Raw genomic sequence first — 56,114 nt, 5'->3', positions numbered from 1 at the left:
GGGCGCCGCGGCTCACAGGGAACGACCTATTTGTCGTTTGCTAATTGCTTTTAAGTCTTTTTGGCGGGCTGGGGAGCGCCGGCTATTGCGCTGATCCACTCACGCGCAATGCCTTCACCACCAGTGAAAAAGCGGGTGAAGGCTGGCGCCTGCTGGGATAGTAGAGGTGGTAGCCGGAAAACTTCGGGCACCAGTCCTGCAGCACGCGCACCAGCCGCCCGGCTTCGATGTGTGCCATCAGTTCATCTTCCGGCAGCAAGGCGATGCCCAACCCTGCCAGTGCCGCGTCGGCTTGCGGCAGTGTCGTGTTGAAGATCAGCGGGCCATCCACACGGACATTGACCTGCCGGCCACGGCGTTCAAAGTCCCAGACATACAAGCCGCCGGAAGTCGGCATTCGTTGGTTGATGCATTGGTGCGCGGTGAGGTCGTGTGGCGTTTTGGGATTGGGGTGTGCCGCAAAATAGCCGGGCGAAGCTGCGACCGCCATGCGCAGCGGCGGGCCGATGGGAACGGCAATCATGTCTTTGTCGATGGTGTTTCCGAGGCGTACACCGGCATCGAAACGGTCGGCCACGATGTCCCGAAACCCATAGTTCACGTCGAACTCCAGCTTGATGTCCGGGTAGTCGCGGAGCAGCGGTGCGAGCCTGGGCAGCAGGGTGCTTTGCAGAACATGGTCGCCGCAGGTGATGCGCACCGTGCCTGCGGGCTTGTCGCGCAGATCGGTCAATGCGTCTAGTTCCGCCTCAATCTCGTCGAAGCGATGGCCGATGGCTTTCATCAGCCGCTCGCCAGCCGAGGTCGGCGCAACGCTGCGCGTGGTGCGTGTGAGCAGCCGGATCTTCAAGCCTTCTTCCAGCCCGCTGATGGCCTGGCTCAGCGCGGAGGGCGTTACGCCCAGCGTACCGGCGGCGCGGGTGAAGCTGCCTTGTCGCGCCACGGTGACGAAGGCCAGAAGGTCGTTGAGATTGCGTCGCGGCATTTTTTTGCTCCCTGTGCAGTTTTCGATTGGTTTGAAATACTAACAAATCCATTAAGCATTTGTTACCTAGTCAATATGAAGGCTGATCGCCAAACTACACAGCATCAACTTCAATCAAAGGAACATGGCTATGAAAACAAATTTCGAAAACGCAAGTTTCCCCCTGGACGAACTGCCCTGCGACGCATCCGGTCGCCGTGAATTTTTGAAAATGGCGGGGACAGGCATGGCCGCGGCCGGCATGCTCTCGGCCGTTGGCGGCGGCGCCTTTGCTGCCGACGCGCAAACCAACCCAGGCAGGCCCGCCGGCGCCGATAATTTTTACCGAAGCGACAAGGTGACCATGCAGCCGGTGACCTTCAAGAACCAGTACCAGATGACCGTCGCGGGGAATCTTTTCATTCCCCGGACGCTTGACCGGAAAAAGCGCAACCCGGCACTCGTTGTCGGCCACCCCATGGGCGCGGTGAAGGAGCAAAGCGCGAACCTGTATGCCACCAAGATGGCGGAGCAGGGCTTTGTGGCCATGTCCCTGGATCTCGCTTTCTGGGGCGGCAGCGACGGCCGGCCTCGCAATGCTGTTGCGCCGGACCTTTACGCCGAGAACTTCAGCGCGGCGGTGGATTACCTCGGCAGCCAGGCCTTCGTGGACCGGCAGCGGATCGGTGCCATCGGCATTTGCGGCAGCGGCAGCTTTGTCATCAGCGCGGCGAAGATCGACCCGCGGATGAAAGCCATCGCCACGGTGAGCATGTATGACATGGGCGCGGCCAATCGCGACGCGCTCAATCATTCGCAGACGCTGGAGCAGCGCAAGCAGATCATTGCAGCGGCAGCCGAACAGCGCCAGGCGGAATTCAACGGCGCCGCAATCCAGTACACCGGCGGCACTGTCCATCAGCTGATGGCGGACACGCACCCCATCCAGCGCGAGTTTTACGACTTCTACCGCACGCCCCGGGGCGAATACACGCCAAAGGGCGGATCGCCGAGAACCACCACTCACCCGACCCTGAGCAGCAACGTCAAGTTCATGAACTTTTATCCCTTCAATGACATCGAGACGATCTCTCCTCGCCCCATGTTGTTCATCACCGGCGACCAGGCGCACTCGAAAGAGTTCAGCGAAGATGCCTACAAGCGGGCCGCTGAACCGAAGGAGCTGTTTATCGTTCCGGGTGCCGGCCATGTGGACCTGTATGACCGCGTGACGCTGATTCCGTGGGACAAGCTGACGGCCTTTTTTGGCAAGCATCTCGCTCAGGCGGGCGCCTGATGCACAAGCGGCGGTTTTGCGCCTTGCTGGTTCTTCCACTGCTTTGTGCGAGTACCCTGGCGGCTGCGGGCGGTGATACCCGGGCAGCCTCCCAGCCACAATCCGACCCGGCACCGCGCAGAAAGGCCTCCGTTATGAAAATCCGGATGAGCGTGGATGGCATCGTCATTGCGACGGCAACGCTCGAGAACCACGACAGCGCCCGGCAATTTGCGGCGCTGCTTCCGCTAAGCCTCGTTTTGAAAGACTACGCGGCCACGGAGAAAGTCGCCGACTTGCCAGCTGCGCTGCCAACAAAAGGCGCGACCGCGGGATACAAGCCTTCCACCGGCGACATCGCTTATTACGCACCGTGGGGCAATCTCGCGATCTATTACAAGGACTTCGATTTTTCAGACGGCCTTGTCCGCCTCGGGCGGCTTGATTCAGGGCTGGACGTCCTGCGGCGCCCCGGTCCTTTAGCGGTGAGGGTCGAGCTGGCTGCTCCATGAGCCTGCCTCAGCGGTTTCGCCGGGCAGCAAGCAATGCTGCCGGTGAAACAAAAAAGCCCGCGATTGCGGGCTTTTTCCTGGGCGGCTGCGCTTGGCTTCGCGCGCCGGGTCAGGCAGCCAGGGCGGCCTTTTCCTGGTTGGCGGCGGGCGCTTGCGTGTGCGTCACGATTTCAATCTGCGCGGCGGCCAAAGCCGCGGCCTTGGCGGCTTCGCCCATGGCCAGGCCTTCGGCGCGCACAAAACGCACATCGGTGATGCCGAAGAAACCGAACACCACTTTCAGGTAGCTCTCCTGGTGTTCCAGGGCCGTCATGGCTTCGCTGGTCGAATACACGCCGCCACGGGCCGAGGCCACGATCACGGTCTTGCCGCCGGCCAGGCCGACCGGGCCTTTTTCGGTGTACTTGAAGGTACGGCCGACTTGGGCAACGCGGTCAATCCAGGCCTTGAGTTGGCTGGGAATGGCGAAGTTGTACAGCGGGGCGCCCACCACGATCACGTCGGCTGCCAGGAATTGCGTCACCAGCGCTTCGGACACGGCGTTTTCGCGCTTCTGCGCATCGCTCAGCTCGGAGCCGGCGGGCATGCGGAAGCCCAGCGATTCGGCCGAGAGGTGGGATGGCGTGTCGGCGGCCAGATCCAGGTAGCTGACTTCGGTGCCGGGGTGGCCAGCGCGCCAGGAGGCCACGATCTGGGCGGTGAGCTGGCGGGAAACCGAGTTGCCGCCCAGGATGCTGGAGTCGATGTGAAGAAGCTTGGTCATGATGGGATTCCTTGATGAAAGAGTTGTTGAGGTTGTTGAATCAGGTTTTCAGGCCGTATTCACCTTGAATCGCAGCCATGGATAGATTGTGCGGATGAGTCGATTGATTGATAAGTCGGTAAAATTGCGATAGATCGTCCTGTTATTGGGACAATCAATTGAAAACGAGGGCCAAATCCGGTCGCGATGAAAGGACGGTTTCTGATGCAAGACCTCAATGACATGCTGTATTTCGCCGAGGTGGTGGAGCGGGGCGGTTTTGCCGCGGCCGGGCGCGCGCTGGGCTTGCCCAAGTCACGCTTGTCGCGCCGCGTGGCGGAACTGGAGTCCAGGCTGGGCGTGCGGCTTTTGCAGCGCACCACGCGCAAGCTCTCGCTGACGGAGGTTGGTGAAATCTATTTGCGCCACTGCGGCGCCATGCGCGACGAGGCCCTGGCGGCTTCCGAAGCCGTGGCGCAAATGCAGGTCGAGCCGCGCGGCACCCTGCGCATCACCTGCCCGGTGACGCTGGCGCAGGGCTCGGTGGGCTACCTGGTGCCGCGCTATATGGAGATGTTCCCCCAGGTGCGCATAGACATGCGCGTGACCAACCGCGTGATCGACCTGGTGGAGGAGGGCATAGACATCGCGCTGCGCGTGCGCCCCACGCTGGAAGACAGCGGCAGCCTGGTGATCAAGAACCTGGGCTCCAGCGGCGGCCAGCTGCTGGCCAGCCCGGCCCTGTTGCAGCGCCAGGGCCGGCCCGAAAAGCCCGAGGACCTGCTCAAGCTGGACACCATCGCCATGTCCTGGGCCGACGGGCGCTCGTCCTGGCGGCTGATTGGGCCTGGCGGCAAGGAGTTCGTGCTGCAGCACCAGCCGCGCTATGTCGCCGACGACCTGCAGACCTTGAAGCTCGCCGCACTGGCCGGCACCGGCATGACTTTTTTACCCGACTCCATGAGTGTGGCCGAGCGCCAGGCCCAGTTGCTGGTGCCGGTGCTGCCGGGTTGGGCGCTGCCCGCCGGTGTGGCGCATGCCGTGTTCACCTCCCGGCGTGGGCAGGTGCCGGCGGTGAGGAGTTTTCTGGATTTCCTTGGGGAGAGGATGAGGGGGGATGGGTTGGTTTGAGGTTTTGGCCGGGTCTTGCTTCGGCCTCGCGCGCTGTCCCTCTCTTACCTCTGTTTCTTCTTCTACCTCTTCTAAGGGTAGCTGGCCGGGGGTTGCCCGGCGGCAACTCACTTTTCTTTTGCTTCGCCAAAAGAAAAGTAAGCAAAAGAAAAGGCGACCCTGGTTCCTGCGTCCCCTGCGCTTCGCTCCGGGGCAACCTGCGGTGCTCGGTCCAGACGGGGTCAAAAACAACTCGCTTCGCTCAGACACGTTTTTGCCCTTATCCGTCTGGACCTGCGCTCCTCGGCGCATACACAAGGGGCCCGACTACCAACAGCCAACAGCCGAAGACAGAATCCCGAATACCTGAAACCACAAGGACACGCCATGGCGTGTCCTTGTTTGTATTTGTCTTCTTTGTCTTCTGTCTCCGTTCCCGATTGCCCCGTCCTGGCTGGGCCGAGGAGCGCAGAGACAAGCGGATCAGGGCAAAAACGTGTCTGAGCGTAGCGWGTTGTTTTTGACCCCGCTTGGCTCGAGCACCGCAGGTTGCCCGAAGCGAAGCGTAGGGACCCAGACTGCGGGTCGCCTTTCTTTTGGGTACTTTTCTTTGGCGAAGCAAAGAAAAGTGCCTCGCCCGCCGGGGCGAGACCCGGCCAGCCGCCTCAGCAAGAAGCCAGCTGTTAAAACAATCAAACAACAAACCTTATGCGGAAATCCAGATAAATTAAGAGCAATATATTCTTTTGCGTTTTAACGCTTGCTCCCCACAATGCTTTGATCAAGCAACTCAAGGAGCAACCATGGCCACTCTCAGACTCGGCGACACCGCCCCCGACTTCACGCAAGACTCCACCGCGGGCAAGATTTCCTTTCATGAATGGGCCGGTGATTCCTGGGTGGTGCTGTTCTCGCACCCCGCCGACTTCACGCCCGTCTGCACCACCGAACTCGGCAAGACTGCCGCGCTGAGCGGTGAATTCGCCAAGCGCAACGTCAAACCCATTGCCATCAGCGTGGATCCGCTGGAGTCCCATGGCAAGTGGGTCAACGACATCAACGAGACGCAGAACACCACGGTGAACTTCCCCATCCTGGCTGATGCCGACCGCAAGGTGGCCAACCTGTACGACATGATCCACCCGAACGCCCTGAGCACCGGCCCCACGGCGACGGTGCGCAGTGTGTTCATCATTGACCCGAAGAAGGCGATACGCACCACCTTCACCTATCCCGCCAGCACGGGCCGCAACTTCGACGAAATCCTGCGCGTCATCGACTCGCTGCAGCTGACCGACGGCTACAAAGTGGCCACGCCGGTGAATTGGAAGGACGGCGACGACGTGATCATCGTGCCCAGCCTGCAGGACCCGGCCGAGATTGCCCAGCGTTTCCCCAAGGGTTTCAAGGCCATCAAGCCTTACCTGCGCGTCACGCCGCAGCCGAACAAGTAAGCAGACGGGTTCACGCAGCGTGCGTTTCATCATCGTTCCCGGCTGGCGCGACTCCGGTCCCGGCCACTGGCAAAGCCTGTGGGCCGAGCGCCTGGGCAATGCGGTGCGCGTGCGCCAGGACGACTGGATCACGCCATCGCGCAAGGCCTGGGTCGCGTCGCTGGCCAACACCATCCTGCTGCAGGACGAGCCGGTGGTGGTCGTTGCGCACAGCCTGGGTTGCATTGCGACGGCGCATTTGCCGCCTGAGGCGGCCGAGCGCATACAGGGTGCCTTGCTGGTCGCGCCTGCCGATCCGGAGCGCCGCGCGGTGCTGAGCGATTTCGCGCCTGTGCCCCACCAGAAGCTGCCTTACCGCAGCGTGCTGGTGGCCAGCAGCAACGACCCTTTCTGCCCCGTGCGCCTGGCGGGCGCCTATGCCCGCGCCTGGGGCAGCGAGTTTGTGCGCATGCAGGATGCCGGCCACATCAACATTGAATCGGGCCACGGCGAATGGCCGTTGGGCATCGCGCTGCTGCAATCGCTGGCGGGGGATGCGTCCCTCACGGCCAGCCGCCTTGATTTTTCCTCTTCGCAGACTTCTTCCTCTTCTTCTTTCGGTTCCCTGGAAACGGCATGACTTTCTCGCAACTCAAAATCGCTCTTGCTACCCTGGCTTTGGCAACGAGCGGTATCACTTCGGCACAGGCGCAAACCCTGCTCAACGGCTCTTATGACGTGGCGCGCGAGTTCTACAAAGACTACAACGCGGCCTTTATCGCCCACTACAAAAAGACCACCGGCAAGGACGTGAAGGTGGACCAGTCGCATGCGGGCTCCAGCGCCGTCGCGCGTTCGGTGGCGGACGGCCTGGACGCCGACGTGGTCACCATGAACACCTCGACCGATGTGGAGTTTTTGGCCAACGCCGGCGTGGTCGCCAAGGACKGGGCGAAGAAATTTCCGGACAACGCATCGCCCACCACCTCGACCATGCTGTTCCTGGTGCGCAACGGCAACCCCAAGGGCATCAAGGACTGGGACGACCTCATCAAGCCCGGCATCCAGGTCGTGGTGGTGAACCCCAAGACCGGCGGCAACGGCCGCTACGCCTACCTCGCGGCCTGGGGTTATGCCAAGAAGAAGGGCGCGAGCGACGCGCAGGCCGCCGAGTTCGTCGGCAAGCTCTACAAAAACGTGCCGGTGCTGGGCAAGGGCGGGCGCGATGCGACCACCGTCTTCCTGCAGCGCAATATCGGCGACGTGTTGATCACCTTCGAGTCCGAAGTGCTGTCGGTGAACCGGGAGTTCGGTGAAGGCAAGGTGGACGCGGTTTACCCGTCCATCAGCATCCTGGCGGAAAACCCGGTGGCGGTGGTGGAGCGCACCGTCGCCAAGAAGGGCACGGCGGACCTGGCCAAGGCCTACCTCAATTACCTCTATTCGGAAGAAGGCCAGGAGATCGCCGCGCGCCATGCGCTGCGTCCGCGCTCGCAGGCCGTGCTCAGGAAATACGCGAGCACCTTCAAGCCGCTGCAGCTGTTCACGGTGCAGGACGTCTTCGGCAGCCTCGGTGAAGCGCAAAAAGTGCACTTCAACGACGGCGGGCAGTTCGACAAGCTCTATACCGTTAAATAAGCCAAGCCATGACTGCCTTGTCTTCTGTGGCGCCGCCTTCCGCGGTGGCGCCGGGAACCCCTGCGGGTAGCAAAAGAGCCGCCAGGCGCGTGCTGCCCGGCTTTCGGCTGACGCTGGGTTACACGGTCCTGTATCTCAGCCTGATCGTGCTGATCCCGATCTCGGCGCTGTTCTTCAAGACCTTCACGATGAGCTGGGAGCAGTTCGTCACCGCGGTGACCTCGCCGCGCGTGCTGGCTTCCTACCGGCTGACCTTCGGTGCCTCGCTGATCGCCGCGCTGGTGAACCTGGTCTTTGGCCTGCTGCTGGCCTGGGTGCTGGTTCGCTACAAGTTCGCGGGCAAAAAAATTGTCGATGCGCTGGTCGACTTGCCTTTCGCGCTGCCCACGGCCGTGGCCGGTATTTCGCTGACGGCCTTGCTGGCCGGCAACGGCTGGATAGGCCAGTACCTGGAGCCCATGGGTATCAAGCTGGCCTTCACGCCGGCCGGCGTGGTGATCGCGCTGATCTTTATCGGCCTGCCGTTTGTGGTGCGCACGGTGCAGCCCGTGCTGGAAGACGCCGAGAAAGAGCTTGAAGAAGCCGCAACCTCGCTGGGCGCCACGCGCCTGCAAATCTTCACCAAAGTGATATTGCCGCACATCACGCCGGCCTTGCTGACCGGCTTTGCCATGGCCTTCGCGCGGGCGATCGGCGAATACGGCTCGGTCATCTTTATCGCCGGCAACATGCCCATGATTTCCGAGATCACGCCGCTCATCATCATCGGCAAGCTCGAGCAGTACGACTATGCCGGCGCCACCGCCGTGGCCGTGGTGATGCTGCTGGTGTCCTTTGTGCTGCTGCTGGTGATCAACGGCCTGCAGGCCTGGCAGCGCCGTAACGCAGGGGCCCCCGCATGAGCGCCGTGTCGTCCCCCATCAACCGCCGCGTCAGCGCCGGCACCACCGAGGCGCCCTGGGTCCGCTACACACTGACCACCGTGGCGCTGCTGTTTGTGCTGCTGTTCCTGGTGCTGCCGCTGGCGGCCGTGTTCACCGAGGCTTTGCGCAAGGGCTTTGGCGCTTACCTGGCCGCGCTGCGCGAGCCCGATGCCTGGTCGGCCATCCAGCTGACCTTGATCGCCGCCGTGATTGCCGTGCCGCTGAACCTGGTGTTCGGCGTGGCCGCCGCCTGGGCGATTGCCAAGTACGAGTTCCGCGGCAAGTCGGTGCTGACGACGCTGGTGGACCTGCCGTTTTCGGTGTCGCCCGTGGTGGCCGGCCTGATTTATGTGCTGATCTTCGGCGCCCAGGGCTGGTTTGGGCCCTGGCTGCTGGCACATGACATCAAGATCATTTTTGCCGTGCCCGGCATTGTGCTGGCGACCGTGTTCGTGACCTTTCCTTTCATCGCGCGCGAGCTGATCCCGCTGATGCAGGCGCAAGGCAATGACGAGGAGCAGGCCGCCATCGTGCTGGGTGCGACCGGCTGGCAAACCTTCTGGCATGTCACCTTGCCCAATATCAAATGGGGCCTGATCTACGGTGTCATCTTGTGCAATGCGCGGGCCATGGGCGAGTTCGGCGCGGTGTCGGTGGTATCCGGCCACATCCGCGGGCAGACCAACACGCTGCCGCTGCACGTCGAAATCCTCTACAACGAATACCAGTCGGTGGCCGCCTTCGCCGTGGCGTCGCTGCTGGCCATCCTGGCGCTGGTCACGCTGGCCATCAAGTCGGTGGCCGAATGGCGCCACGAAGCCGACATGAAAGCCGCGGCGGACTTGCCGCCCGAGCGCCCCGTTTTATCCCCTCTCCCTCAGGGAGAGGGCTAGGGTGAGGGCGGCTCCCGATTTGCAGCCGCCGGCCCTCACCCTAACCCTCTCCCAGGGGGAGAGGGAAGAAGAAAAATGCCCAACCTGCTCTTCGCTGTGGGGAGGGAGAAAGAGAGAAAGATATGAGCATGGAAATTCGCAACGTCAGCAAACAGTTTGGCGACTTCCAGGCACTCGGCGACGTGAGCCTGGACATTGAATCGGGCGAGCTGGTCGCTTTGCTGGGCCCCTCGGGCTGCGGCAAGACCACCTTGCTGCGCATCATCGCCGGCCTGGAAACCGCCGACCGCGGCAGCATTCTTTTTAGCGGCGAAGACACGACTGACGTGCATGTGCGCGAGCGCCAGGTCGGTTTTGTGTTCCAGCACTATGCGCTGTTCCGCCACATGACGGTGTTCGAGAACGTGGCCTTCGGCCTGCGCGTCAAGCCGCGCGGCGTGAGGCCCAGCGAGGCGCAGATCAAGGAAAAAGTGCATTCGCTGCTGAACCTCGTGCAGCTCGACTGGCTGGCCGACCGCTTTCCCTCGCAGCTGTCGGGCGGGCAGCGCCAGCGCATCGCTCTGGCGCGCGCGCTGGCGGTGGAGCCCAAGGTGCTGCTGCTCGACGAGCCCTTCGGCGCGCTCGATGCCAAGGTGCGCAAGGAGCTGCGCCGCTGGCTGCGCCGCCTGCACGACGACCTGCACGTGACCAGTATTTTTGTGACGCACGACCAGGAAGAGGCGCTGGAAGTGGCCGACCGCGTGGTACTGATGAACCAGGGCAAGATCGAGCAGATCGGCTCGCCGCAGCAGGTCTGGGATCACCCGGCCAGCCCCTTCGTCTACGGTTTCCTCGGCGACGTCAACCTGTTCCATGGCCGTGCCCATGAAGGCGAAGTTCAGCTCGAAGGTCTGCGCCTCAATTCACCGGAGCATGCCGGCGCGCAGGACGCCAAGGCCTTTGCCTATGTGCGCCCGCACGACCTGGACGTGCAGCGCTACGCACCCGGCGCCGAGGGCATCGTCGCCCACCTGGAGCGCGCCATCGTCATCGGCCCCATCGCGCGGCTGGAACTGATTCCCGCCGAAGGCTACGAGCAAAAAGGCAATGTCCCGGGCGACGCCATCATCGAAGCCCAGATGCCCTCGCAGCAATTTGCCGACATGGGCTTGCGCGAAGGCGACATGCTGGTGGTCACGCCGCGCAAGGCGAGGGTGTTTGTGGAGGGCTAGTTGCGGGTGCGTGCAGGCAGCTGCTTATGCAGGTCGAATCCTGTCCGGCTTCAACCAATATGCTGCTGCAAACCTTCGACCAATGCGTCGAAGGTGACACGGCAACGCGGGCTGTGGCGCAGGTCTTCGTGCATGGTCAGCCAGGTTTCGAGCTTGAAGGACAACTCGCCAGGCAGCACCCGCACCAGGGCGGGGTCACGCGCCGCCAGCGCTGACTGGCACACGCCAATGCCGGCGCCGGCACGTATCAATGCCAGTTGCGCGAGGTCGCTGTCGGTGCGCGTGGCAAATGCCGCCCGCTTCCATGCGGGCAAGGCTTTGCGCGCCGAACGCAGAAAGGGTGTCTCCTCGTCAAACCCGATCAGCGCATGCTGCGCCAGGTCCGCTGACGACTGTGGTGTGCCACGCGCGTCCAGGTAATCGCGGCGCGCATAGAGACCCAGTTCCACTTCGCCCACGCGGYGAGCGATCAGCAGGTCCTGCTTGGGCTGTGTCATGCGCACGGCAATGTCGGCTTCGCGTTGCAGCAGGTCCTGCACGCGGTTGGTCAGCACCAGTTCGATGGTCAGACCCGGGTGCTCGCGCTGCAGTTTTGCGACGATGGGCGGCAGCACTTCGACACCGATGACTTCGCTCACCGTGACCCGCACCGTGCCGCGCACACCGTCGCCCTGGCTTTCGGCGGCGCGGCGTAAGGCGGCTGCGGCACTGGCCATTTCTTCGGCGAAGGGCTGCAGTTCCAGCGCGGCTTCGGTGGGCGAAAAACCGGTTTGTGAGCGCGTGAACAGCGCCAGGCCGAGCGATTTTTCGAGCGAGGCGACATGGCGTCCGACGGTAGGCTGCGCCACCCCCAAAGACCGTGCTGCGCCTGAGAGCGAACCCTCGTGCAGCACCCCCAAAAATGAGCGGTAAAGCTCCCAGCCGGCATCTTCTTCCATACAAAAATGTATAGCCGTTACCCTGTCTTAGTCAATTCCATTTTGACCCTTCGGGGCCCAGACTTTACCCATAGCAACTTTTTTGGGGAATTGACATGAGCAGCAAACAAGACCGATCAAGCACAGCACTTGTGCTGGGCGCAACCGGTGGCATCGGCGGTGAAGTCGCCCGGCAACTGCAGGCGGCAGGCTGGCAGGTTCGCGCGCTCAGCCGCGGCGAGCCGCCGACGGGCGAGCAAGGTGGCGGCATCACCTGGCTGCGTGGCGATGCGATGAATCCCGGTGATGTCATGGCTGCGGCACAAGGCTGCGGCGTCATCGTGCACGCCGTCAATCCGCCCGGCTATCGTCGCTGGGGCGAGCTGGTGCTGCCCATGCTGGATAACACGATCGCCGCCGCCCGGGCGCAGGGCGCAACCATCGTGCTGCCCGGCACTGTTTACAACTACGGGCCGGACGCATTTCCCAGCCTCCGGGAGGATTCACCGCAACACCCGCAAACGGCCAAAGGTGCGATTCGTGTGCAGCTTGAGCAGCGCCTCAAGGACGCGACCCGCGACAGTGGCCGGAACGGCTGCCGGGTGATCATCGTGCGCGCGGGCGATTTTTTTGGGCCGAGGGCCGGCAACAGCTGGTTCTCGCAAGGCCTGGTCCAGCCGGGCGCTCCGGTGCGCAGCGTGAAGCTGCCTGGCAAGCCCGGCGTCGGCCACCAATGGGCCTATTTGCCGGATGTTGCGCGTTCCATGGTCGCCTTGCTGGCGCGGCGTGAGGTTCTGCCTGCATTCGCAACCTTCCATATGGACGGCCAGTGGGACGCCGACGGCCGCCAGTTGGCTGAAGCGATCTGCCGTGTCGTCGCACGGCGCGGCGGCCCTCGGCCGTCCATCAAATCCTTCCCCTGGTGGGCGGTGACGCTGGCCGCGCCCTTTGTCGAGACCCTTCGCGAGCTGCGCCGGATGCGCTACCTCTGGAACACGCCGGTACGCATGGACAACACCGCCCTGGTGGCGGCACTCGGTGCGGAGCCGCACACGCCGCTGGACATTGCTATCGAGGAAACGCTGCAAGGGCTGGGTTGCCTTGGCGCGCAGGGCGGGGATTTCAACCACGGTGCTGTCCGCCGCCATGGCTGATGCAAGTCAAGCTGCGGCTACCGGCTCGTGCCAAACCTCAGTGCCGACCTGGCCCGCGCCCGTTCAGCTTCGACCTCGCGGTTGCGCGGCTCGGCGTTGGTTACCAATGTGCGGATGAGAACCCGCGCAGAGGCCGCAACCTCTTCCACCGCGCGATCAAACGCGGCTTCATTGGCCTTGGACGGCACATTGAAGCCGCTGAGCTTTCTCACAAACTGCAGCGAGGCGTCACGGATTTCCAGCTCGGTGGCCGGCGGCTCGAAATTGAACAAGGTCTTGATGTTGCGGCACATGCCGGCTCCTTGAGGCGAAGGCTTCGCGTTGAAATCCCAGGCTCTGGCTTAACCGGCAGGCTTGATCACCACCGACTCGGCCGAAGCCGTAAAAGGCCCATGGTAAACCGCCTCGATGTTGTTGCCATCCGGGTCCAGCACGAATGCGCCGTAGTAGCCCGGGTGGTATTTGCGCTCGCCCGGCGCGCCGTTGTCGGTGCCGCCCGCAGCGAGGGCCGCTTCGTAAAACGCTTTGACGGCGGCCTGGTCCTTGGCCTGAAACGCCAGGTGCACATGCGAGGTCGGGCCGTCGGCCTGGTCTATCCAAAGTTCGTCGGCCGAGAAATGGGTATCGGCTTCCTGAATGGCGCCGCCTTTGCCCAGTGACTGCAGCACGGCGCGGTAAAAGCGCTTGCTGGCTGCCAGGTCATGGGCGCGCAGGTGGATGTGGTCGACGAGGCGGCCGCGGTGGAATTCCATGGTTCTATCCTTCCTGGTTTTTGCTGGTTTTCAACGTATCACGCCGGGCATCAGGGCCTCGGCGATTGCGATATGGTTGCCGTCGGGGTCAGTGATCATCACGGTGCGGACCTTGTCGCTGGAGGTTTTCTGGCTGGTGTCTATGCCCAGCTTTTGCAGGTGTTCGATTTCGGGTTCGAGGTCGTTGACGGCCAGGGTCAGCGAGCCTTCGCCGGCGCGCTCGGGCAGTTCATAGACCTGCAAGCCGCCGCCGCGCTGGAACTGCCATTCGCCGACCTCGGGCATGGGACGGCTGGCTTTGGCGTCCAACAATTTTTCGTACCAGGGCAGGGCGGTAGCCAGGTCGCGTACGGCGACACTGGCGAGGGCGTTTTTCACCATCATGGGAGTCTCCAGAAGTGGTTTGAATCCTGAAAATCTACGCCCGCTGCGGCGTCCCGGCTGTAGGACAAATTCCGGCCTGCGCGCTTGAAAGGCGGCGCAAAATCTGCCCCCTATGGTTTGCTGGCGGGAACTAATCCCGGCCCGGACGCCCGAACCCCTGGACCATTCATAATCCACCCAGAAAAAAGAGGGACCCTGATGTTTTTGACGTATTTCGATGCCATGCCGCGCCGCGTGCTGGTGCTGGTTGCCGCGGCCTGCGTGGCCATGCTGGCCTTCGGCCTTTACCTGCAGCATGTCGTGGGCCTGGAGCCGTGCCCCATGTGTATCGTGCAGCGTTATGCGCTGGTGCTGGTGGCGGTGGTGGCAGGTGTCACGGCCATTGCCAAAAGCAGAGGCGTCTTGATGGCCGGCTCGGGCCTGATGGTGCTGCTGGCCGGTTTCGGCGCCTTTGTCGCGGCGCGCCAGAGCTTCTTGCAGTGGTACCCGCCTGAGATCGCCTCTTGCGGCCGCGATTTTTACGGAATGATCGAAACCTTCCCCCTCAAGCGCGCGATTCCCATGATCTTCAAGGGCAGCGGTGACTGCACCAAGATCGACTGGACCTTTCTGGGCGGCTCGATCGCCAACTGGTCGTTTGTCTGCTTTGTGGTGATTGCGCTGGTGGGCTTGCTGCTGGTAGCCCGGCTGGCGCGTAAACCTTAAGTCCCGACACACATCCGGCACTGAGTGGGCTGGCTTGCGCGCCCACATGAGATCTGCTGACGGGCTCAGATTTTCAACTGCAAAAAATCGAGTGATTCATATTGCGTGAATCCCGCATCAAAGGACACCATGCGACAGCCGGCCGCCACCGCAAAGCTGGCCAGCCAGGCATCAGTCCAGTCGCGGGTGCGAAATCCGGGGCGTGTGGTGTAGCGGTGCATTTGCGCTTCGGCCGTTGCGGGCTCTGGCAGAAACACTGCACGTCCACCGCTTAGATGTGCCTCATAGATGGCCCATGCTTCTTCGGGCGTGTGAACTGCGGCGCCCATCACGGCGGGTTGGGTTACCAGGCGCAGGAAACCCTGCATGCTGGAGCGGCAGAACGCTAGCGGTGAGGATGCGCCGGCCCAGTAATTTTTGGCGGCTTCGTGGTGCGTATGCCCAGGGTGCGCCAGCGCCAGCCAGACGTTCACGTCCAGCAGATCGGGTGCGGTCATCGGATGAATCCGATACGCCGTAGTTTCTCGATGTCTTCTTGCAGCGCTTGATCTTCAAGCTGCTCGTTGCTTTGGGCTGGAGTTGACGTCGCGACTTCGCCCTGTGACGGTTGAAGCCGCCTCAAAACCGGCAAGGTGGGCGCCGCTTGCTGCGCAAGATCTGGGATGGCAGGCATGCGCATAGCCCGCTGAATCAATTCATTCAACAGAGATTTCAGGCTTTGGCCATTCTGCGCTGCTCGAGTTTTAAGTTCCCGCAGCAAAGAATCAGGTAAATCAAGCGTCGTTCGCATCATAGCATTTTAGCATCAATGTGTTTTTTGAGTATTTTGGGGTTGAGCAAGAAGGCAATATACTGTATTTAAATACAGCATCTAGCTTAGTCACTCAGGCTTGAGCCCTCATCATGCTTTCTCCAACCCCTGCAGCCCGCGCCTTGCCGGACTTYGCCAACGCCCATGTATGGCGCGCCGGCGAACTCGGCGGCGCGAGCGTGCAAACCGTTGCCACGGGCTATGCGGCGCTTGACGGCGTGCTGCCCGGCGGAGGCTGGCCGCGGGGGGCCTTGATCGAGTTGCTGCAGCCGCAGGCCGGGGTGCATGAATGGGGCCTGGTGGCGCCGGCCCTGGCGGCCTTGCAGGCCCAGGCCCGGGAGTTGACGGTGCTGGTGGGCGCACCCTGGCTGCCTTTCGGCCCGGCGCTGGGCGCGCGGGCGCTGGACATGCGGCGCCTGCTCAGCATCGAGGGCCGGCCCGGCGATGCACCTTCGCTGCTGTGGGCCACGCGCGAGGCCCTGCAATGCGCCGACGTCCACTGCGTGCTGGCCTGGCTGCCCGATGCGCGCAGCGCACATTTGCGCCGCTTGCAGATCGCGGCCCATGCGCATCACAAGCTGCTGTTTGTCTTCCGGCCCTTGCGGGCGCAGCAGGAGTCTTCGCCCGCGCCGCTGCGTTTGCGGCTGGAGGGCGTGGCCGATGAGGCGGGCAGGGTGCGGGTCGATGTGTTCAAGCGGCGCGGCCCGCCGCTGGCAGCGCCGCTGCTGCTGGACACCCGGCCGGCCCGGCTGGCCGCGATGCTGGCGGCCAGTCGCGAAAGGGTGCGGCGCCAGCGCGAAGAAGCCGGCATCCCGGCGCCCCTGCTGCTGCCTTCACTGGTGTCGCTTCCCCTTACCTCACCCCAGAGTCCCATCCATGCGCTGCTGGATCGCATTGCACATCTCGACCACCACTGAGGCGGGCCAGCCGGCTTGCCCGATGGATGCCGCCATGCTGCAGCAGGCGGCGGCCAGCCTGGCGCTGGGCTTGACGCCGCGCGTGGCGCTGGTCGACGAAGCCGTGCTGATGGACGTGACGGGCAGCCTGCGCCTTTTTGGTGGGCTGGCGCGATTGATGCAGTTGCTGGCGCAGCGCCTGGAGGCTTTTTTTGAAGAGAACGGGCTGCGGGCCCAGGTGCAGCGCGCGCAGGGTGCGACCTCGTTGATCGCGCTGGGCCGTTTGCGGCTGCAAGCGGAACAGGGACAGGACGGTGCAGCCGCCGTGAAAAAACGCGTGGCCGATCTCCCTATGCACACGCTGACAGCCGCCCGCCCGCACCTGGGCGTGCTCGAACGCATAGGCTGCCGCACTTGGGACGACCTGCTGCGCCTGCCGCGCGACGGTGTGGCGCGGCGCTTCGGGGCGGAACTGCTGCAGGCGCTGGACCGCGCGCGCGGCAGCGCGCCCGACGATTACGAGTGGCTGCTGCTGCCCGAGCACTTCGAGGAAAAGCTTGAGCTCAACGCGCTGGTCACCCACGCCCCCGCATTGATGGCCGGCGTGGAGCGGCTGCTGGTGCAACTGCACGCCTGGCTGCTGGGCCGCCAGAGCGGGCTGTGCGCCCTGAAAATCACCTGGCACCTGGACAAGCGCCGAGATGTGCCGCCCAACGGCGAACTTGAAATCCGTACGGCCCAGCCCGCGCAAGACTTGCACCATGTGGCGCGCCTTATCGCCGAGCATTTGGCGCAGCAAAAACTGCCGGCGCCGGTGCACAGCCTGAGCCTGCGGTCGCTGGCCACCGAACTGCTGGCCGACTCGGCTGCCGCTACCGGCAGCCTGCTGATGGAGGCGCGCAAGCAGGGTGACGGCGTGGTGGAGCTGGTCGAGCGCCTGAGCGCCCGCCTGGGCGATGCGCGGGTGCAGGCCTGGCAGCCTTGCGCGGACCACCGGCCCGAGCTGATGCAGCGCTGGGTGCCGGCCCGAGGCGTGATGGCATCGATCACCGCACAGTTGAATCCTGCCCGGCTCGACCGTAAGCGTTTAAAGAGTTCCAAGGTGGCTTCCAACAGCCCACCCCCGGAAACCAAAACCGAGGCCCTGTACCCGGCCTGGCTGCTGCCCGAGCCCATCAAGCTGGCTACCGCCGGCAACAACCCGGTCTACCAGGGCCGGCTGCGCCGACTGGCCGGGCCGCAGCGGCTGGAGGCCGCCGAATGGCTGCTGGCCGACAGCGAGGCCGCGCGCGGCGCTGGTTTGTCTGAAAAGCCGTGGGCATTGCGTGACTACTTCATCTACCGCAGCGAGCAGGGCGGCCTGCTCTGGGTTTACAGCGAGCGACTGGGCGCCCCGCCCGAATCGGCACCGCAGCGCGCCTGGTACCTGCACGGTTTTTTTGCCTGAGGCGCACGCATGTCCGCCCACGCACTGCCTGATTACGCTGAGCTGCATGCACTGAGCAACTTCAGCTTCCAGCGTGGCGCATCGCATGCCGAGGAACTGGCCGAGCGGGCCTCCGAGCTGGGCTACCAGGCGCTGGCCGTCACCGATGAATGTTCGGTCGCCGGCGTCGTGAAGGCGCATGAGGCGGCGCGGGACCACGGGCTCAAGCTGATCCCGGGGGCCGAGTTCCTGGTGCAGGCTGCGTATGCCTTCAGGCTGGTGGTGCTGCCGCGCAACGCGGCGGGCTGGGGCAACCTCTGCGAGTTCATCACCGAAGCACGCCAGGCCGGCGACGAAATCGAGAAAGGCAGCTACCGCGTCGTGCTCGGCGAAACTGATTTTTCGCGCCTGGCCGATTGTGAAATCCTGCTGTCGCCTTTGCCGGATGCCATCGACGTGCAGGCGCTGGCCGCGCACGCCGCCTGGGCGCTAGGGTTGTTCGGTTCGGGCGCCTGGCTGGCCGTGGAACTGCAGCAGGGCCTGGACGACGCGCTGCGCCTGCAGCAACTGCAGACCGTGGCGGCGCGCACCGGCATCAGCCTGGTGGCGGCCGGCAATGTGCTGATGCACAAGCGCTCTCGCAAGCCGCTGCACGACGTGATGACCGCCATCAAGCTGGGCCGGGCCGTGCATGAATGCGGCTTTGCGCTGCAGGCCAATGCCGAGGCGCATCTGCGCCCGCGCATGCGGCTGGCCGGCATCTATCCGGCCGCGCTGCTGCGCGCCACGCTGGTGGTGGCGGCGCGCTGCAACTTCAGCCTTGACGAAATTCGCGACCTCTACCGCTATCCCCGGGACGACATGGTGCCGCCGGCCGAAACCCCGGCGCGCTGGCTCAGGCGGCTGACCTGGCAAGGGGCCCAGGAACGCTATGCGGGCCATATTCCCCACAAGATACGCAGGCAGCTGGGCTTTGAGCTGGCGCTGATCGAAGAGCTGGAATACGAGATGTTTTTCATCACGGTGCATGACATCGTGCGTTTCGCGAGACAGGAAAAAATCCTCTGCCAGGGTCGCGGCTCGGCGGCCAATTCGGCGGTGTGCTTTTGCCTGGGCATCACAGCCATCAATCCGGCGGAAAGCAAACTGCTGTTCGAGCGTTTCATCAGCCGCGAACGCCGCGAGCCGCCCGACATCGACGTGGACTTCGAGCACGAGCGGCGCGAAGAAGTCATCCAGTACATCTACGGCAAGTACGGCCACGACCGCGCCGCGATTGCCGCCACCATCATCAGCTACCGCCCGCGCAGCGCGATCCGCGACGTCGGCAAGGCGCTGGCGATAGAGCCTGAACTGGTGGAGCAGTTCGCCAAAGAGCATTTCTGGTTTGACGGCAGCGAGGTGCTGCGCGAGAAAATCCGCGAAGCGGGGCTGGCGGGCAGGGAAGGGCCGGTGCTGCAGTGGCTGGACCTGGCGGCGCAGCTGATCGGTTTTCCGCGCCACCTGAGCCAGCATGTGGGCGGCTTTGTGCTCACGCAGGGCAAGCTCACGCGGCTGGTGCCGGTGCAGCCGGCCTCCATGAAGGACCGCCGCATCATCCAGTGGGACAAGGACGACCTGGAAGCCATGGGCCTGCTCAAGGTCGACGTGCTGGCGCTGGGCATGCTGTCGGCCATACGGCGCTGCCTGGCGCTGGTGAACCAGGCGCGCGGCAGCCGGCTGCAGATGCACGAGGTCGTGCCCGATGAGAAGACCTACGACATGATCTGCGCGGCCGACACCGTGGGCGTGTTCCAGATCGAGAGCCGCGCCCAGATGTCCATGCTGCCGCGCTTGCAGCCGCGCAGCTACTACGACCTGGTGGTCGAGGTCGCCATCGTGCGACCCGGGCCCATCCAGGGCGGCATGGTCCATCCTTACCTGAAGAACCGCGAAATCCTCAGGAACGGCGGCGAGATCAAGGTCGAATACCCGGCGCTCAATCCGGCCCTGGAGCGCACGCTGGGCATCCCGATTTTCCAGGAGCAGGTGATGCAGATCGCGATGATCGCCGCCGACTTCACGCCCGGCGAGGCCGACGACCTGCGCCGCTCCATGGCGGCCTGGAAGCGCAAGGGCGGGGTGGAGCGTTTTCACGGCCGGCTGGTTCAGGCCATGGTGAAAAACGGCTATAGCACCGAGTTCGCAGAACGCATCTTCAGCCAGATCCTGGGCTTCGGCGACTACGGTTTTCCCGAAAGCCACGCCGCCAGCTTTGCCAAGCTGGTCTACGTGAGCTGCTGGCTTAAATGCCATGAGCCGGCGTGCTTCCTGGCGGCCATGGTCAATTCGCAACCCATGGGCTTTTACACGCCGTCGCAGCTGGTGCAGGACGCCATCCGCCATGGCGTGGAGGTGCGCCCCGTGGACGTGATGCACAGTCACTGGGACTGCACGCTGGAAGAACCCTCCGTTCGCCCTGAGCCTGTCGAAGGGCTGGCTCGAAATAGGCTTCGACCCTTCGACAAGCTCAGGACAGGCCAAGCTCAGCCCGAACGGAGCAAGGATCAACCTGCAGTGCGCCTGGGCCTGCGCCTGGTGGCCGGCCTGCGCGAGGACGCGGCCCTGCGCCTGGTGGCGGCGCGGGCAGAGGCACCTTTCAGTTCGACCGAAGACCTGGTGTCGCGCGCGCAGCTGGGCACGCTTGAAATCAACGCGCTGGCCGCCGCCGATGCCTTGCTGCCGCTGTCAGGCCACAGGCGCCAGCAGGTGTGGGACGCCTCGGCCATCAAGCCGGCGCCGCGCCTGCTCAAGTCCGTGCCCACGCATGAAACGCCGCTGGCGCTGCCCGACACGCCCGAAGGCGAAAACATTTTGTTCGACTACCAGTCCACCGGCCTGACGCTTCGGCGCCACCCGGTCGCGCTGTTGCGCGAGAGGCTGGCGCGCAAGGGCCTGCTGAGCGCGAGCGAACTCAATGCCTTGCCCGACGGTGAGGAGGTGGCCGGCTGCGGCATCGTCACCGTGCGCCAGCAACCGCAAACCGCCAAGGGCACCATCTTCGTCACGCTGGAGGACGAAACCGGGCCTGTCAACGTGATCGTCTGGAAGTCGCTGCGCGAGGCCCAGCGCGCCGAACTGCTGCACTCACGCCTGCTGGCGGTCTACGGAGTGTGGCAGCGCAGCGAGGAAAGCGGCACCGCCAAAGGCTATGGCGCGGTGCGCAACCTGGTGGCGCACCGGCTGGAAGACCTCACGCCGCTGCTGGGGCGGTTAGGCACCTCAAGCCGCGACTTTCATTAAAGCCGCGACAAGGCCCTCCTGGCGTTGTTGCGCCGCCTTGCCGTGCTGGTGCACTGTCTGCGGCGACGCGCCTAGCCAGGATCGCTTCGCTGGGCTTTGTGCGCGGCTTTGCAAAAGCCTCAGGTGTTGGCCCGGCGGTAAAACGCCAGCGAGCCGGCCAGCGCCAGCAGCGCGCCGCCGCAGGCGCGGTCTATCCAGCGTGTGGCCGAAGCCTTGAGCAGGCGGATCGCCTTCGCGCCGACAAAGGCATACGCGAACATCACCGAAAAATCGATGCCGGCGAACACCAGTGAAATCGCAAAGTACTGCGGGGCTTGCGCAGCCGACGGGTCGATGAACTGCGGCAGCAGGGCCGAGCAGAAGAGGTAGCCCTTGGGATTGGTCACCGCCACCAGGAAGGACTTCATGAAAATCGCGCGGCTGCCGTGCTGCGTGCCGGCGGCGCCCTCGGCGGGAATCTCAAACCCGCCGCGCGAGCGCAGCAGGCGTATGCCCAGCCAGGCCAGGTAAGCCGCGCCGGCCCACTTGAGCACTGAAAACCAAAATTCGGAAGCGGCCAGCAACGCGCCCAGGCCCAGGGCCACCGCACCCACCAGCACAAAATCCGAGACCACCGCGCCCAGCATGCCGGGTACCGAGCGGCGCACACCATAACGCGAGCCGTTGGCCAGTGCCAGCAGGACCGTGGGGCCGGGCGTGGCGATGGCCACCAGCGCGACGATGGAAAACAGCAGCAGGGTAGTGGTGTTCATGCGGCTACCGCTCCGCAGCCTTCCGGCTTGTAGATGCGTTCGGTGGAGGGCGGGTATTTCGCGAGAAGGCGCTCGGGGCGGCTGGGCCGCACGGTGAAGCCGCCGCCGCAGTTGGGGCAGACGCCCTTGAGTTTGGTGTCGGCGCAGTCGGCGCAGAAAGTGCATTCAAAGGTGCAGATGCGCGCATCGGCTGACTCGTTGGGCAAATCCTTGTTGCAGCATTCGCAGTTGGGGCGCATTTGGAGCATGTGAGATCCTGTGTGAATGGGGGATTGACCCGATGCTAAAGAAAAACCCCTGCGAGGGAAACCCCGGCCGGGTTAGGACAGCTTCTTCACCAGCACCTGGCTCTTGCGGTCCCAGTTGTATTTGCGCTTGCGGGCTTCGGGCAGCCAGTCCGGGTCCACCTGCACGAAACCGCGCTTGATGAACCAGTGCATGGTGCGGGTGGTGAGCACGAAGATGCTTTGCAGGCCGGCCGCGCGGGCGCGCTGTTCGATGCGTTTGAGAATCTTCTCGCCGTCGCCCTGGCCCTGGCTTTGGGGCGAGACGGTGAGCGCGGCCATTTCGGCTGTTTTGGCTTCGGGATAGGGATAGAGCGCCGCGCAGGCAAAGATCACGCCGTCGTGTTCGATGATGCTGTAGTTGGCGGCGTCGCGCTCGATCTCGGTGCGGCTGCGCTTGACCAGCGTGCCGTCGTTTTCAAAGGGTTCGATCAGCTGCAGGATGCCGCCCACGTCGTCGCCTGTGGCTTCGCGCAGCTCTTCGAGCTTTTCATCGACCACCATGGTGCCTATGCCGTCGTGCACATAAATCTCCAGCAGCAGCGAGCCGTCCACCGCGAAGGGCAGGATGTGGCTGCGCTCCACGCCGGCCTTGCAGGCCTTGACGCAGTGCTGCAGGTAAAAGCCCGTGTCGGTGGGGCGCTCGCCGTTGGGCAGGGTGGCCAGCAGCTTTTCGGCGGCGGCCAGCGGCAGCTCGGTGTCTATGGGGTTGTCCTCGCTCTCGGGCTGGTCGTGGTGTATGCGTATGCCCGGGATCTCGGTCAGGAAGATCAGCTTGTCGGCCTGCATGGCAATGGCCACTGAGGTGGCGACCTCTTCCATGGTCAGGTTAAAGGCTTCGCCGGTGGGCGAAAAGCCGAAGGGCGAGAGCAGCACCATGGCGCCGAAGTCGAGCACGCGGCCTATGGCGGCGGTGTCCACCTTGCGCACCAGGCCCGAGTGCTTGAAATCCACGCCGTCCAGGATGCCGACAGGCCGCGCGGTGATGAAGTTGCCTGAAATCACCCGCACCGTGGAGCCGGCCATGGGGGTGTTGGGCAGGCCTTGGCTGAAGGCCGCCTCGATTTCATAACGCAGCTGGCCGGCGGCTTCCTGGGCGCTGTCGAGGGCGACCTCGTCGGTGATGCGCATGCCGTGTGAGTATTTGGCCGTATGGCCCTTGGCCTTGAGTTGTTCATTGACCTGCGGCCGAAAGCCGTGCACCAGCACGATTTTCACGCCCATGCTCTGGATCAGCGCCAGGTCCTGGGCGATGTGCTGCAGCTTGCCGGCGGCGATCGCTTCGCCGGCCAGGCCCACCACAAAGGTTTTGCCGCGGTGCGTGTGGATGTAGGGCGCGACCGAGCGGAACCAGGGCACAAAGGTGAAGTTGAAGACGGCGGACATGGGCGCGCTTTCGGGTCGGTTGGACGGGGCGGGAGCAGCCGGGGAGGGGCGCAGGGAGGTTGGGCAGGGCCTTCCCGGCGCTGCTTTTCCCGGCAAACGGAAAAAGTCCAGTGAGTGTAAGGGAGAGGCAGCCGCCCGAGGTAGGCCCAAGACCCCGCCGGCGAACAGTGTCCCCCTTTTTGGGGATGGCGAAACAGGGCGCGGCAGGTTATGGTCAGGTGTCATGGATAAATACGCGATCGGGTTCTGGGGCTGCTATTTCGGGGCGGCGGGGCTCATGCTGGCCGGTTCGGTTTTTGCCTATATCCGGTCCCTGCGGCGTATTGCCCTCAACGCCGCCGCGTCGGCCCTGGCTTCGACCTTCTTCGTGGTGGCCTTCCTGGGCATCCTGCCGATCAGCGACACCGCAATGCTGGACCGCTTCCTGGCCCATGTGGCCGGCGTGGTGTCGGTGTTGCTGGCCTATCTGCTGTTCTCCATCCTGGGCATTTTGCGCAGTCCCTCGGCCCGGCGGCGAGCCTTGTTGCTGCTGGCGGGTGTGRCCGTCCTGGTCATCGTGCTGGGCTGGGCGCTGAGCCCGCAGCAGTCCCTGGTGCTCAGCCTGGCGGCAGCCACGCTGCTGGGGTTCGTCGCCCTGGCCCTGAGCCTGCGCAGCGCCCTGCACGGCGACCGCCTGGCGTGGGTGGCGGTGGCCGGCGTGGTGTTCATGCTGGTGGCCATCGTGGGCTTGAGCTGGACGGCGCTGGACCGTGCCCACGTGCCCTGGCAGGCCCACGCCGCCAGCGCGCTGGCGGGCACGGCCTACCTGGCCACCATGGCGTCCGTGCTGTGGATCCGCTATTCCTACCTGATCGAGCTGAACCAGGCCATGGCCTATGGGCCCAGCTACGACCCTGTCACCCGCATGCGCTCCAACAGCGAAACCAACAACATGCTGAACCTGGCGTTCAGGGCTTACCGCGACAAGCCGGTGCCGCTGGGCGTGATCGTGGTGTCCCTCGCCAACCTCTATGTGCTTGAAAAACTCTACGGCCTGGCAGCCGTCAACCATGCGCTCTTTGTCTGCGCGGGGCGTTTGCGGCGCACCGTGCCGGCCCAGGTGGAAATGGGGCGGCTGGGCGAAGACGGCTTTTTGCTGCTGATGCGCAACTGCCACCACAGCGGCGACCTCATCCACCTGGCCCGGCGTGTCCAGGCCGTGCTGACGCGCAGCGTGGCGCTCAACACCAGCCTGGAAGCTGGCGCGGCGGCCGGCCAGCAAACCCCCTGGGCGGCGGAAATCGGCCTGGGCGTGCTGCGGGTGTCCAAAACCGATGCGCGCGCCTCTTCGGCCGTAGGCCTGGGGCGCGGCATGTCGCGCGCGGCGCTGGGCTACCCCAGCCGCATTGCCTGGTTTGACGAAAGCAGCGGCGAAATTGTCGACCTGCCGGTGCTGGCAGCCTGAACCCAGGTAACCCCGCGAGCGCGAGCGGCCGCAGGAAGCGCCGATAATTGAAGGCTTTGCCGCCTGCGGCCTTTCTTCCCGGTTTCCTTTTGCACGCACCTTTGTCCCCCGCTTTGACGCCCCTGACCATCACCTTTCCCGAATCGCTGCCCGTCTCCGGCAGGCGCGATGAAATCACCGCCGCGATGGCGGCGCACCAGGTCGTTATCGTCTGCGGCGAGACCGGCTCGGGCAAGACCACGCAGTTGCCCAAGATCGCGCTGGCCATGGGGCGCGGCAAGCTGAATTACCCACAAGGACAGGGCAAGCTCATAGGCCACACCCAGCCGCGGCGCATCGCCGCCTCCAGCGTGGCCAAGCGCATTGCCGAGGAGCTCAAGACGCCGCTGGGCGATGTGGTGGGCTACAAGGTGCGCTTCCAGGACCGGCTCTCGCGCGACGCTTCGGTCAAGCTCATGACCGATGGCATCTTGCTGGCGGAGACGCAGACCGACCCACTGCTGAAGGCCTACGACACCCTCATCATCGACGAGGCTCACGAGCGCAGCCTGAACATCGACTTCCTGTTGGGCTATCTGCGCCAGCTGCTGCCGCGCCGGCCCGACCTCAAGGTAGTCATCACCTCGGCGACGATTGATGCGCAGCGCTTTGCCGATTACTTTGCCTCCGCAAAGGGGCCAGCGCCCGTCATCATGGTGTCGGGCCGCATGTTCCCGGTGGAGCAGCGCTACCGGCCGTTCGAGGAAGCGCRCGACTATGACCTCAACGACGCCATCGCCGATGCCGTCGACGAGCTCTGGCTGAGCCCGCACAGCGCGGGCGACATCCTGGTGTTTTTGCCCGGCGAGCGCGAGATCCGCGAGGCGGCCGACCATTTGCGCAAGCACCTGGCGCACCAGCCGCTGACGCGCAATGCCGAGGTGCTGCCGCTGTTCGCGCGCCTGAGCCAGGCCGAGCAGGACCGCATTTTTGACGGCCACAGCGGCCGGCGCATCGTGCTGGCCACCAACGTGGCCGAGACCTCGCTGACCGTGCCCGGCATCCGCTACGTGATCGATGCCGGCACCGCGCGCGTCAAGCGTTACAGCTTTCGCAACAAGGTCGAGCAGCTTATGGTGGAGCCGGTGTCGCAGGCCGCGGCCAACCAGCGCGCCGGCCGTTGCGGCCGGGTGGCCGACGGCATCTGCATACGGCTGTATGACGAGAAAGACTTCCAGGGCCGGCAGCCTTTTACCGACCCGGAAATTTTGCGCAGCTCACTGGCCTCGGTGATCTTGCGCATGAAGGCGCTGCACCTGGGCAACGTCGAGGAATTCGCCTTTATCGAGCCGCCGCAGCGCCGCGCGATTGCCGATGGCTATCAATTGCTGGCCGAACTGGGCGCGGTGGACGAGGACAACGAGCTGACCGGTGTGGGCCGCACGCTGGCCAAGCTGCCGCTGGACCCGCGCGTGGGCCGCATGATCCTCGAGGCCAGGGACCGCAATGCGCTGGACGAGGTGCTGGTGATCGCCAGCGCGCTCAGCGTGCAGGACGTGCGGGACCGCCCCATGGACAAGCAGGCCCAGGCCGACCAGCAGCATGCCAAGTTCGACGACGAAAAAAGCGAGTTCAGCGGCTACCTCAAGCTCTGGAAATGGCTGGGCGATGCGCGCGGCGGCCACGGCGCGTCGCGCGGTCGCGTGACGCCTCCTGAAACAGCACCCGTGCTGCGGGCCGAAGGCCCCCAGCACAAGCTCTCCAACCGTCAGTATGAAAACCTGCTGCGCGAGAACTATGTCAACGTCCGCCGGGTGCGTGAATGGCGCGATATCCATTCGCAGTTGCACACCGTGGTCGGCGAACAGAAATGGGTGCTCAATGACAAGCCCGCGAGCTATGAGCAACTGCATTTGTCCATGCTGTGCGGCCTGCTTGGCAACATCGGCTGCAAGAGCGACGACGAGGATTGGTACCTGGGCGCGCGCGGCATCAAGTTCTACCGCCATCCCGGCGCCCGTCTGAGCAAAAAACCGGGCCGCTGGATTGTGGCGGCCGAGCTGGTAGAGACCACGCGCCTGTTCGGCCGCGGCATCGCCAATATAGACCCGGCCTGGATAGAGCAGGTGGCCGGCCATTTGCTCAGCAAGCAGTTACTGGACCCGCACTGGGAGAAAAAAGCCGCCCAGGTCACGGCGCTGGAGCGCGCCACGCTGTACGGCCTGGTGGTTTACAACGGCAGGCGCGTCAACTTCGGCCGTGTCGACCCCGTCACGGCGCGCGAGGTTTTCATCCGCGAGGCGCTGGTGGCCGGCAACTGGGACACCAAACTGCCTTTCCTGGCGGCCAACCTGAAGCTGATCCAGCAGGTGCAGGACCTTGAGCACAAGGCCAGGCGCCAGGACGTGCTGGTCGACGAAGAACTGATCTACGCTTTTTACGACCAGCAGTTGCCGGCAGATGTGCACAGCGGCGCGAGCTGCGAGCACTGGTACAAGGAAGAGTCGAAAAAACAGCCCAAGCTCCTGCTGCTCACACGCGAAGAGCTGATGCGCCACGAGGCGGCCGGTATCACCACGCAATCTTTCCCCAAGACCCTGCGCATGGGCGGCGTGGACTGCGGGGTGACCTACCTGCATGAACCGGGCGACGCGCGCGACGGCGTCACCGTCGACGTGCCGCTGTTCGCGCTCAACCAGGTCAATGAAGAGCGCTGCGAGTGGCTGGTGCCCGGCATGCTCAAGGACAAGGTGCAGGCGCTGATCAAGACCCTGCACCAGCGCCCGCGCTCGCGCCTGGTCCCGCTGCCTGACACCGCCGCCCGCATGACCGAGCAGCTGCTGCAGCCCGAGCTCTTCGGTAGCGGCTCACTGACGGATGCGGTGCTCAAGCTGGTGCGCGACGCGACCTCGCTGGACATCAAGCGCAACGACATGAAGCTGGACATGCTGCCGCCGCATTTGTTCATGAACTTCCGCGTGGTCGACGAGCACGGCCGACAGCTGGGTGCGGGCCGCAACCTGGGGGCGCTCAAGGGCGAGCTGGGTTCGCAAGCGCGTGGCGCGTTCCAGGCGTTGGCGGGGCTCAAGAACCTGGCGAAAGTGCCCGAGCCGGCCGCAAATCCAGGCAAGACTCCCGCTGCCGGCAAGCCTGACGCTCCGGCAGCGGCGGAAAAACCGGCGGTCAAGGTGGCGGAGCGCTACACCGGCTGGAGCTTTGGCGAGTTGCCTGAACTCATGGAGATTCGCAAGGGCTCCCAGACGCTGATCGGCTTTCCGGCGCTGATCGATCTGGGCGATGCGGTCACCATCGAGGTGTTTGACGAACCCGATGCGGCCGCCGCCAAACACCGGGCCGGCCTGCGCCGGCTGTTTGCGCTGCAGATCAAGGACGCGCTCAAATACCTCGAGAAGAACCTGCCCGAGCTGCAAAAGATGGCCACGGCCTACATGCTGGTGGGCCGCGCCGCCGACAACTCCGGCGGCGGCACGCTGGAAGAGCTGCGCGAGCAGATCATCGAGGTCGCGCTGGATCGTGCCTTCCYGCTGGATCCGTTGCCGACGAACGAGGGCGAATTCAAAAAACGCATCGACGACGGCCGGGGCCGCCTGACCCTGATCGCCAGCGAGGTAGCCAGGCTGGCCGCGGGCATCCTGGCTGAATTCGCCGTGGCCCAGCGCAAGATCAAGGACAGCAAGAACGCCGCCGAAGCCGCGGCCGATGCGGCCCAGCAACTGCAGCGCCTGGTGCCCAAGCGTTTCCTGGCGGTCACGCCTTATACGCAGCTACAGCATTTCGCACGCTACCTCAAGGCCATCACGCTACGGCTGGAAAAATGGCGCGCCGACCCGGCACGCGATGCCGCGCGCCTGGCTGAACTGCGTCCGCAGGAACAGCGCTACTGGCGCCTGGTGGCCGAACGCAAAGGCGCGGTCGATGCGCGCATGCAGGAGTTTCGCTGGCTGCTGGAGGAGCTGCGCGTGAGCTTTTTTGCACAGGAATTGCGCACGCCGCAACCGGTCAGTATCAAGAGGCTGGAAAAGGCCTGGGCACAACTGAATAATTGATGCCGGTTTTGAGGTGAGCAAAAAAATGGCCTTGCAATGCAAGGCCATTTTTCCTGATGAGACCGTGTGGCTAGATGCGTCCCATCAGCAGCAGGATGACGAGGATCAGCACCACGAGGCCGATACCGCCGCTGGGCCCGTAGCCCCAGCTGCGGCTGTGGCCCCACGTGGGTAGGGCGCCGACCAAGATCAGGATCAAGACAATCAGCAGGATGAGCGAGAGGGACATGAAAGCACTCCTTGTTATGTGCCTTTATTCTTGCCCGGGCCCAGGCACGATCAAGCAGGAGGGGGGCCTGTTCAACCGTCGGTCAACGCTGACAGCCTTGGCCTACAGCTTGGCCAGGCGCTGCAGCGCCGTGTTCAGGGTCTCGTCTTTCTTGGCGAAGCAAAAGCGCACCACTCGCTGGTCGAAGCCGTTGCCGTAAAAAGCCGACAGCGGAATGGCCGCGACGCCAATCTCAGTGGTCAGCCATTTGCAGAATTCGGCTTCATCCAGGTCGCTGACCTCGGAAATGTCCACGCACTGGAAGTAGCTGCCTTCGCTGGGAAGCAGCCTGAGGCGGGTTTTGGCCAGGCCTTCGCGGAACAGGTCGCGCTTGCGCTGGTAGAAGGCCGGCAGGCCCAGGTAGGGCTGCTCGTCGGCCATATAAGCGGCCAGGCCGTACTGCACCGGCGTGTTGACGGTGAAGACATTGAACTGGTGCACCTTGCGAAACTCGGCCGTGAGTGCCGCGGGTGCGGCCACATAACCGACCTTCCAGCCGGTGACGTGGTAGGTCTTGCCGAAGCTGCTCACGATAAAGGCGCGCGCGGCCAGGCCCGGAAAGCGCGCTGCGCTTTGGTGAACCCGCCCCTTGGCCGCGTCGAACACCATGTGTTCATAAACTTCGTCGCTGATCAGCAGCACGTCGGTGGGCGCCAGCAGCTCCTGCAGCGCAAGCATGTCGGCTTCGCTCCACACCGTGGCGCTCGGGTTGTGCGGAGAGTTGACGATGATGGCGCGCGTTCGCGGCGTGAGGGCTGCGGCGATCTTGCCGAAGTCGGGGCGGAAGGTGCCCGGTGTCAGCGGGACGCGAACGACCTTGCCGCCGGCCAGTTCAATGTTGGGTACATAGCTGTCGTAGCAGGGCTCAAGCACGATGACTTCGTCGCCGGGGTGGACCACTGCGAGGATGATGGTGATGATGGCCTGCGTCGCGCCCGCGGTGATGGTGATCTCGCTGTTGGCGTCGTAGCGGTGTCCGTAGAGCCTGGCCACCTTGGCCGAGATGGCCTCGCGCAGCACCGGCACGCCCGTCATGGGCGGATACTGGTTCAGGCCCTTCGTCATCGCGTCGGTGACGGCGTTGACCAGCTGCGGATCGCATTCAAAGTCCGGAAAGCCCTGGCCCAGGTTGACTGCGCCTTTTTCAGCGGCCAGCGTGGACATGACCGTGAAGATGGTGGTGCCGACGGCGGGCAGCTTGGTTTCCAACTTTGGGGTGCGTTCGAGGGTGTTAGTCATGATTGCAAAGTGAGGGTTTTTTCAAGCAGCCGCCGCGGAACCGGCTTTGCCGGGCCGCCAGCGGCGCCCCTTGAGGGGAGGCGGCCGCAGGCCGCTTCGGGGAGAACTAAATTTCGTAGTCGTTGACGCGGCCGGCCATGGCTTTGGTAATCAGGGCACGGTCCAGCTTGTCGCTGAGCAATTCGGCGAATTTGTAGACAAAGTTGCGCAGGTAGGCGCTGCGCTTGAAGGCCACGCGCGCCACGTTGATGCCGAACAGCGGGGCGGCGGGTATGGCGACCAGGTCGCTGTTGGTCCCGTCTTCCTTGATGGCCATCTCGGCCACGATGCCCACGCCCAGGCCCAGGCGCACATAGGTTTTGATCACATCGGAGTCAATGGCTTCCAGCGCGATGCGCGGCTGCAGGCGTTTGGCGGCAAAGGCCAAGTCTATCTTGGTGCGTCCGGTGAAGGACGGGTGGTAGGTGATCAGCGGTTCTTCGGCCAGGTCTTCCAGCGAAATGTTTTCTTTTTTCGCCAGCGGGTGGTCCACCGGGATCACCAGCATGTGCTGCCACTCGTAGCAGGGCAGGGTGACGAGGTCGTCGTACTGGGTCAGTGACTCGGTGGCGATGCCGATTTCGGCGACTTCATCGAGCACCATGCGCGCCACCTGGTCGGGCGAGCCCTGGTGCAGGCTGACATTGACCTTGGGAAAGGCCTCGCGCAGCTTGGCCACCGGCTGCGGCAGCACATAACGGGCTTGGGTGTGTGTGGTGGCGATGGAGAGCGTGCCGCTGTCCTGGGCCGAGAACTGCTCGCCGATGCGGCGCAGGTTGCCGACCTCGCGCATGATGAGCTCAATGCTTTTGAGGACGTGCTCGCCGGGCTCGGTGACGCGCTTGAGGCGCTTGCCGTGCCGCGCGAAGATTTCCACGCCCAGTTCTTCTTCAAGTTCGATGATGGCCTTGGACACGCCGGGCTGCGATGTATGGAGGGCTTTGGCGGTCTCGGTGAGGTTCAGGTTGCGCCGGATGGCCTCCTGGACGAATCGGAATTGGTGAAGGTTCATATCAAATTCAGGCTAATTATTTGTTTCATTATGCCTGTATCGCGCTAAAGAGGTGGGCTGGCGGGTTGTTTCCCGCGGTGCCCGGGTTGCCTTCAAGCCAGCGCGATATCGGCCATCAAGGCCGTGAGTTCCGGATACTCGCCGGCGGTGGGCAGCAGTTCCACGGCGATGCCGGGATGGCTGGCCTGGATCTGTGCGACCAGTTGCGGCAGATCTTCGCGGGCATGTTTGCCCACGCCGAAGAACAGCGGAAACACCCGGATGGCGCGCGTGCCGCCCGCGGCCAGTTCGGCCGCCGCGTCTGGCAGCGTCGGTGCGCAGAGTTCCAGGTAGGCGCAGAGCACGGGCGTGGCGGGCGCGGTGGCGCGCACTTTCGCGGCCACGGCTTCAATGGGTGCGCGCCACAGGGGGTCGCGCGAGCCGTGGGCCAGCAGGATGATGCCGCGAGGCTGCGGTGCGGAAGCTGTCATGGCCATGCGTTAGCGCCGCAGCACCAGCCAGCCGAAAGCACCCAGTGAGACTGCCATGTAAAGCAGGCCGGGGGTGGCGGCCGCCAGCCAGGGCATCCAGTTGCGCAGGTTGCCGATGTAGCCGAACACGTTGTTGAGCAGGAAGAAACTGATGCCTATCATGACCCCGGCAAACACATAGCCCGCAATGCCGCCGGAGCGGAAGTGCAGGTAGGCGAAGGGCAGGGCCAGGATCACCATGACCAGGCAGCTGAGTGGGTAGAACACCTTTTTCCAGAACTCGATTTCATAGCGCTGGGCCGTCTGGCCGTTGGCATCCAGGTGGCGCACGTAGTTAAAGAGGTCTATGGTGCCCATGCGTTCGGGCTTGAGCAGCGCGACCGACACCATTTCGGCGCTGATTTCGGTGGGCCAGCGAAAGCTTGGCAGCACCGTGCGGTTGACCTTGGCGCTTTCCTGCGCCTTGGGAGAGCTGGCCGCGGCGCCGGAACCGCTGACCTCGAATTCCGCGCGTGTGGCCTGCTGCAGCTGCCAGGCATCGCCGGAGCCAAAAGTCGCAAGCGGCGCCTGGGTGGTCGAGACGATCAGGCCCTTGTTGTTGAACTCGAACACCTGCACGCCCTGCATCTCATTGTCGGGAGTGAGCGCCTTCACGTTGACCACATAGGTGTTGTAGGCCTGCTTTTCCTTGAGCCAGGCGCCTGTCTGGCCTATGGTGATCTTGCTCTGGTAGCGTGCCTTGAGCAATTGCGCGGCCCGCTCGCTGGCGGGCGCGACATAGTCGCCCACTATGAAGCTGAACACTACGAACAGCGCGCCCAGGACCAGCAGCAGCTTGAGCGCGCGCCAGGGCCCCAGGCCGCTGGTCCGCAAGATGGTGTATTCCGAGCTTTGGGCCAGCCGCGCCATCACAAAAATAGTGCCTATCAGCACCGAGATAGGCAGCAGCTCGTAAAGGTGGTTGGGCACCAGCAGGCCCACATAGAGCAGTGCATGCCGGATTTGGTAGATCTCGCCGGCATTGACGCCGTTGCTCTTGCCGAGGTACTGGAGTTCGTCGACCAGGTCGAAAAAGAAGAAGAGGGCCAGGAAGCCGAGCGCCACCAGGGCAATGGCGGCCAGCACTTCCCCGTAAATCAGGCGGCGTATCGTTTTCATGGCTGCTGGCTTTCGGTATCGCGCACGGCCATGGGTGCTCGTTTGATGCGCCGGGCGGGCCTGAGCACCCAGTTGAACTGCCGCTTGGATAGCCAGGCCAGGGCCAGCAGCAACACGCCGCCGTGCAGGGCCAGCAGGAAATTGCTGAAGCTGATGAGGCCGACAAAAATCCAGCTTTGCCCGAGGTTGACGAGGTTGTTGTAAACCACGAAGGTCAGCAGCACAAAAATCATGTTGCCGCTACGCCCGCCGCGCGGGTTGACGCTGGCCAGGGCCACGGCCAGCACGACAAAATTGATGGATGCCAGCGCCAGGCCGATGCGCCAGGCCAGCTCGCTGAGGTTTCCGCGCGTGGGCGCCTTGATCAGGGACCGGGTGGACAGAAGCTTGGCTTCGGGCGCGTTTTCGGCGAGCGGGTTGGAGTCGCCGGTCTTGGTGCCGTACTCCTCGAAGTCGCTGATCTTGAGGGCCGGCTGGCCGATCACATTTTCCAGGCGTTGCCCGTTCTCGAGCATCAGGAACTGGGCGTCGTTCAGCACCTCGATGCGGCCGGAACGCGCGGTGGTGATGGAGCTTTTGCCTTTTTCGGTCGAGGCGATGAACACGTTGTTGCTGGCCCGCGCCCCCGCCAGTTCGCGGTCTATGAAGAACACCCGGTTGCCGCTGGAGGACTCCTGGAACTGGCCCGGGGCAATCCGATCAATGTCGCCGCGCTGCTCGTATCGGCTTTGCATGTCTTTGGTCTGCTGGTTGGTCCAGGGCCAGACAAAGAGCGCCATCAGCGTGATCACCAGCAGGACCGGCCAGGAAAAGCGGAAAAGCGGCCGCAGAAAGCCGGCCAGGCCCTGGCCGCTGGTGAACCACACGACCATTTCGCTGTCGCGGTACATGCGCGACAGGGTGCTCACCATAGCGATGAAAAGCGACAACGTGAGGATGGTCGGCAGCCGGCCCAGCGCCGAGTAGGCCATGAAGAGCATGACGTCCTGCGGGTTGATGAAACCGCGCGAGGCCTGGCCCAGTGTGCGGATCAGCACGATGGTCATGACGATGGTGACCAGCACCACCAGCGTTGCCCCAAAACTGCGCGCCAGCTCTTTGCGAATCGAAGATTGGAATAACATTGACTGAATATCTGCGTTTGCTTTGCTTTATTTTTGTTTTACTTTGGTTTTATCCACCAGACCCTGAATTATGGACTTCGAACTCAAAACACTGACCCGTGCCCGTATTTGCGGTGAAAAAACCGACGCACTGCTGGTGCTCGTCCCCCAGGGCGGGGGCACCGGCAGCGATCCGCTGTCGGCTCTCACCGCGCTGGCGATCAAGTCCGGGGACTTTGAAGCCAAGCCGGGCAAGCTCCTCGCGGCCTACCGGGCTCCCGGCATCGCCGCCACCCGCCTGGTGTTGGCCGGGGTGGGTGACGCCAGTCCCAAAAATGTCCGCGCGGCCGTGGGTGCGGCCCTCGGTGCCTTGAAAAACGGCAGCACCCAGCGCCTTGTGCTGTGCCTGGACCTGCTGGATGCGCTGCAGGCGGAGACCGTGCGCGCCGCCGTGACGGCCTGCAGTGACGCGACCTACGTCTATACCACTACCAAATCCAAGACCAGCCCTTCGAAGTTGCAGCGCGTGCTGCTGGCCGTGGGCGACGCCGCGAGTGCGAAGGCAGCCAAGGCCGGCCTGGACAAGGGCGTGGCCTTGGTCAAGGGCCTGGAATTTGCCAAAGAATGGGCCAACCGGCCGTCCAACCATGCCACGCCGACCCTGCTGGCCGGCGCCGCCAGGGAACTCGGCAAGCTGCGCAACATCAAGGTCGAGGTACTGGGCCCCAAAGAGGTCGCCAAACTGGGCATGGGCTCTTTCATGGCCGTGGCGCAGGGCACCGCCGAGCCGCTGCGATTCATCGTGCTGCGCTACGACGGCGCGGCAAAGTCCGAGGCGCCCGTGGTGTTGGTCGGCAAGGGTATTACCTTTGACACCGGCGGCATCTCCATCAAGCCGGCGGCCGAGATGGACGAGATGAAATTCGACATGTGCGGCGCCGCGAGCGTGCTGGGCACCTTCCGGGCCCTGGCCGAGTTGCAGCCCGCGCTCAATGTGGTGGGCCTGATCCCGGCCTGCGAAAACATGCCGGGCGGCCGGGCCATCAAGCCGGGCGACGTGGTGACCAGCATGAGCGGCCAGACCATAGAAATCCTGAACACCGACGCCGAAGGGCGCCTGGTGCTCTGCGATGCCTTGACCTATGCCGAGCGCTTCAAGCCCAGGGCAGTGGTCGACATCGCCACGCTGACGGGCGCCTGCGTGATCGCACTGGGCGGCGTGCGCAGCGGGATGTTTTCCACCGACGATGCCCTGGCCGAGGCGCTGGCGCAGGCCGGTGAGTCGGCCATGGACCTGTGCTGGAGGCTGCCGCTGGACGACGACTACGCCGAAGGCCTGAAGACCAATTTTGCCGACGTCGCCAATGTGGCCGGCAGGGCCGGCGGCGCGATCACCGCGGCCAAGTTCCTGCAGCGCTTTGCGGCCAGTTTTCCCTGGGCGCACCTGGACATTGCGGGCACCGCCTGGAAGGGCGGCGCCGCCAAGGGCGCCACCGGCCGGCCCGTGCCCCTGCTGCTGGATTACCTGTTGGGCCAGGCGGCTTCTGCCAAGCCCAGGGCGCCCGCCAAGCCGAAGGCCTCGGCTAAACCCAAGGCCGCTGCCAAAACACGGGCATGACCGAAATTGCTTTTCACTTCAACGTTCCCGACAAGCTGGGCTACAGCTGCCGGTTGCTACGAAAGGCTTACCTCAGCGGTGCCCAGGTGGTGGTGACGGGCGAGCCGGCGATGTTGGCGGAACTGGACCAGTTGCTGTGGAGTTTCTCGCCGGCCGAGTTTGTGCCGCACTGCCGCGCCGGTGCGGCCCGGATCACGATGGCCGCATCGCCCGTGGTGCTGGCCGAATCGCTGCAGGACTGCCCGCATTACGGCGTGCTCGTCAACCTGGGGCAGGGTATCCCGCCTGAGTTTGAACGCTTTGAACGTTTTATCGAAGTGGTGGCGCGAGCGGATGAAGACCGCCTTGCCGCGCGCAGTCGATGGAAGCATTACACCGACAGGGGGTACGCCATGAAACGGCATGACCTGGCCATGGCCGGGGAGGGCGCATGAACCGTCCGCCGCCCGCGCCGCCGCGTTTTGTGCCGACGCTGACGGAAGTTGTGCGGCCTGTCGCTGCGCCCATTCCGGCTCCGAGCGCGGCCTCGGCAGTGACGCCTGCCGCAACCTTTACAGCCCATGCGCCGCCATCCGTCCCGGCCCCTTCGGCGGATCTGCAAGAGCAGATGGTGCAGCGCGTGCTGCAACGGGTCGACCTGATGCTGGACCGGCGTCTGCGTGAAGTGGTGGGCCAGCTTATTCTTGAGCACACGCAAAGCCTTGCCCCACGTCTTCGCGAGGAGATAGAGGACGTGGTTCGCAAGTCCGTGAGCCAGGCTTTTGCGAACGAAACCAAGCCGCCGGCGGCCGGTGGTTAGGTCGCGCAGGTGACTGTTTTCGTTCGCGCATCTTGCGCGCTCGGCATCATCGCCAGTGCTGCTGAAACACCCACTCACATAAGCCGATCTGTTCCCCGGGTAAACCCCCTTATCAGAATTTAACCTAGGGACGTTGCTATGGTGCGGGCCCGGAAATTGCGTTATGTTCGGCCCCGTTGAGTAAAAAAATTCGTTCTCAACCTTTAACGGTAATTTCCTAATCGGAGTGTTTTTTATGCAAATGAAATTAAAACTGACAGTAGTGGCAGCCCTCGCCGCGGTTGCGGGTTTTGCTTCTGCCCAAGACGCAGTCGTCAAAATCGGCCACGTGGCACCGCTGTCCGGCTCGCAAGCTCATTACGGCAAAGACAATGAGAACGGCGTGCGCATGGCCATCGAAGACCTGAATGCACAAAACGTGGTCATCGGCGGCAAGAAGGTCAAGTTTGAAATTGTTGCTGAAGACGATGCCGCTGATCCAAAACAGGGCACCGCAGCCGCACAAAAACTGTGCGACTCCAAAGTCGCCGGCGTGGTCGGCCACCTGAATTCCGGCACGACGATTCCCGCTTCCAAGGTCTACAACGACTGCGGCATTCCCCACGTCACGGGCGCTGCAACCAACCCCAACCTGACCAAGCCAGGCTACAAGACCACCTACCGCATCATCGCCAACGACAACGCCCTGGGCGCTGGCCTGGCTTTCTATGCAGCTGACGCACTGAAGCTCAAGAAGGTCGCCATCATCGACGACCGTACCGCTTACGGCCAAGGCGTTGCTGAGGTGTTCAAGAAGACGGCCCTGGCAAAAGGCATGACCGTCGTTGACGAACAGTTCACCACCGACAAAGCCACCGACTTCATGGCCATCCTGACCGCGGTCAAGGCCAAGGCTCCTGACGCCATCTTCTTCGGCGGCATGGACCCACAAGGCGGCCCGATGCTGCGCCAGATGGAGCAACTCGGCATGAGCAACGTCAAGTACTTCGGCGGTGACGGCATCTGCACGGCCGAACTGGCCAAGCTGGCAGCCGGCGCCAAGACCATCGGCAACGTGGTCTGCGCTGAAGGCGGCGCTTCCCTGGCAAAAATGCCTGGCGGCGAAGCCTGGAAAAAGCGTTACGACGCCAAGTACCCCAACCAGTTCCAGGTTTACAGCCCGTACACCTATGACGCGACTTTCGTCCTGGTTGACGCCATGAAGCGCGCCGGTTCGTGGGATCCAAAGGTTTACACCCCTGAGCTGATCAAGACCAACTTCAAGGGCGTGACCACCACCATCTCCTTTGAACCCAATGGCGAACTGAAGAACCCCGCCATCACCCTGTACGTCTACAAGGACGGCAAGAAATCCGCTCTGAACTGATCGTTCAGCGCAGAATGAAAAAGCCACCGCAAGGTGGCTTTTTTTTGGCCGCTTCCGGCCGAGGCAGAAAGGAACGAAGGGAAAGAGAGGCGAAGTGAGGCGAAGAGGACGAAGGATGGGAGGAGCAGGCAAAAGGAATCGCCGATACATTGACCGCCAAAAGACAATGTGCGCGAGCTTCTTGCAATGGCCCGCCCAGAATGGCCTCAGGCAGGTGTCATACCTCCGGCTGTAAAGCGTCGGTGACGGGCTTGCCTGAAGTGCATGCAGGCCATCCTGCTGAAGCCTGAGGTGTCACAGCCCCTTGTTTCAGCCTGATGCGTCTCATGGGATCAACCTCTTCCTGGAGATTTAAAAATGGCGAAGCCGCAAGCAGGTCTGGAAAATCAAGCCGCCCCCCATGTCATGGGCGCCGTGGGCGACGAGGCCGTCGTACTCACCGATATGCTGGGGCGCAAACTGAAAATCAGGCCCATCGACATCCTCTATGAAAGCCAGCTCACCCGGATGTTCGGCACCGAGGCGGCGGCCAATCTTCCCTACATGATGGGTTTTGTGTATCCCGCTGCTTCGGTGTGCRAAATAGACGGGGTGGTTTATCCGCGCCCCACGAGCCAGCAGGAAGTCGATGACGCGATCCAGCGGCTCGGCCGCGAGGGTTTTGCCGCATTCCTGCAGCACATGCAATCGGAGATGGAAAAGCTCAAGCAGGCGGCTGAAGCAGGCGCGGAGCCGAAACGGGAATAGGCTCGGCTGGCGGGTTGGCACTTAGAGAGGCCAAATGAAAAACGGGGCGCAAGGCCCCGTTTTCATTGACTCACTGGCGGAAGAGGCGGGATTCGAACCCGCGGTAGGTTTAACCCTACGCACGCTTTCCAGGCGTGTGACTTAAACCGCTCATCCACCCTTCCGCGAAGCCTTTGATTATAGCAGTGCCCCGGCCTGCCGGGCTGAAAAACACGCCACAAATGCGCGTGCTAGTGCAGGGCGCCCTGGAAACGGTGCTTTTCCAGCTGGGCCATGGTGACAAATTCCAGAGCCCTGCTGTGGGTGGATTCCAGAATGACCGGCGGCGCGAAGCCGGCCTCGAGCGCCTCCCGCCAGCGGTTGGCGCACAGGCACCAGCGGTCGCCCGGCTTGAGCCCGGCAAAACGGTGGCCAGGCTGCGGTGTGCTGAGGTCATTGCCGCGCAAGGCGGAAAATGCCAGGAATTCGGCACTCACCCGCACGCAGATCAGGTGTGAGCCGAGGTCTGAGGCGTCCGTGTTGCAGCAGCCGTCGCGGAAATAGCCGGTCAGCGGGTCGTAGGAGCAGGGCACGAGCTCCGTGCCCAGGACATTCATTGCACTCATGGGTCTTGCCTGTGCGCGATGCGATAAGGGGAACTGCCTCAGGCCTTGTTGGCCTGCACCATTTTCATGGCGGAACTGATCAGGGCGCCAACCTCGGTCATGTTGCTGGGCACGATCAGGGTGGTTTTGGCTTCCTTGGCCACCTTGGAATAAGYGTCCACCGCCTGCTGGGCGACCTTGAGCTGCACGGCCTGCTCGCCGCCGGGCTGGCGGATGGCGGCCGCCACCATCTCGATGGCCTTGGCATTGGCGTCGGCAACGGCCATGATGGCCGCCGCTTCACCCTGGGCGTTGTTGATGGCGGCCAGTTTTTCGCCTTCGGAGCGGGCGATAAAGGCCTCACGCTCGCCGGTGGCGATATTGATCTGTTCCTGGCGGCGGCCTTCCGATGCCGCGATCAGCGCGCGCTTTTCACGCTCAGCGGTGATCTGCGACTGCATGGCATGCAGGATTTCCTTGGGCGGCGTCAAGTCCTTGATTTCATAGCGCAGGACCTTCACGCCCCAGTTCAGCGCCGCTTCGTCAATGGCGGCAACGACCTGCGCGTTGATGATGTCGCGCTCTTCAAAGGTTTTGTCGAGCTCCAGCTTGCCGATGACGGAGCGCAGCGAGGTCTGGGCCAGTTGCGTGACGGCCACGATGTAGTTGGACGAGCCGTAGCTGGCGCGCATCGGGTCGGTCACCTGGAAATACAGGATGCCGTCCACCTGCAGCTGGGTGTTGTCGCGCGTGATGCAGACCTGGCTGGGCACGTCCAGCGGGATTTCCTTGAGGCTGTGCTTGTAGGCGACGCGGTCCACAAAGGGAATCAGCCAGTTCAGGCCGGGAGTCAGGGTTCCCGCATATTTCCCCAGGCGCTCCTTGACCCAGGCATTTTGCTGGGGGACGACCTTGATGGCGCGGATGACAAAGATCATCGCGGCGATGAAAACGATAAGTGCTACATAAGACGACATGGTGATTCCCTCAGATTTTTTCTACGACCAGTTTGCTGCCAATGACTTCCCGGATACGGTGCGGGCCCGCGGAGGGCGTTGCGCCGGCCGCCTGTACAACCGCCCACTGCGCGCCGCGGTAGCGCACCATCGCCGTGCCGTCAGCTTGCCAGTCGTCGACCTGCACGGTTTCGCCGATATCCATGTTGACGTCCGGATTGATCCCGGGCGGCAGGGCTTCGGGGGCCCGGCTCCGGACAAAATGGGCAATGCCGACGGTGGCCGAGCCCACCACGGCCGCGGTGATGAGCTGCACCGAGGTTGAGGCGCCCAGGTGGGCGGCAACGGCCGCGGCCGCCAGCCCTATGGCCACCATCAGCAGGTAAAACGTTCCTGTCGCCAGTTCCACCGCGACCGCCACACCGGCCAGCAGCCACCAGATCGTCGATTCACTCATGCTTCCTCCTTTTGTCGGTCATGCGCTACATTTTGGGGCAATTAGACCCCAAGACAAGCGTAGCGCAACAATATGTCCTTACACTTCGCTGCTTGGAAAAAGCTTCACTCCCGCCGCTCAGGCTCAACCTGTCTATGCCTTTTGAGCGTTCCCCATGCCCTCCGACAGGTTCAGGGCGCCCTTGAACTGCTCTCCCCGCCATGAAATTCCGCTTTCCCATCGTCATCATTGACGAAGATTTCCGTTCTGAAAATACCTCCGGCCTGGGTATTCGCGCGCTGGCGCAAGCCATCGAGAGCGAAGGCTTCGAGGTGCTGGGCGTCACCAGCTACGGCGATCTTTCGCAGTTTGCGCAGCAGCAAAGCCGCGCCAGCGCTTTCATCCTGTCGATCGATGACGAGGAGTTTTCGCCCGGACCCGACCTCGACCCCGCCGTGTTGAACCTGCGCACCTTCATCGAGGAAGTGCGCCGCAAGAACCTGGACGTGCCGATTTACGTCTATGGCGAGACCAAGACCTCGCGCCACATCCCCAACGACATCCTGCGCGAGCTGCACGGCTTCATCCACATGTTCGAGGACACGCCCGAGTTTGTGGCACGCCACATCCTGCGCGAGGCCAAGAGCTACCTGGAAGGCGTGCAGCCGCCGTTCTTCAAGGCCCTGCTGGACTACGCCGAGGACGGCTCCTATTCCTGGCACTGCCCCGGCCATTCGGGCGGCGTGGCTTTTCTCAAGAGCCCGGTCGGGCAGATGTTCCACCAGTTTTTCGGCGAAAACATGCTGCGCGCCGACGTTTGCAATGCGGTGGAGGAATTAGGCCAGCTGCTGGACCACGACGGCGCCATTGGTGCCAGCGAGCGCAACGCCGCCCGCATCTTCAACGCCGACCACTGCTTCTTCGTGACCAACGGCACCTCCACCAGCAACAAGATGGTCTGGCACCACACGGTGGCACCCGGCGACGTGGTGGTGGTCGACCGCAACTGCCACAAGTCCATCCTGCACTCCATCATCATGACCGGGGCGATCCCCGTGTTCCTGAAGCCGACGCGCAACCATTTCGGCATCATCGGCCCGATTCCGCAGAGCGAATTCGAGCCGGACGCCATCCGCGCCAAGATAGACGCCAACCCTTTGCTCAAGGGCGTGGACAGCAGCAAGGTCAAACCGCGCGTGCTGACGCTGACGCAGTCGACCTACGACGGCGTGCTCTACAACACCGAAACCATCAAGGGCATGCTGGACGGCTATATCGACAACCTGCATTTCGACGAAGCCTGGTTGCCGCATGCAGCCTTCCACCCCTTTTATGGCGCCTACCACGCCATGGGCAAGAACCGCGTGCGGCCGAAGAAGGCCGTGGTCTACGCCACCCAATCCATCCACAAGCTGCTGGCCGGCATCAGCCAGGCCAGCCACGTGCTGGTGCAGGACTCGCAGGACGTGAAGCTCGACAGGCACCTCTTTAACGAGGCCTACCTGATGCACACCTCCACCTCGCCGCAGTACAGCATCATCGCCAGCTGCGACGTGGCCGCGGCCATGATGGAGCCGCCTGGCGGCACCGCGCTGGTTGAGGAAAGCATCGCCGAATCACTGGACTTTCGCCGTGCCATGCGCAAGATCGACGAGGAGTACGGTGACGACTGGTGGTTCAAGGTCTGGGGGCCGGACAAGCTGGTCGAAGAGGGGATCGGCGAGGCCCAGGACTGGATCATCAAGGGCGAATCCCGCAGCGCCAAGATGGCGAAAAACGGCGCCAACAACTGGCACGGCTTCGGCCAGATGGCCACCGGCTTCAACATGCTGGACCCGATCAAGTCCACCATCGTCACGCCCGGCCTGGACCTGAACGGCAAATTCGCCAAAACCGGCATCCCGGCCAGCATCGTGACCAAATTCCTGGCCGAGCACGGCGTGATCGTCGAGAAAACCGGCCTCTACAGCTTCTTCATCATGTTCACCATCGGCATCACCAAGGGCCGCTGGAATACGCTGCTGACGGCGCTGCAACAGTTCAAGGACGACTACGACAAGAACCAGCCGATGTGGCGCATCCTGCCCGAGTTCTGCCAGAAGTACCCCAAGTACGAGCGCATGGGCCTGGCCGACCTGTGCCAGCACATCCACACGCTGTACGCAAAATACGACATCGCGCGGCTCACAACTGAGGTCTACCTGAGCGACCTGGCGCCCGCCATGAAGCCCAGCGACGCCTATGCCCACATCGCCCACCGCACGACGGAGCGCGTGGAAATCGATCACCTGGAAGGYCGCATCACCGTGGGCCTGGTGACGCCTTACCCTCCGGGTATCCCGCTGCTGATTCCGGGCGAGGTGTTCAACAAGCGCATCGTGGACTACCTGAAGTTCTCGCGCGAATTCAACGCGCAGTGCCCGGGTTTCGAGACCGACATCCACGGCCTGGTGGAAGAGGTCGATGCCAAGGGCAAGACCCGCTACTACGCGGACTGCGTCAAGAAGTAAACAGGCCCGGCAGCCTCGGCCGCTTTAAACGGCAGCGTCCCGTACCCGCATGAAACTGGCAAAACGCGGGATGCCGCTGTCGTTCAGGCCGCGGAAACGGTAAGTCACGGTGCTGCCTACAGGCGGCGGGTTCTGGCGCAGCTCGTCGCTCAGGCCGCTGCCCAGCTTGAAGCGCCGGCCGGCCTTGCCGTCCGCGGCCGGCATCTCCACCAGCAGCGCGCCCACCATGCCCGCGTATTTGCCCCGGCCGGGAATGTGCGCCACGACGCGGGCTTCATCGTCTTCGTGCGGTTTGGCCTTGAGCAGGTCGTCGCTGCGCTGGCCTTTGTAGAGCGAGGCCCCGCGGTGCAGCATCAGGCCTTCGCCGCCGTGCTTGACGGTGATGGCGAGCAGCGCCTGCAGGGCCGCATGGCTGGCGACCTTGGACTGGGCCACGGCCTGTACCCAGGGCTGGTCGATGCGGCTCACGACGCCATTCAGCGCCGGGATGCGCTCGCTGAAGCGGCCGCCCTGCGCGGGCAAGTCGAACACCATGAAACGCATGCCCCGCCAGGCCGCCGCGTCCGCACTTTGCTGGCGCACCGTTGACATGGCGCGGGCAAACTGCCCGTGGCCTGCCCATAACTCGCCGTCCAGCGGCACCTTGGGCCAGCCTGCCGTGAACCAGCTCGGCGCCGCAATGCGTTCCCCGTTGCGGGTCAGCAGTTTCTCGCCGTCCCAGTAGCCGCGTATGCCGTCGTATTTTTCGCTGACCCAGTAGTCGGCCAGCGGGATGCCCGGGCGGTAGGCTTTGGCCAGCATGAGCTGCGGCGCTTCGGGTGCGGCTGTGGCGGCAAAGGCCGCGCTGGGCAGGGCGGGTGTCAGCAAGCCCGCGACGGCCAGCAGCAGGTGCAGGGCCTTGAGGCGAAAAACCGACATGGAAGCCGAAGCGCGGAAAGAGGGTGTTGGTGCTTGGTACGGTGCCATTTTTTTTTGACTTTTGGCTGTATGAATGTACAGTCTATAGTCCCCTGCCGAGCGCGGCAAGCCTTGCTCCAGGAAACTGTCGAGGGCGCGCCACATGCGCCTGGTTTTCCAACAAATCATTGAGAAAAAAGGATGCAAAACATGAGCCACCAAGGAAGCTGCCACTGCGGAAGGATTGCCTTTGAGGTCGAGGGCGAGCCCACCAGCGCGCTGGCCTGCAACTGCTCCATGTGCTCGCGCAAAGGCTCGCTGCTCTGGTTTGTCCCGCGCGAGCAGTTGCGCCTGCTCACGCCCGACGAGAACGCCAGTACCTATCTGTTCAACAAACACCTTATCCAGCACCGGTTTTGCCCCACCTGCGGCATCCACCCCTATGGCGAGGGCACGGGCCCGGACGGCAAGCGCATGGCCGCCATCAATCTGCGCTGTGTGCAGGACCTGGACCTTGCCGCCATCCCCGTCCAGCATTTCAATGGGCGGGCTGCATGACCTCTAGCGATATCGAATCCATAGAGCGGGCCACCTTGGCCGCGGTGTCTCCCGAAGCCGTCGAGGAATTCCAGGGCTGGCTGCTGCCCTTTGACAGCGGCACGGTCAGCCGGGCCCACAGCGCCGTGCCGCTGCGCCACGTACCGGCGGCCGAGGGCATGGTCGACCAGGTCGAAGCGCGCTACCGGGCGCGCGGCCTGCGCACGGTGTTCCGCCTGGCCAATGAAGCCTGTTTCGACGGCTTGCGGCAGGAGTTGGCGCGGCGCGGTTACCAATCGGGAAAGCCGGTGCTGGTTCAGGTGGCGCCGGTGCCGGCCATGCGCGCTACCAGTACGGCAGTGCCGGCCGAAACCGCCGATATGCCCGATGCGGCCTGGGCTGCGCTGTTCCTGGCCGAAGGTTTTGACCCGGTGGACGGCGCGAGCCGCGTCAAGGCCTTGAGCCGCGCCCGCGGTTCGGTCTATGCCAGCGTGCGCGAGAGCGGCAAAACCGTGGCCGCAGGCGCCGGCGCCTTTAGCCATGGCTGGTCCAGCGTGCACGGCATGCGCACCGACCAGGCCTTCAGGGGCAGGGGACTGGCCGGGCGGGTGCTGGCCGGCATTGCCGCCGTGGCCGAACAGCGCGGCATCGCACGGGCGTTTTTGCAGGTGGAAGACGTCAACACCCCGGCGCTGGCGCTGTACCGGCGCGCGGGGTTTGAGACCGTCTGGAGCTACGACTACTGGCGGCAACCATAGGCGGCTGCCCAGGCTTCAGGCCGCTTCGGCCGGCTCGGCGATGCCGCCCACGACGTGGCTGAAGCCGCCGTCGACATAGGTGATCTCGGCGCTCACCCCGCCGGCCAGGTCGCTCAGCAGGAAGGCCGCGACGTTACCCACGTCCTCAATCGTCACGTTGCGGCGAATCGGCGAGGCCTCGGCGACCACGCTCAGAATCTTGCCGAAGCCCTTGATGCCGCTGGCGGCCAGGGTCTTGATGGGGCCGGCGCTGATGCCGTTGACGCGCATGCCCTTGGGGCCCAGCGATTCGGCCAGGTAGCGCACCGAGGCTTCCAGGCTGGCCTTGGCCAGGCCCATGGTGTTGTAGTTGGGCACGGTGCGCACGGCGCCCAGGTAAGTCAGCGTGAGCAGCGCCGATTTCGGGTTGAGGTAGGGCAGGGCAGCCTTGGCCATGGCCGGGAAGCTGTAGGCACTGATGTCATGGGCGATCTTGAAGCCCTCGCGCGACAGGCCGTCGAGGAAGTCGCCGGCAATGGCTTCGCGCGGCGCATAGCCGATGCTGTGCACAAAGCCGTCAAACGTCGGCCAGGTCTGCGACAGGTCGGCGAACAGCTTGGCGATCTGCGCATCGTCGCCCACATCGCAGTCAAAAATCAGCTTTGAATCGAAATCGGCGGCGAATTCCGTGATGCGGTCCTTGAAGCGCTCTCCGACGTAGCTGAAAGCCAGTTCGGCGCCCTGTGCGTGGCAGGCCTTGGCGATGCCGTAGGCGATGGATCGGTTGGACAGCACGCCCGTGATCAACAGTTTTTTGCCAGTGAGGAATCCGGTGTGTGTCGCCATGCAGGTGCTCCAGTAAATGTGCGGAAGGTGGCCGGCAGGGGCGCGAGATTCGCGCGCCGGAAATTTGCCGACCTAACTAGGGCAGAATTGTCGCATGCGAAGTTTGCTGGTTTGGGTCCTGCTGGGAGTTTCAGCGCCGTCATGGGCCGCACATGGCTATGCTCTCTGGGGCGATCTCAAATATCCCGCGGGTTTTGCCCACTTCGACTACGTCAATCCGGCGGCGCCCAAAGGCGGCGACCTGCGCCTGGTCAGCAACCTGCGCTATTCAACCTTCGACAAATACAACCCCTTCACGATCAAAGGCTCGGCCCCGGCCTACCTGTCGGTGCTGATGTTCGATTCATTGCTGGCCGGCTCCATGGACGAAACCGCCGCGGGCTACGGCCTGCTGGCCGAGGACGTGCAGGTCGCGTCCGACCGACTGAGCGTGGTGTTCCGCCTGCGGCCGCAGGCGAAGTTCCACAACGGGATGCCGGTGGAGGCTGCGGACGTCAAGCATAGCTACGACACGCTGATGGGGCCTTACACCTCGCCCGCTTACAAGACCGCGCTGGAGGATGTGGCGGGCTGCGACGTGATCGACGCGCGAACCGTGCGCTTCCGGTTCAAGAAACCCAACCGCGAACTGCCGCTGACCGTGGGCGGCCTGCCGGTGTTCAGCCGCGCTTGGGGCGTGGTGGACGGCAAGCCCAAACGCTTCGACGAAGTTGTGATGGACACACCTATAGGCAGCGGGCCCTACAAGATCGGCCCGGTGCGTTTTGGCAAGGACATCACCTATGCGCGCGATCCCGGCTATTGGGCCCGCGACTTGAACGTGCGGCGCGGCGGCTACAACTTCGACCGCATCACCGTGAAGATCTACAAGGACAACACGGCGCGCCTGGAGGCCCTGAAGGCGGCCGAGTTCGACTTGATGAGCTTCTACTCGGCCGGCGACTGGGCGCGCCGCGTGACGGGCAAGCGTTTCGATTCGGGCGAACTGGTCAAACAGGATTTCCCGCACCGCCAGCCGGCCGGTTTCCAGAGCTATGTGCTCAACAGCCGCAAGCCCATGCTGTCCGACCCGCGTGTGCGCGAGGCCCTCGATCTGGCGCTGGACTATGAGTGGATGAACCGGCAGATGTTTTACAACGGCTACCCGCGCGTGCAGGACCTGTTCGGCAACACCGACTGCGCCGCCACGGGCCTGCCGTCGCCGCAGGAACTGGCCCTGCTGGAGCCCTTGCGCGCCAAGGTGCCGGCCGCCGTCTTCGGGCCCATGTACCAGCCGCCCAGGACGACCGGTGAAGGCCAGTCGCTGCGCAACAACCTGCGCAAGGCGCAGGCCCTGCTCAAGGACGCCGGCTGGACCTACCGCGACGGCGCGCTGCGCAACGCCAAGGGCGACGCCATGGTGCTCGACTACCTGGACAGCCGCGACACGGGTGTGCGCACGGTCGCGCCCTGGATGCGCAACCTGGAAAAGCTGGGCATCACGCTGCGCTTTTCGCCGGTGGACTTCGCGCTCTACCAGCAGCGGCTGGACAAATTCGAGTTCGACATTACGACCATCAACTTCCCGGGCACGCACGACCCGGGCCAGCAGCTGAGCGACATCTTCGGCAGCAAGGCGGCCGACACCGAAAGCTCGGGCAATTACTTTGGCGTCAAGAGCCCGGCCGTGGACGCACTGGTTACCGCGGTGGTCGGCGCCAGGACCAAGGCCGAATTGATCCCGGCCTGCCGGGCGCTGGACCGCGTGATCATGCACAGCCACTACCTGATTCCCCAGTGGACGCTGACCTCGCACCGCCTCGCCTACAACGCCTGGCGGCTGGGCTTCAAACCGCCCATGCCGCCTTATGCCGGGGCGGAAGACTGGGTGATGATGGCCTGGTGGGCCAAACCCGTGCCCCAAGGAAAGTAGCCAGATGTTCGCCTACGCCCTCAAACGCCTGCTGCTGATGATCCCCACTTTGCTGGGCGTGCTGCTGATCACCTTTGCCGTGATCCAGTTCGTGCCCGGCGGGCCGGTGGAGCAGTACCTGTCGGACGCCAAGGGCGGCTTCGGCGGCGTGGAATCGGGCGGCTCCAGCTACCGTGGCAACCAGGGCGTGGACCCCAAGCGCCTGGAGGCGATCAAGGCCTTGTACGGTTTCGACAAGCCGGCCCATGAGCGGCTGGTGCAGATGCTGGGCCAGTTCGCCCGCTTCGACCTGGGCAAGAGCTTTTTCCAGAACAAGGATGTGTGGACGCTGATCCTGGAGAAGCTGCCGGTGTCCATCAGTCTGGGACTGTGGACTTTTTTCATCAGCTACGGCGTGGCCGTGCCCCTGGGCGTGGCCAAGGCGGTGAGGGCCGGGAGCAAGTTCGATCTGATCACCACCTTGCTGATACTGGTGGGCTATGCCATTCCGGGTTTTGTGCTGGGCGTTGTGTTGCTGGTGATCTTTGGCGGGCAGCTGCAGTGGTTTCCCTTGCGCGGGCTGACCTCACCGAATTGGGATGAATTGAGCGTGGGTGCGAAGATCGTGGACTACCTCTGGCACATCACGTTGCCGGTAACCGCCATGGTGTTCGGCAGTTTCGCGGTGACGGCCATGCTGACCAAGAACTCGTTCCTGGAGGAGATTCGCAAGCAATATGTGCTGACGGCGCGCGCCAAGGGCCTGGCCGAAAACCGCGTACTCTGGAAACACGTGTTCCGCAATGCGCTGATTCCCATCATTACCGGCTTTCCGGGCGCGTTCATCGGGGCGTTCTTCACGGGGGCGCTGCTGATCGAGACGCTGTTTTCCCTGGACGGCATGGGCTTGCTCAGCTACGAGAGCGTGATCCGGCGCGACTATCCCGTGGTGCTTGGAACGCTTTATCTGTTCACATTGATTGGGCTTTTTACCAAGCTGATCAGCGACCTCTCTTACGTACTGGTGGATCCTCGTGTCAAATTCGACTAGCAACGGCACCCCCGCGCCTGTGGCTGACGTCGCAGCGCTCCACGTCAGCCCGGCCCGACGCGCCTGGCGGCGTTACCGCCGCAACCCGCTGGGTTTCTGGAGTCTGGTGCTTTTCTGTGCAATGGTGGTGCTCAGCCTGTTCGCCGAAGTTATCTCCAACGACCGGCCGCTGGTCGTGCGCTACGAGGGCACCCTTTATTTCCCCATCGTCAAGGATTACTCGGAGCAGACCTTCGGCGGTGACTTTCCCACGCCCGCGGACTACCTGGACCCATTCATCCGCGACCGCATCACCGCCGGCGCCAACTGGGCGATCTATACACCCAACCCTTACGGCCCCAAGACCCTGAACTACTTCGCCAAGTCCCCCAGCCCGGCCGCGCCCACGCGCGACAACTGGTTCGGCACCGACGACCGGGGGCGCGACCTGCTGGCGCAATTGATCTACGGATTTCGCGTCAGCGTCCTCTTCGGCTTGGCGCTGACCGTGACCGGTACGGCGCTGGGCATCCTGGCGGGGGCGGTGCAGGGGTATTTCGCGGGCAAGACCGACCTGCTGATGCAGCGCCTGATCGAGATCTGGAGCGCGATGCCCGCACTCTATTTGCTCATCATCTTCAGTGCCATCTTCGCGCCCAGCATCGCGCTGCTGCTGATCCTGTTGTCGGTGTTCGGCTGGATGGACCTGGCCGACTACGTGCGCGCGGAGTTCCTGCGCAACCGCCAGATGGACTATGTGCGGGCGGCCAGGGCCCTGGGCGTCAGCAATTTGCAGATTATGTGGCGGCACATCCTGCCCAACAGCATGACGCCGGTCGTGACCTTTCTGCCGTTTCGCATGAGCGGCGCCATCCTGGCGCTGACCTCGCTGGATTTCCTGGGCCTGGGTGTGCCGCCCGGCACGCCTTCGCTCGGCGAACTGCTGTCGCAGGGCAAGAACAACATCGACGCCTGGTGGATTTCGCTGTCCACCTTTCTGGTGCTGGTCATGACATTGCTGTTGCTGACTTTCATGGGCGACGCCTTGCGTGACGCCATGGACCCCAGGAAGGCCGACTGATGGCCGCGCCGCTGCTTGACGTTCAGAACCTGCGGATTTCGTTCGCGGGCAAATCCGTGGTCCACGGCATTGATTTTTCCATCGCTCCCGGCGAAAAGCTGGCGCTGGTGGGCGAGTCCGGCTCGGGCAAGACCGTGACCGCACTCAGCCTGCTGCGGCTGGCGCAGAACGCCGCGGTGAACGGGAAGGCTGTTTTTGCCGGTGTCGATGCGGCCGAACGCGCGGCCAGCGGGGCTCCGCCCAAGGCGCCGGTGGACTTGCTGTCCCTCAGCGAGCAATCCCTGCGCGGGATTCGCGGCCGCGACATCGCGATGATCTTCCAGGAGCCCATGACGGCGCTCAATCCTCTCTACAGCGTCGGCGACCAGATTGCCGAGGTGCTGGAACTCCACAAAAGCCTGACCCGAACCGAAGCGATGCAGGGTGCCATCCAACTGCTGGCCGACACCGGCATTCCCGAGCCCGAGCGCCGTGCCAGGGCTTTTCCGCACCAGCTCTCGGGCGGGCAGCGGCAGCGGGCGATGATCGCCATGGCGCTGGCCTGCCAGCCTGGGCTGCTGCTGGCCGACGAGCCCACCACGGCGCTGGACGTCACCCTGCGCGGCCAGATCCTCGACCTGCTGGGCGCGCTGCAGCAGCGCAACGGCATGGCCGTGCTGCTGATCACCCACGACCTCAACCTGGTGCGCAAGTTCGCCGACCGGGTCGCGGTGATGGAAAACGGCCGCATCGTGGAGCAGGGCGCCGTGGCCGAGGTGTTTGCGCGGCCCCAGCACCCCTATACCCGCAAGCTGATCGACAGCAAGCCGCGGCGCGACGGGCTGGCGACGGCCGGTGCCTCGGCGGATGCCGCGATCACGATGAAAGCCGAGCGGCTGCGCGTGAGCTATCCAGTGCCGGTTCCTGGCATACGCGGGTGGTTCAAGCGCGGTGAATTTGTGGCGGTGAAAGAAGCCAGCTTCCAGATTCCGGCCGGCAGGACCCTGGGGGTGATTGGCGAATCGGGCTCCGGCAAGTCCACGCTGGCGCTGGCCAGCCTGGGATTGCTGCCTTTTTCAGGGCAGTTGCAGGCGGCCGGCCAGGCCTGGGGCCGCGAGGCCGCGCGTGACAAAGCCATGCGCCGGGCGGTCCAGGTGGTGTTCCAGGACCCATTTTCCTCACTCTCGCCGCGCATGAGTGTCGAAGCCATCGTGGAGGAGGGCTTGCGCGTGCACGAGCCCGGCCTGGCCCCCGCAGCCCGGCGCGAGCGGGCCGTGCAGGCGCTGGCCGATGTCGGTATGACCGAGGCCCAGTTTCCGGGCTTGCTGCAGCGCTACCCGCACGAATTTTCGGGCGGGCAGCGCCAGCGCCTGGCGATTGCCCGGGCGCTCATCATCAATCCCAGCCTGCTGGTGCTGGACGAACCGACCAGCGCCCTGGACGTGACCATCCAGAAGCAGGTGCTGGGGCTGCTGCAAAAACTCCAGCGCGAGCGCGGCCTCAGCTATTTGCTGATCACGCACGACGTGGACGTCATACGCGCCATGGCGCATGAAGTCATGGTGATGAAGGACGGCGATGTGCTGGAATCCGGCTCGCTCAGCGAGGTGCTGGATTCGCCGCGCCATCCTTATACGCGTGTGCTTGTGACGGCGGTATAGGTCCGTAGTTTTGAAAATTTACTTTAAATAATCAAAAAATCCCCATGATTTCATTGAGAATTTTGATGTTTACCCGTGGGCATCGTTGAAAGTCAGTGCACGGTGCCCATCTTTGTTTCTACCTGTCCCGCCACAAGCTGGCAATCAGTGAGTGACGGTGTGATGGCTTAACAAAAAGGGTGAAGGCGGGCGGCGCTCGCCGGAGTTTTGAGCGGCGGCTCTCGTGTCAGGCACGGAAATTGTTTGCATCGAGGGGCGCAGCACGTTACAATAAGAGCTTCACGACCAAATGGGCGGGTTTTCACCGCCCATTTTTTTTGGGCGTTTGTTTTTGAACTATTGAACTAATAGAGCGGGTTTTAAAAGACTGAATGGCATTGCAAGAGACGATTGAGCAAACTGTGACGGGACTGGGCTACGAGCTGGTCGAGATCGAGCGCACCGGCGGCGGTTTGCTGCGTGTCACGATCGACATGCCTTACGTCCAGGGTGCCGAGCAGTTCATCAATGCCGAAGACTGCGAAAAAGTCACCCGCCAGCTGCAGTTTGTTCTGGAAGTCGAAGGCGTCGAATACGCCCGCCTGGAGGTCAGTTCCCCAGGTATCGACAGGCTGCTGCGCGGTGAAAAGGATTTTGAGCGTTTTGCCGGCGAACTGGTCGACATCACGCTGAAGGCGCCGATCGGCGTGGCGGCCAGCGCCGGCTCGACGGTGACGGCCAGCCGCAAGAAATTCCGCGGCACGCTGGAGCGAGCCGAGGCCGGCTGGCAAATCGTCTGGAGTGACGAGCCCCCGGCCAAACCCGGCCAGAAGATTAGCAAGAAAAGGATTCCCGCACCGTTGCAGGCGCTGGGTTTCACGCTCGACGAACTTCACCAGGCGCGACTCGCGCCGGTGGTGGACTTCAAGGGCCGGAAACCCAAGTCGCTCCCCGGCGCCGGTTCCTCCACACCGAATTAAATTTCAAGAAATGAAGAAAGGCAGGCTTGTGAAATGAATCGCGAACTGTTGATGTTGGTTGATGCCATCTCGCGCGAAAAAAACGTGGAACGCGACGTCGTGTTCGGCGCGGTCGAGCTTGCGCTCGCCTCGGCCACCAAAAAGGTGTACGAAGGCGAAGTGGACATTCGTGTGGTGATCGACCGTGACAGCGGTAATTACGAGACCTTCCGCCGCTGGCTCGTGGTGCCGGACGAAGCCGGCCTGCAGAACCCCGAAGCCGAAGAGCTCGTGAGCGACGCGCGCGACGAGATCGCCGACATCGAAGAGGGCGACTACATCGAAAAGCCGGTTGAAAGCCTGCCTATCGGCCGTATCGGCGCGCAAGCGGCCAAGCAGGTCATCCTGCAGAAAATCCGCGACGCCGAGCGCGAAATGCTGCTCAACGACTTCATGTCACGCGGCGACAAGATCTTTGTCGGTACCGTCAAGCGCATGGACAAAGGCGACATCATTGTCGAGTCCGGGCGCGTCGAGGGCCGCCTGCGCCGCGGCGACATGATCCCCAAGGAAAACCTGCGCTCCGGCGACCGCGTCCGCGCCATGATCATGGAAGTCGACACCACCCTGCGCGGCGCGCCCATCATCCTCTCGCGCACCGCGCCCGAGTACATGATCGAGTTGTTCCGCCAGGAAGTGCCCGAAATCGAGCAAGGCCTGCTGGAAATCAAATCCTGCGCCCGCGACCCCGGTTCGCGCGCCAAGATCGCCGTGCTGTCGCACGACAAGCGTGTCGACCCCATCGGCACCTGTGTCGGCGTGCGCGGCACCCGCGTCAATGGTGTGACCAACGAGCTTGCCGGCGAACGCGTCGACATCGTGCTCTGGAGCGAAGACCCGGCCCAATTCGTCATCGGCGCGCTGGCCCCGGCCAATGTGTCCTCCATCGTGGTCGACGAAGAGCGCCATGCCATGGACGTGGTCGTCGATGAAGAAAACCTGGCCATCTCCATCGGCCGCGGCGGTCAGAACGTGCGCCTCGCCGCCGAGCTGACCGGTTGGAAGATCAACATCATGACGGCCGACGAGTCTGCCCAGAAGCAGGCCAGCGAAACCGACACCAGCCGCAAGCTCTTCATGGAAAAGCTCGATGTGGACGAGGAAATCGCCGACATCCTGATCTCCGAGGGCTTCACCAGCCTCGAAGAAGTGGCCTATGTGCCGCTGCAGGAGATGCTCGAGATCGAGTCCTTCGACGAAGACACCGTCAATGAGCTGCGCACGCGCGCCAAAGACGCGCTGCTGACGATGGAAATCGCCAAAGAAGAAAATGCCGAAGGCGTTTCGCAGAACCTGCGCGACGTCGAAGGCCTCACGCCAGAGCTGATCGCCAAATTGACCGAAGCGGGCGTTACCACCCGCGACGACCTGGCCGACCTGGCTGTGGACGAACTTACAGATATCACCGGCCAGTCTGCGGACGAAGCCAAAGCCCTGATCATGACCGCTCGCGCGCATTGGTTTACCGATGAGCCCGCTGCCGCTGACACCCCTGCGCCCGCAGCGGCCCAAGAGCAGTGATCATGAAAGGCCTGCAGGAAAAAAACATATGTCCAGTACCACTACCGTCGCTGAATTCGCAGCTGAACTCAATAAATCCACCGCCACGCTGATCGAGCAATTGACCAGCGCGGGCGTCGCCAAGGCACAACCCGGCGACCCCCTGTCCGAGGCGGACAAGCAAAAGCTCCTGGGCTATTTGCAGGCCAGCCATGGCACTGTCACGGCCGAGCGCAAAAAAATCACGCTGGTGAAGAAGTCCACCAGTGAAATCAAGCAGGCCGACGCCACCGGCAAGGCGCGCACCATCCAGGTGGAGGTCCGCAAAAAGCGCACCTTCATCAAACGCGACGAAGGCTCGGACCAGCCCGCTGAAGAAGTGCAGCCCGAAGTGGCAGCACCGCCGCCGGCACCCGTCGTCGATGACGCCGAGCTGATTCGCCGCGAGGAGGAAGCCCGCCGCCACGCTGAACTGCTGCGCCGCCAGGAGCAGGAGCTCGCCGAAAAACGCCGCCTGCGCGAAGAGCAGGATGCGAAGGACGCCGCGCGCGAGCAGGAGCGCCTGGCCGCCGAGCAGACCGCCCAGGCTGCCGCTGCCGCCGCCGATGCGGCAAAGAAGGCCAAGCCCGCAGTCGGCAAGGCCAAGGAAGCCGCCGCGCCGACGGCCGCCGCCTCCAAGGCCGCCGAAACCGCCGCCGCCGAGCAAGCCACCAAATCCGCTGACGCCGCTGCCGCGGCTGCGGCCGCCAAGGCCAAGGCCACCGCTGAATTCCAGGCCGACGCCGCCAAGGCGCAGGAACTGCAGGAACGCCGCCGCAAGGCCGAGGCCGAAGCCGCAGGCATTCGCGCCATGATGTCCGCGCCCAAGCGCGTGCTGGTGCCGCACGTCGATCCCAAAGCCGCCATCAAAGGCACGCTGCACAAGCCGGCAGGTGCGCCGGGCGCGGCTGCCAAGCCGGGTGCTCCCGCAGCTGCTGGCGCTCCAGGCGCCGCCGGCAAAAAGGAAGTCAAGTCGGAGAACCTGTCTTCCACCTGGAAGGACGACGCCGCCAAGAAGAAGGGTATTCCGAGCCGTGGCGCGCCTGTCGTGCCCGGACGCGGCAATTTCCGCAGCGGCCCGCGCGGCCGCCGCGGCAACGACCGCGAGGCACGCCCCGAGTCCACTTTTGTGGCGCCGACCGAGTTCAAGGTCATCGAAGTGCATGTGCCTGAAACCATCACCGTGGCGGAACTGGCGCACAAGATGAGCGTCAAGTCCTCCGAGGTGATCAAGCACCTGATGAAGCTCGGCCAGATGGTCACCATCAACCAGCCGCTGGACCAGGACACCGCCATGATCGTGGTGGAAGAAATGGGCCACAAGGCGGTTACCGCCGCGCTGGATGATCCGGAAGCCTTTACCGACGACGACGTTCAAGGCCAGCAGGCTGAACTGCTGCCGCGTGCTCCTGTGGTTACCGTCATGGGCCACGTCGACCACGGCAAGACCTCACTGCTTGACTACATTCGCCGCGCCAAAGTGGCGGCGGGTGAAGCCGGCGGCATTACGCAGCACATCGGCGCCTACCACGTGGAAACCCCGCGCGGCATGGTGTCCTTCCTGGACACCCCGGGTCACGAGGCCTTCACCGCCATGCGTGCCCGCGGCGCACAGGCCACTGATATCGTGATTCTGGTGGTCGCGGCCGACGACGGCGTGATGCCGCAAACG

53 protein-coding genes and 1 tRNA gene are annotated in these 56,114 nt (G+C 63.7%); 31 read left to right on the top strand and 23 right to left on the bottom strand.

Features of this window, described 5'->3' with window-relative positions; all coding sequences use genetic code 11:
- Positions 1–82: 82 nt before the first annotated feature.
- On the bottom strand, positions 83–985 hold the full coding sequence (locus AC1DXS_RS19795) for a LysR family transcriptional regulator (RefSeq protein ID WP_477739175.1): 903 nt from the start codon (positions 983–985) through the stop codon (positions 83–85).
- A 211-nt stretch (positions 986–1,196) separates the two neighbouring features.
- On the opposite strand from AC1DXS_RS19795, the gene AC1DXS_RS19790 reads away from it, so the two are divergent.
- Complete coding sequence (locus AC1DXS_RS19790) at positions 1,197–2,261, top strand: alpha/beta hydrolase (protein ID WP_477739178.1); 1,065 nt, start codon at positions 1,197–1,199, stop codon at positions 2,259–2,261.
- Between the two features lie 134 nt (positions 2,262–2,395).
- Positions 2,396–2,752: a cyclophilin-like fold protein gene (locus AC1DXS_RS19785; protein WP_477739174.1), complete on the top strand. Its 357-nt coding sequence runs from the start codon at positions 2,396–2,398 to the stop codon at positions 2,750–2,752.
- Positions 2,753–2,861: 109 nt separating this feature from the next.
- On the opposite strand, the gene AC1DXS_RS19780 is transcribed toward AC1DXS_RS19785, so the two are convergent.
- The gene (locus AC1DXS_RS19780; protein ID WP_477739173.1) at positions 2,862–3,515 is read right to left on the bottom strand and encodes an FMN-dependent NADH-azoreductase; all 654 of its coding nucleotides are present in this window, start codon (positions 3,513–3,515) and stop codon (positions 2,862–2,864) included.
- A 204-nt stretch (positions 3,516–3,719) separates the two neighbouring features.
- Between AC1DXS_RS19780 and AC1DXS_RS19775 the strand changes: the two genes are divergently transcribed.
- The 7 genes from AC1DXS_RS19775 (at position 3,720) to AC1DXS_RS19745 (ending at position 10,702) form a co-directional block, all read left to right on the top strand.
- Positions 3,720–4,625: a LysR substrate-binding domain-containing protein gene (locus tag AC1DXS_RS19775; protein ID WP_477739172.1), complete on the top strand. Its 906-nt coding sequence runs from the start codon at positions 3,720–3,722 to the stop codon at positions 4,623–4,625.
- A gap of 782 nt (positions 4,626–5,407) precedes the next feature.
- Complete coding sequence (locus tag AC1DXS_RS19770; RefSeq protein ID WP_477739171.1) at positions 5,408–6,058, top strand: peroxiredoxin; 651 nt, start codon at positions 5,408–5,410, stop codon at positions 6,056–6,058.
- Positions 6,059–6,077: 19 nt separating this feature from the next.
- The gene (locus tag AC1DXS_RS19765) at positions 6,078–6,677 is read left to right on the top strand and encodes an RBBP9/YdeN family alpha/beta hydrolase (protein ID WP_477739170.1); all 600 of its coding nucleotides are present in this window, start codon (positions 6,078–6,080) and stop codon (positions 6,675–6,677) included.
- Positions 6,674–7,675 (top strand): sulfate ABC transporter substrate-binding protein, encoded by a 1,002-nt coding sequence (locus AC1DXS_RS19760; RefSeq protein WP_477739169.1) that lies wholly within the window; start codon positions 6,674–6,676, stop codon positions 7,673–7,675. Before AC1DXS_RS19765 ends, AC1DXS_RS19760 begins: the two co-directional genes overlap by 4 nt.
- Before the next feature lie 8 nt (positions 7,676–7,683).
- Complete coding sequence (gene cysT, locus AC1DXS_RS19755) at positions 7,684–8,577, top strand: sulfate ABC transporter permease subunit CysT (RefSeq protein ID WP_477739168.1); 894 nt, start codon at positions 7,684–7,686, stop codon at positions 8,575–8,577.
- Positions 8,574–9,491, top strand: a complete 918-nt coding sequence (gene cysW / locus AC1DXS_RS19750) for a sulfate ABC transporter permease subunit CysW (RefSeq protein WP_477739167.1) — start codon at positions 8,574–8,576, stop codon at positions 9,489–9,491. The genes cysT and cysW overlap by 4 nt, the downstream gene beginning before the upstream one ends.
- Before the next feature lie 122 nt (positions 9,492–9,613).
- Positions 9,614–10,702 (top strand): sulfate/molybdate ABC transporter ATP-binding protein, encoded by a 1,089-nt coding sequence (locus AC1DXS_RS19745; RefSeq protein WP_477739166.1) that lies wholly within the window; start codon positions 9,614–9,616, stop codon positions 10,700–10,702.
- A gap of 50 nt (positions 10,703–10,752) precedes the next feature.
- On the opposite strand, the gene AC1DXS_RS19740 is transcribed toward AC1DXS_RS19745, so the two are convergent.
- Entirely contained in the window at positions 10,753–11,640 is an 888-nt protein-coding gene (locus AC1DXS_RS19740) for a LysR family transcriptional regulator (protein ID WP_477739165.1), read from the bottom strand.
- Between the two features lie 95 nt (positions 11,641–11,735).
- On the opposite strand from AC1DXS_RS19740, the gene AC1DXS_RS19735 reads away from it, so the two are divergent.
- Entirely contained in the window at positions 11,736–12,773 is a 1,038-nt protein-coding gene (locus AC1DXS_RS19735) for an NAD-dependent epimerase/dehydratase family protein (RefSeq protein WP_477739164.1), read from the top strand.
- 17 nt (positions 12,774–12,790) lie between these two features.
- On the opposite strand, the gene AC1DXS_RS19730 is transcribed toward AC1DXS_RS19735, so the two are convergent.
- Genes AC1DXS_RS19730 through AC1DXS_RS19720 form a run of 3 tightly spaced genes read right to left on the bottom strand, consistent with a single transcriptional unit; the run spans position 12,791 to position 13,909 of the window.
- Positions 12,791–13,066: a DUF2277 domain-containing protein gene (locus AC1DXS_RS19730; RefSeq protein WP_477739163.1), complete on the bottom strand. Its 276-nt coding sequence runs from the start codon at positions 13,064–13,066 to the stop codon at positions 12,791–12,793.
- Positions 13,067–13,114: 48 nt separating this feature from the next.
- Entirely contained in the window at positions 13,115–13,525 is a 411-nt protein-coding gene (locus AC1DXS_RS19725) for a VOC family protein (protein WP_477739162.1), read from the bottom strand.
- 30 nt (positions 13,526–13,555) lie between these two features.
- Positions 13,556–13,909, bottom strand: coding sequence for a VOC family protein (locus AC1DXS_RS19720; RefSeq protein WP_477739161.1), 354 nt, complete (start codon positions 13,907–13,909; stop codon positions 13,556–13,558).
- Between the two features lie 198 nt (positions 13,910–14,107).
- Between AC1DXS_RS19720 and AC1DXS_RS19715 the strand changes: the two genes are divergently transcribed.
- On the top strand, positions 14,108–14,614 hold the full coding sequence (locus tag AC1DXS_RS19715; protein WP_477739160.1) for a disulfide bond formation protein B: 507 nt from the start codon (positions 14,108–14,110) through the stop codon (positions 14,612–14,614).
- Between the two features lie 65 nt (positions 14,615–14,679).
- Here the strand turns inward: AC1DXS_RS19715 and AC1DXS_RS19710 are convergent, their stop codons facing one another.
- Both AC1DXS_RS19710 and AC1DXS_RS19705 read right to left on the bottom strand, forming a co-directional pair.
- The gene (locus AC1DXS_RS19710; protein ID WP_477739159.1) at positions 14,680–15,111 is read right to left on the bottom strand and encodes a TA system VapC family ribonuclease toxin; all 432 of its coding nucleotides are present in this window, start codon (positions 15,109–15,111) and stop codon (positions 14,680–14,682) included.
- Positions 15,108–15,404 (bottom strand): hypothetical protein, encoded by a 297-nt coding sequence (locus AC1DXS_RS19705; RefSeq protein ID WP_477739158.1) that lies wholly within the window; start codon positions 15,402–15,404, stop codon positions 15,108–15,110. The genes AC1DXS_RS19710 and AC1DXS_RS19705 overlap by 4 nt, the downstream gene beginning before the upstream one ends.
- Positions 15,405–15,517: 113 nt before the next feature.
- On the opposite strand from AC1DXS_RS19705, the gene imuA reads away from it, so the two are divergent.
- From imuA to AC1DXS_RS19690, 3 genes are read left to right on the top strand one after another with little or no spacing between them, the layout of a single operon-like run.
- Complete coding sequence (gene imuA, locus AC1DXS_RS19700) at positions 15,518–16,342, top strand: translesion DNA synthesis-associated protein ImuA (protein ID WP_477739157.1); 825 nt, start codon at positions 15,518–15,520, stop codon at positions 16,340–16,342.
- Positions 16,302–17,768, top strand: a complete 1,467-nt coding sequence (locus tag AC1DXS_RS19695) for a Y-family DNA polymerase (RefSeq protein ID WP_477739156.1) — start codon at positions 16,302–16,304, stop codon at positions 17,766–17,768. The genes imuA and AC1DXS_RS19695 overlap by 41 nt, the downstream gene beginning before the upstream one ends.
- A gap of 9 nt (positions 17,769–17,777) precedes the next feature.
- Positions 17,778–21,029 (top strand): error-prone DNA polymerase, encoded by a 3,252-nt coding sequence (locus tag AC1DXS_RS19690; protein ID WP_477739155.1) that lies wholly within the window; start codon positions 17,778–17,780, stop codon positions 21,027–21,029.
- A 119-nt stretch (positions 21,030–21,148) separates the two neighbouring features.
- Here AC1DXS_RS19690 and AC1DXS_RS19685 read toward each other — a convergent pair whose 3' ends face one another.
- The 3 genes from AC1DXS_RS19685 to argA form a co-directional block, all read right to left on the bottom strand.
- A complete protein-coding gene (locus tag AC1DXS_RS19685) occupies positions 21,149–21,781 on the bottom strand; it encodes a LysE family translocator (RefSeq protein WP_477739154.1) in 633 nt (210 codons plus the stop codon).
- Positions 21,778–22,029 carry a DUF1272 domain-containing protein gene (locus AC1DXS_RS19680; protein WP_477739153.1) on the bottom strand — a complete coding sequence of 84 codons (252 nt, stop codon included), beginning with the start codon at positions 22,027–22,029 and terminating at the stop codon, positions 21,778–21,780. Before AC1DXS_RS19680 ends, AC1DXS_RS19685 begins: the two co-directional genes overlap by 4 nt.
- Before the next feature lie 72 nt (positions 22,030–22,101).
- Positions 22,102–23,451, bottom strand: coding sequence for an amino-acid N-acetyltransferase (gene argA, locus AC1DXS_RS19675; RefSeq protein ID WP_477739152.1), 1,350 nt, complete (start codon positions 23,449–23,451; stop codon positions 22,102–22,104).
- A 223-nt stretch (positions 23,452–23,674) separates the two neighbouring features.
- On the opposite strand from argA, the gene AC1DXS_RS19670 reads away from it, so the two are divergent.
- Together AC1DXS_RS19670 and hrpA are read left to right on the top strand one after the other, a co-directional pair.
- Entirely contained in the window at positions 23,675–24,895 is a 1,221-nt protein-coding gene (locus AC1DXS_RS19670; protein WP_477739151.1) for a GGDEF domain-containing protein, read from the top strand.
- A 101-nt stretch (positions 24,896–24,996) separates the two neighbouring features.
- On the top strand, positions 24,997–28,941 hold the full coding sequence (gene hrpA / locus AC1DXS_RS19665) for an ATP-dependent RNA helicase HrpA (RefSeq protein WP_477739150.1): 3,945 nt from the start codon (positions 24,997–24,999) through the stop codon (positions 28,939–28,941).
- Positions 28,942–29,011: 70 nt separating this feature from the next.
- Here hrpA and AC1DXS_RS19660 read toward each other — a convergent pair whose 3' ends face one another.
- The 6 genes from AC1DXS_RS19660 to lptF form a co-directional block, all read right to left on the bottom strand.
- Positions 29,012–29,170 carry a DUF3309 family protein gene (locus AC1DXS_RS19660; RefSeq protein WP_007856361.1) on the bottom strand — a complete coding sequence of 53 codons (159 nt, stop codon included), beginning with the start codon at positions 29,168–29,170 and terminating at the stop codon, positions 29,012–29,014.
- A 102-nt stretch (positions 29,171–29,272) separates the two neighbouring features.
- Positions 29,273–30,448, bottom strand: a complete 1,176-nt coding sequence (locus AC1DXS_RS19655) for a pyridoxal phosphate-dependent aminotransferase (RefSeq protein WP_477739149.1) — start codon at positions 30,446–30,448, stop codon at positions 29,273–29,275.
- 106 nt (positions 30,449–30,554) lie between these two features.
- Entirely contained in the window at positions 30,555–31,499 is a 945-nt protein-coding gene (locus AC1DXS_RS19650) for a CysB family HTH-type transcriptional regulator (RefSeq protein WP_477739148.1), read from the bottom strand.
- 92 nt (positions 31,500–31,591) lie between these two features.
- A complete protein-coding gene (locus tag AC1DXS_RS19645) occupies positions 31,592–31,969 on the bottom strand; it encodes a sirohydrochlorin chelatase (RefSeq protein WP_477739147.1) in 378 nt (125 codons plus the stop codon).
- A gap of 9 nt (positions 31,970–31,978) precedes the next feature.
- A complete protein-coding gene (gene lptG, locus AC1DXS_RS19640; RefSeq protein ID WP_477739146.1) occupies positions 31,979–33,127 on the bottom strand; it encodes an LPS export ABC transporter permease LptG in 1,149 nt (382 codons plus the stop codon).
- A complete protein-coding gene (lptF, locus tag AC1DXS_RS19635) occupies positions 33,124–34,251 on the bottom strand; it encodes an LPS export ABC transporter permease LptF (protein ID WP_477739145.1) in 1,128 nt (375 codons plus the stop codon). The genes lptG and lptF overlap by 4 nt, the downstream gene beginning before the upstream one ends.
- A gap of 70 nt (positions 34,252–34,321) precedes the next feature.
- Between lptF and AC1DXS_RS19630 the strand changes: the two genes are divergently transcribed.
- From AC1DXS_RS19630 to AC1DXS_RS19610, 5 genes are all read left to right on the top strand, one after another.
- Positions 34,322–35,848, top strand: a complete 1,527-nt coding sequence (locus AC1DXS_RS19630) for a leucyl aminopeptidase (RefSeq protein ID WP_477739144.1) — start codon at positions 34,322–34,324, stop codon at positions 35,846–35,848.
- Positions 35,845–36,282: a DNA polymerase III subunit chi gene (locus AC1DXS_RS19625; protein ID WP_477739143.1), complete on the top strand. Its 438-nt coding sequence runs from the start codon at positions 35,845–35,847 to the stop codon at positions 36,280–36,282. Before AC1DXS_RS19630 ends, AC1DXS_RS19625 begins: the two co-directional genes overlap by 4 nt.
- Positions 36,279–36,647 (top strand): hypothetical protein, encoded by a 369-nt coding sequence (locus tag AC1DXS_RS19620; RefSeq protein ID WP_477739142.1) that lies wholly within the window; start codon positions 36,279–36,281, stop codon positions 36,645–36,647. The genes AC1DXS_RS19625 and AC1DXS_RS19620 overlap by 4 nt, the downstream gene beginning before the upstream one ends.
- 235 nt (positions 36,648–36,882) lie before the next feature.
- Positions 36,883–38,013, top strand: a complete 1,131-nt coding sequence (locus AC1DXS_RS19615; RefSeq protein WP_074575116.1) for a branched-chain amino acid ABC transporter substrate-binding protein — start codon at positions 36,883–36,885, stop codon at positions 38,011–38,013.
- Between the two features lie 357 nt (positions 38,014–38,370).
- Positions 38,371–38,760 (top strand): hypothetical protein, encoded by a 390-nt coding sequence (locus AC1DXS_RS19610; protein ID WP_477739141.1) that lies wholly within the window; start codon positions 38,371–38,373, stop codon positions 38,758–38,760.
- Positions 38,761–38,834: 74 nt separating this feature from the next.
- Here AC1DXS_RS19610 and AC1DXS_RS19605 read toward each other — a convergent pair.
- The 4 genes from AC1DXS_RS19605 to AC1DXS_RS19590 all read right to left on the bottom strand — a co-directional run bounded on the left by AC1DXS_RS19605 (position 38,835) and on the right by AC1DXS_RS19590 (position 40,757).
- A tRNA-Ser gene (locus AC1DXS_RS19605) sits at positions 38,835–38,924 on the bottom strand.
- A 66-nt stretch (positions 38,925–38,990) separates the two neighbouring features.
- Positions 38,991–39,365, bottom strand: coding sequence for a DUF2237 family protein (locus AC1DXS_RS19600; RefSeq protein WP_477739140.1), 375 nt, complete (start codon positions 39,363–39,365; stop codon positions 38,991–38,993).
- A 38-nt stretch (positions 39,366–39,403) separates the two neighbouring features.
- Positions 39,404–40,321, bottom strand: coding sequence for an SPFH domain-containing protein (locus AC1DXS_RS19595; RefSeq protein ID WP_477739139.1), 918 nt, complete (start codon positions 40,319–40,321; stop codon positions 39,404–39,406).
- Positions 40,322–40,331: 10 nt separating this feature from the next.
- Positions 40,332–40,757, bottom strand: a complete 426-nt coding sequence (locus tag AC1DXS_RS19590; protein ID WP_477739138.1) for an NfeD family protein — start codon at positions 40,755–40,757, stop codon at positions 40,332–40,334.
- 200 nt (positions 40,758–40,957) lie between these two features.
- On the opposite strand from AC1DXS_RS19590, the gene AC1DXS_RS19585 reads away from it, so the two are divergent.
- Positions 40,958–43,246: an Orn/Lys/Arg family decarboxylase gene (locus AC1DXS_RS19585; protein WP_477739137.1), complete on the top strand. Its 2,289-nt coding sequence runs from the start codon at positions 40,958–40,960 to the stop codon at positions 43,244–43,246.
- Between the two features lie 24 nt (positions 43,247–43,270).
- Here the strand turns inward: AC1DXS_RS19585 and AC1DXS_RS19580 are convergent, their stop codons facing one another.
- Positions 43,271–44,164 (bottom strand): DNA ligase, encoded by an 894-nt coding sequence (locus tag AC1DXS_RS19580; RefSeq protein ID WP_477739136.1) that lies wholly within the window; start codon positions 44,162–44,164, stop codon positions 43,271–43,273.
- Between the two features lie 189 nt (positions 44,165–44,353).
- On the opposite strand from AC1DXS_RS19580, the gene AC1DXS_RS19575 reads away from it, so the two are divergent.
- Together AC1DXS_RS19575 and AC1DXS_RS19570 are read left to right on the top strand one after the other, a co-directional pair.
- Positions 44,354–44,701: a GFA family protein gene (locus AC1DXS_RS19575; protein WP_477739135.1), complete on the top strand. Its 348-nt coding sequence runs from the start codon at positions 44,354–44,356 to the stop codon at positions 44,699–44,701.
- Positions 44,698–45,438, top strand: a complete 741-nt coding sequence (locus AC1DXS_RS19570) for a GNAT family N-acetyltransferase (RefSeq protein WP_477739134.1) — start codon at positions 44,698–44,700, stop codon at positions 45,436–45,438. The genes AC1DXS_RS19575 and AC1DXS_RS19570 overlap by 4 nt, the downstream gene beginning before the upstream one ends.
- Positions 45,439–45,453: 15 nt before the next feature.
- On the opposite strand, the gene fabI is transcribed toward AC1DXS_RS19570, so the two are convergent.
- The gene (gene fabI / locus AC1DXS_RS19565) at positions 45,454–46,263 is read right to left on the bottom strand and encodes an enoyl-ACP reductase FabI (RefSeq protein ID WP_413330533.1); all 810 of its coding nucleotides are present in this window, start codon (positions 46,261–46,263) and stop codon (positions 45,454–45,456) included.
- A 94-nt stretch (positions 46,264–46,357) separates the two neighbouring features.
- Between fabI and AC1DXS_RS19560 the strand changes: the two genes are divergently transcribed.
- From AC1DXS_RS19560 to AC1DXS_RS19530, 7 genes are all read left to right on the top strand, one after another.
- A complete protein-coding gene (locus AC1DXS_RS19560) occupies positions 46,358–48,175 on the top strand; it encodes an extracellular solute-binding protein (RefSeq protein ID WP_477739133.1) in 1,818 nt (605 codons plus the stop codon).
- 4 nt (positions 48,176–48,179) lie between these two features.
- The gene (locus AC1DXS_RS19555) at positions 48,180–49,205 is read left to right on the top strand and encodes a microcin C ABC transporter permease YejB (protein ID WP_477739132.1); all 1,026 of its coding nucleotides are present in this window, start codon (positions 48,180–48,182) and stop codon (positions 49,203–49,205) included.
- The gene (locus AC1DXS_RS19550) at positions 49,189–50,265 is read left to right on the top strand and encodes an ABC transporter permease (protein WP_477739131.1); all 1,077 of its coding nucleotides are present in this window, start codon (positions 49,189–49,191) and stop codon (positions 50,263–50,265) included. Before AC1DXS_RS19555 ends, AC1DXS_RS19550 begins: the two co-directional genes overlap by 17 nt.
- Complete coding sequence (locus AC1DXS_RS19545; protein WP_477739130.1) at positions 50,265–51,905, top strand: ABC transporter ATP-binding protein; 1,641 nt, start codon at positions 50,265–50,267, stop codon at positions 51,903–51,905. Before AC1DXS_RS19550 ends, AC1DXS_RS19545 begins: the two co-directional genes overlap by 1 nt.
- Before the next feature lie 371 nt (positions 51,906–52,276).
- Positions 52,277–52,864 carry a ribosome maturation factor RimP gene (gene rimP, locus AC1DXS_RS19540; protein WP_477739129.1) on the top strand — a complete coding sequence of 196 codons (588 nt, stop codon included), beginning with the start codon at positions 52,277–52,279 and terminating at the stop codon, positions 52,862–52,864.
- A 33-nt stretch (positions 52,865–52,897) separates the two neighbouring features.
- Complete coding sequence (gene nusA / locus AC1DXS_RS19535) at positions 52,898–54,424, top strand: transcription termination factor NusA (protein WP_477739128.1); 1,527 nt, start codon at positions 52,898–52,900, stop codon at positions 54,422–54,424.
- A gap of 28 nt (positions 54,425–54,452) precedes the next feature.
- A partial coding sequence (locus AC1DXS_RS19530) for a translation initiation factor IF-2 N-terminal domain-containing protein (RefSeq protein WP_477739127.1) occupies positions 54,453–56,114 on the top strand: 1,662 nt, incomplete at its 3' end.

It is taken from the genome of Polaromonas sp. P3_B1, from assembly GCF_056402935.1.
The sequence above is the reverse complement of the archived record's forward strand: the minus strand, read 5'-3'. Positions and strand labels throughout refer to the sequence as shown.

Coding starts and splice junctions, on each gene's coding strand:
- AC1DXS_RS19650 (WP_477739148.1), bottom strand. CDS start 31,499: ATGAACCTTCACCAATTCCGATTCGTCCAGGAGGCCATCCGGCGCAAC.
- AC1DXS_RS19620 (WP_477739142.1), top strand. CDS start 36,279: ATGAACCGTCCGCCGCCCGCGCCGCCGCGTTTTGTGCCGACGCTGACG.
- AC1DXS_RS19625 (WP_477739143.1), top strand. CDS start 35,845: ATGACCGAAATTGCTTTTCACTTCAACGTTCCCGACAAGCTGGGCTAC.
- AC1DXS_RS19560 (WP_477739133.1), top strand. CDS start 46,358: ATGCGAAGTTTGCTGGTTTGGGTCCTGCTGGGAGTTTCAGCGCCGTCA.
- AC1DXS_RS19615 (WP_074575116.1), top strand. CDS start 36,883: ATGCAAATGAAATTAAAACTGACAGTAGTGGCAGCCCTCGCCGCGGTT.
- AC1DXS_RS19600 (WP_477739140.1), bottom strand. CDS start 39,365: ATGAGTGCAATGAATGTCCTGGGCACGGAGCTCGTGCCCTGCTCCTAC.
- AC1DXS_RS19655 (WP_477739149.1), bottom strand. CDS start 30,448: ATGACTAACACCCTCGAACGCACCCCAAAGTTGGAAACCAAGCTGCCC.
- AC1DXS_RS19580 (WP_477739136.1), bottom strand. CDS start 44,164: ATGTCGGTTTTTCGCCTCAAGGCCCTGCACCTGCTGCTGGCCGTCGCG.
- AC1DXS_RS19685 (WP_477739154.1), bottom strand. CDS start 21,781: ATGAACACCACTACCCTGCTGCTGTTTTCCATCGTCGCGCTGGTGGCC.
- nusA (WP_477739128.1), top strand. CDS start 52,898: ATGAATCGCGAACTGTTGATGTTGGTTGATGCCATCTCGCGCGAAAAA.
- AC1DXS_RS19775 (WP_477739172.1), top strand. CDS start 3,720: ATGCAAGACCTCAATGACATGCTGTATTTCGCCGAGGTGGTGGAGCGG.
- AC1DXS_RS19630 (WP_477739144.1), top strand. CDS start 34,322: ATGGACTTCGAACTCAAAACACTGACCCGTGCCCGTATTTGCGGTGAA.
- cysW (WP_477739167.1), top strand. CDS start 8,574: ATGAGCGCCGTGTCGTCCCCCATCAACCGCCGCGTCAGCGCCGGCACC.
- cysT (WP_477739168.1), top strand. CDS start 7,684: ATGACTGCCTTGTCTTCTGTGGCGCCGCCTTCCGCGGTGGCGCCGGGA.
- AC1DXS_RS19780 (WP_477739173.1), bottom strand. CDS start 3,515: ATGACCAAGCTTCTTCACATCGACTCCAGCATCCTGGGCGGCAACTCG.
- AC1DXS_RS19555 (WP_477739132.1), top strand. CDS start 48,180: ATGTTCGCCTACGCCCTCAAACGCCTGCTGCTGATGATCCCCACTTTG.
- AC1DXS_RS19680 (WP_477739153.1), bottom strand. CDS start 22,029: ATGCTCCAAATGCGCCCCAACTGCGAATGCTGCAACAAGGATTTGCCC.
- AC1DXS_RS19725 (WP_477739162.1), bottom strand. CDS start 13,525: ATGGAATTCCACCGCGGCCGCCTCGTCGACCACATCCACCTGCGCGCC.
- AC1DXS_RS19795 (WP_477739175.1), bottom strand. CDS start 985: ATGCCGCGACGCAATCTCAACGACCTTCTGGCCTTCGTCACCGTGGCG.
- AC1DXS_RS19730 (WP_477739163.1), bottom strand. CDS start 13,066: ATGTGCCGCAACATCAAGACCTTGTTCAATTTCGAGCCGCCGGCCACC.
- AC1DXS_RS19785 (WP_477739174.1), top strand. CDS start 2,396: ATGAAAATCCGGATGAGCGTGGATGGCATCGTCATTGCGACGGCAACG.
- rimP (WP_477739129.1), top strand. CDS start 52,277: ATGGCATTGCAAGAGACGATTGAGCAAACTGTGACGGGACTGGGCTAC.
- AC1DXS_RS19690 (WP_477739155.1), top strand. CDS start 17,778: ATGTCCGCCCACGCACTGCCTGATTACGCTGAGCTGCATGCACTGAGC.
- AC1DXS_RS19745 (WP_477739166.1), top strand. CDS start 9,614: ATGAGCATGGAAATTCGCAACGTCAGCAAACAGTTTGGCGACTTCCAG.
- fabI (WP_413330533.1), bottom strand. CDS start 46,263: ATGGCGACACACACCGGATTCCTCACTGGCAAAAAACTGTTGATCACG.
- AC1DXS_RS19695 (WP_477739156.1), top strand. CDS start 16,302: ATGCGCTGCTGGATCGCATTGCACATCTCGACCACCACTGAGGCGGGC.
- AC1DXS_RS19710 (WP_477739159.1), bottom strand. CDS start 15,111: ATGACCGCACCCGATCTGCTGGACGTGAACGTCTGGCTGGCGCTGGCG.
- AC1DXS_RS19545 (WP_477739130.1), top strand. CDS start 50,265: ATGGCCGCGCCGCTGCTTGACGTTCAGAACCTGCGGATTTCGTTCGCG.
- lptG (WP_477739146.1), bottom strand. CDS start 33,127: ATGAAAACGATACGCCGCCTGATTTACGGGGAAGTGCTGGCCGCCATT.
- AC1DXS_RS19660 (WP_007856361.1), bottom strand. CDS start 29,170: ATGTCCCTCTCGCTCATCCTGCTGATTGTCTTGATCCTGATCTTGGTC.
- AC1DXS_RS19645 (WP_477739147.1), bottom strand. CDS start 31,969: ATGACAGCTTCCGCACCGCAGCCTCGCGGCATCATCCTGCTGGCCCAC.
- AC1DXS_RS19735 (WP_477739164.1), top strand. CDS start 11,736: ATGAGCAGCAAACAAGACCGATCAAGCACAGCACTTGTGCTGGGCGCA.
- AC1DXS_RS19770 (WP_477739171.1), top strand. CDS start 5,408: ATGGCCACTCTCAGACTCGGCGACACCGCCCCCGACTTCACGCAAGAC.
- AC1DXS_RS19590 (WP_477739138.1), bottom strand. CDS start 40,757: ATGAGTGAATCGACGATCTGGTGGCTGCTGGCCGGTGTGGCGGTCGCG.
- AC1DXS_RS19720 (WP_477739161.1), bottom strand. CDS start 13,909: ATGATGGTGAAAAACGCCCTCGCCAGTGTCGCCGTACGCGACCTGGCT.
- AC1DXS_RS19575 (WP_477739135.1), top strand. CDS start 44,354: ATGAGCCACCAAGGAAGCTGCCACTGCGGAAGGATTGCCTTTGAGGTC.
- argA (WP_477739152.1), bottom strand. CDS start 23,451: ATGTCCGCCGTCTTCAACTTCACCTTTGTGCCCTGGTTCCGCTCGGTC.
- AC1DXS_RS19715 (WP_477739160.1), top strand. CDS start 14,108: ATGTTTTTGACGTATTTCGATGCCATGCCGCGCCGCGTGCTGGTGCTG.
- lptF (WP_477739145.1), bottom strand. CDS start 34,251: ATGTTATTCCAATCTTCGATTCGCAAAGAGCTGGCGCGCAGTTTTGGG.
- AC1DXS_RS19790 (WP_477739178.1), top strand. CDS start 1,197: ATGGCGGGGACAGGCATGGCCGCGGCCGGCATGCTCTCGGCCGTTGGC.
- AC1DXS_RS19705 (WP_477739158.1), bottom strand. CDS start 15,404: ATGCGAACGACGCTTGATTTACCTGATTCTTTGCTGCGGGAACTTAAA.
- AC1DXS_RS19570 (WP_477739134.1), top strand. CDS start 44,698: ATGACCTCTAGCGATATCGAATCCATAGAGCGGGCCACCTTGGCCGCG.